This window comes from Streptomyces sp. NPDC127129 (assembly GCF_042671585.1).
Lineage (GTDB): Bacteria > Actinomycetota > Actinomycetes > Streptomycetales > Streptomycetaceae > Streptomyces.
In genome coordinates, this window is the sequence record NZ_JBHXTV010000009.1 from 166,557 (window position 1) to 222,769 (window position 56,213).

General features: G+C 72.1%; 55 protein-coding genes and 1 tRNA gene (2 of these 56 cut by a window edge). 39 read left to right on the forward strand and 17 right to left on the reverse strand.

Going from position 1 to position 56,213, the window contains the following annotated elements:
• From pflA to ACFVGW_RS19135, 7 genes are all read left to right on the forward strand, one after another.
• Positions 1–785: the 3' portion of a pyruvate formate-lyase-activating protein gene (gene pflA / locus ACFVGW_RS19105; RefSeq protein WP_385852808.1), read on the forward strand. Its footprint begins 55 nt before the window's first position; only the last 785 of its 840 coding nucleotides appear in the window; its start codon lies off the left edge, out of view; the stop codon is at positions 783–785.
• Between the two features lie 82 nt (positions 786–867).
• On the forward strand, positions 868–1,941 hold the full coding sequence (locus ACFVGW_RS19110) for an MFS transporter (RefSeq protein WP_385852906.1): 1,074 nt from the start codon (positions 868–870) through the stop codon (positions 1,939–1,941).
• Complete coding sequence (locus ACFVGW_RS19115; RefSeq protein ID WP_385852809.1) at positions 1,938–4,256, forward strand: molybdopterin oxidoreductase family protein; 2,319 nt, start codon at positions 1,938–1,940, stop codon at positions 4,254–4,256. Before ACFVGW_RS19110 ends, ACFVGW_RS19115 begins: the two co-directional genes overlap by 4 nt.
• Before the next feature lie 8 nt (positions 4,257–4,264).
• Complete coding sequence (locus tag ACFVGW_RS19120) at positions 4,265–4,861, forward strand: 4Fe-4S dicluster domain-containing protein (RefSeq protein WP_383222933.1); 597 nt, start codon at positions 4,265–4,267, stop codon at positions 4,859–4,861.
• A complete protein-coding gene (locus tag ACFVGW_RS19125; RefSeq protein ID WP_385852810.1) occupies positions 4,861–5,517 on the forward strand; it encodes a Rieske (2Fe-2S) protein in 657 nt (218 codons plus the stop codon). Before ACFVGW_RS19120 ends, ACFVGW_RS19125 begins: the two co-directional genes overlap by 1 nt.
• The gene (locus tag ACFVGW_RS19130) at positions 5,514–5,954 is read left to right on the forward strand and encodes a hypothetical protein (protein ID WP_385852811.1); all 441 of its coding nucleotides are present in this window, start codon (positions 5,514–5,516) and stop codon (positions 5,952–5,954) included. Before ACFVGW_RS19125 ends, ACFVGW_RS19130 begins: the two co-directional genes overlap by 4 nt.
• Before the next feature lie 28 nt (positions 5,955–5,982).
• The gene (locus tag ACFVGW_RS19135; RefSeq protein ID WP_385852812.1) at positions 5,983–6,204 is read left to right on the forward strand and encodes a hypothetical protein; all 222 of its coding nucleotides are present in this window, start codon (positions 5,983–5,985) and stop codon (positions 6,202–6,204) included.
• Between the two features lie 19 nt (positions 6,205–6,223).
• Here the strand turns inward: ACFVGW_RS19135 and mscL are convergent, their stop codons facing one another.
• The 6 genes from mscL to ACFVGW_RS19165 all read right to left on the reverse strand — a co-directional run bounded on the left by mscL (position 6,224) and on the right by ACFVGW_RS19165 (position 12,202).
• Positions 6,224–6,811 (reverse strand): large conductance mechanosensitive channel protein MscL, encoded by a 588-nt coding sequence (mscL, locus tag ACFVGW_RS19140; protein WP_385852813.1) that lies wholly within the window; start codon positions 6,809–6,811, stop codon positions 6,224–6,226.
• A 123-nt stretch (positions 6,812–6,934) separates the two neighbouring features.
• Positions 6,935–7,477, reverse strand: a complete 543-nt coding sequence (locus ACFVGW_RS19145) for a hypothetical protein (protein WP_385852814.1) — start codon at positions 7,475–7,477, stop codon at positions 6,935–6,937.
• A gap of 163 nt (positions 7,478–7,640) precedes the next feature.
• On the reverse strand, positions 7,641–8,492 hold the full coding sequence (locus ACFVGW_RS19150; RefSeq protein ID WP_385852815.1) for an S-methyl-5'-thioadenosine phosphorylase: 852 nt from the start codon (positions 8,490–8,492) through the stop codon (positions 7,641–7,643).
• 129 nt (positions 8,493–8,621) lie between these two features.
• Positions 8,622–8,945: an FmdB family zinc ribbon protein gene (locus tag ACFVGW_RS19155; RefSeq protein ID WP_385852816.1), complete on the reverse strand. Its 324-nt coding sequence runs from the start codon at positions 8,943–8,945 to the stop codon at positions 8,622–8,624.
• Between the two features lie 68 nt (positions 8,946–9,013).
• A complete protein-coding gene (locus tag ACFVGW_RS19160; protein ID WP_385852907.1) occupies positions 9,014–10,303 on the reverse strand; it encodes an MFS transporter in 1,290 nt (429 codons plus the stop codon).
• Positions 10,304–10,681: 378 nt separating this feature from the next.
• Positions 10,682–12,202: a potassium/proton antiporter gene (locus ACFVGW_RS19165; protein WP_385852817.1), complete on the reverse strand. Its 1,521-nt coding sequence runs from the start codon at positions 12,200–12,202 to the stop codon at positions 10,682–10,684.
• A 269-nt stretch (positions 12,203–12,471) separates the two neighbouring features.
• Here ACFVGW_RS19165 and ACFVGW_RS19170 point away from each other — a divergent pair, with 269 nt between their 5' ends.
• Entirely contained in the window at positions 12,472–15,195 is a 2,724-nt protein-coding gene (locus tag ACFVGW_RS19170; protein WP_385852818.1) for a penicillin acylase family protein, read from the forward strand.
• Here the strand turns inward: ACFVGW_RS19170 and ACFVGW_RS19175 are convergent.
• Positions 15,185–15,799, reverse strand: coding sequence for a 5-formyltetrahydrofolate cyclo-ligase (locus ACFVGW_RS19175; RefSeq protein ID WP_383222957.1), 615 nt, complete (start codon positions 15,797–15,799; stop codon positions 15,185–15,187). The two genes, ACFVGW_RS19170 and ACFVGW_RS19175, sit on opposite strands and share 11 nt — an antisense overlap.
• A gap of 105 nt (positions 15,800–15,904) precedes the next feature.
• On the opposite strand from ACFVGW_RS19175, the gene galU reads away from it, so the two are divergent.
• The 9 genes from galU (at position 15,905) to ACFVGW_RS19220 (ending at position 23,055) form a co-directional block, all read left to right on the forward strand.
• Positions 15,905–16,831: a UTP--glucose-1-phosphate uridylyltransferase GalU gene (gene galU, locus ACFVGW_RS19180; protein ID WP_352187187.1), complete on the forward strand. Its 927-nt coding sequence runs from the start codon at positions 15,905–15,907 to the stop codon at positions 16,829–16,831.
• A gap of 94 nt (positions 16,832–16,925) precedes the next feature.
• The gene (gene glp, locus ACFVGW_RS19185) at positions 16,926–18,197 is read left to right on the forward strand and encodes a gephyrin-like molybdotransferase Glp (RefSeq protein ID WP_385852908.1); all 1,272 of its coding nucleotides are present in this window, start codon (positions 16,926–16,928) and stop codon (positions 18,195–18,197) included.
• 57 nt (positions 18,198–18,254) lie between these two features.
• Positions 18,255–18,746: a cyclic pyranopterin monophosphate synthase MoaC gene (moaC, locus tag ACFVGW_RS19190; protein ID WP_352187188.1), complete on the forward strand. Its 492-nt coding sequence runs from the start codon at positions 18,255–18,257 to the stop codon at positions 18,744–18,746.
• 95 nt (positions 18,747–18,841) lie between these two features.
• Positions 18,842–19,345: a molybdenum cofactor biosynthesis protein B gene (locus ACFVGW_RS19195; protein WP_385852909.1), complete on the forward strand. Its 504-nt coding sequence runs from the start codon at positions 18,842–18,844 to the stop codon at positions 19,343–19,345.
• Positions 19,342–19,965 (forward strand): GNAT family protein, encoded by a 624-nt coding sequence (locus ACFVGW_RS19200; RefSeq protein WP_352187189.1) that lies wholly within the window; start codon positions 19,342–19,344, stop codon positions 19,963–19,965. Before ACFVGW_RS19195 ends, ACFVGW_RS19200 begins: the two co-directional genes overlap by 4 nt.
• Positions 19,966–20,107: 142 nt before the next feature.
• Complete coding sequence (gene glpR, locus ACFVGW_RS19205) at positions 20,108–21,163, forward strand: gephyrin-like molybdotransferase receptor GlpR (protein ID WP_385852819.1); 1,056 nt, start codon at positions 20,108–20,110, stop codon at positions 21,161–21,163.
• A gap of 96 nt (positions 21,164–21,259) precedes the next feature.
• Positions 21,260–21,333, forward strand: a tRNA-Ala gene (locus tag ACFVGW_RS19210).
• A 159-nt stretch (positions 21,334–21,492) separates the two neighbouring features.
• On the forward strand, positions 21,493–22,680 hold the full coding sequence (locus ACFVGW_RS19215) for an amidase family protein (RefSeq protein WP_385852820.1): 1,188 nt from the start codon (positions 21,493–21,495) through the stop codon (positions 22,678–22,680).
• A gap of 93 nt (positions 22,681–22,773) precedes the next feature.
• On the forward strand, positions 22,774–23,055 hold the full coding sequence (locus tag ACFVGW_RS19220; RefSeq protein WP_385852821.1) for a pyrimidine/purine nucleoside phosphorylase: 282 nt from the start codon (positions 22,774–22,776) through the stop codon (positions 23,053–23,055).
• 102 nt (positions 23,056–23,157) lie between these two features.
• Here the strand turns inward: ACFVGW_RS19220 and ACFVGW_RS19225 are convergent, their stop codons facing one another.
• Positions 23,158–24,063, reverse strand: a complete 906-nt coding sequence (locus tag ACFVGW_RS19225; protein WP_383222973.1) for a trypsin-like serine peptidase — start codon at positions 24,061–24,063, stop codon at positions 23,158–23,160.
• A gap of 98 nt (positions 24,064–24,161) precedes the next feature.
• Positions 24,162–24,647, reverse strand: coding sequence for a GNAT family N-acetyltransferase (locus tag ACFVGW_RS19230; protein ID WP_385852822.1), 486 nt, complete (start codon positions 24,645–24,647; stop codon positions 24,162–24,164).
• 50 nt (positions 24,648–24,697) lie between these two features.
• On the opposite strand from ACFVGW_RS19230, the gene ACFVGW_RS19235 reads away from it, so the two are divergent.
• Positions 24,698–25,495, forward strand: a complete 798-nt coding sequence (locus ACFVGW_RS19235) for an exodeoxyribonuclease III (RefSeq protein WP_385852823.1) — start codon at positions 24,698–24,700, stop codon at positions 25,493–25,495.
• Positions 25,496–25,591: 96 nt separating this feature from the next.
• Here the strand turns inward: ACFVGW_RS19235 and ACFVGW_RS19240 are convergent, their stop codons facing one another.
• Positions 25,592–26,209 carry a MerR family transcriptional regulator gene (locus ACFVGW_RS19240; protein WP_352188544.1) on the reverse strand — a complete coding sequence of 206 codons (618 nt, stop codon included), beginning with the start codon at positions 26,207–26,209 and terminating at the stop codon, positions 25,592–25,594.
• 191 nt (positions 26,210–26,400) lie between these two features.
• Between ACFVGW_RS19240 and ACFVGW_RS19245 the strand changes: the two genes are divergently transcribed.
• From ACFVGW_RS19245 to ACFVGW_RS19265, 5 genes are all read left to right on the forward strand, one after another.
• The gene (locus ACFVGW_RS19245; RefSeq protein WP_385852824.1) at positions 26,401–27,945 is read left to right on the forward strand and encodes a flavin-containing monooxygenase; all 1,545 of its coding nucleotides are present in this window, start codon (positions 26,401–26,403) and stop codon (positions 27,943–27,945) included.
• Positions 27,942–28,952 carry an alpha/beta fold hydrolase gene (locus tag ACFVGW_RS19250; RefSeq protein ID WP_385852825.1) on the forward strand — a complete coding sequence of 337 codons (1,011 nt, stop codon included), beginning with the start codon at positions 27,942–27,944 and terminating at the stop codon, positions 28,950–28,952. The genes ACFVGW_RS19245 and ACFVGW_RS19250 overlap by 4 nt, the downstream gene beginning before the upstream one ends.
• Positions 28,949–29,830 (forward strand): SDR family oxidoreductase, encoded by an 882-nt coding sequence (locus tag ACFVGW_RS19255; protein WP_383311052.1) that lies wholly within the window; start codon positions 28,949–28,951, stop codon positions 29,828–29,830. Before ACFVGW_RS19250 ends, ACFVGW_RS19255 begins: the two co-directional genes overlap by 4 nt.
• Positions 29,831–29,939: 109 nt before the next feature.
• Positions 29,940–30,128 carry a hypothetical protein gene (locus ACFVGW_RS19260; protein WP_352188447.1) on the forward strand — a complete coding sequence of 63 codons (189 nt, stop codon included), beginning with the start codon at positions 29,940–29,942 and terminating at the stop codon, positions 30,126–30,128.
• Positions 30,129–30,224: 96 nt separating this feature from the next.
• The gene (locus ACFVGW_RS19265; RefSeq protein WP_383311050.1) at positions 30,225–30,788 is read left to right on the forward strand and encodes a GNAT family N-acetyltransferase; all 564 of its coding nucleotides are present in this window, start codon (positions 30,225–30,227) and stop codon (positions 30,786–30,788) included.
• Here ACFVGW_RS19265 and ACFVGW_RS19270 read toward each other — a convergent pair.
• Positions 30,689–34,009 carry a S41 family peptidase gene (locus ACFVGW_RS19270; protein ID WP_385852826.1) on the reverse strand — a complete coding sequence of 1,107 codons (3,321 nt, stop codon included), beginning with the start codon at positions 34,007–34,009 and terminating at the stop codon, positions 30,689–30,691. The two genes, ACFVGW_RS19265 and ACFVGW_RS19270, sit on opposite strands and share 100 nt — an antisense overlap.
• Before the next feature lie 207 nt (positions 34,010–34,216).
• Between ACFVGW_RS19270 and ACFVGW_RS19275 the strand changes: the two genes are divergently transcribed.
• Positions 34,217–34,789, forward strand: coding sequence for a TetR/AcrR family transcriptional regulator (locus ACFVGW_RS19275; protein ID WP_383222991.1), 573 nt, complete (start codon positions 34,217–34,219; stop codon positions 34,787–34,789).
• A 127-nt stretch (positions 34,790–34,916) separates the two neighbouring features.
• Positions 34,917–37,079 carry an MMPL family transporter gene (locus tag ACFVGW_RS19280; RefSeq protein ID WP_385852827.1) on the forward strand — a complete coding sequence of 721 codons (2,163 nt, stop codon included), beginning with the start codon at positions 34,917–34,919 and terminating at the stop codon, positions 37,077–37,079.
• A 165-nt stretch (positions 37,080–37,244) separates the two neighbouring features.
• On the opposite strand, the gene ACFVGW_RS19285 is transcribed toward ACFVGW_RS19280, so the two are convergent.
• A complete protein-coding gene (locus tag ACFVGW_RS19285) occupies positions 37,245–38,036 on the reverse strand; it encodes an endonuclease/exonuclease/phosphatase family protein (protein WP_383288072.1) in 792 nt (263 codons plus the stop codon).
• Positions 38,037–38,203: 167 nt separating this feature from the next.
• On the reverse strand, positions 38,204–38,563 hold the full coding sequence (locus tag ACFVGW_RS19290) for an SsgA family sporulation/cell division regulator (protein WP_383312061.1): 360 nt from the start codon (positions 38,561–38,563) through the stop codon (positions 38,204–38,206).
• Between the two features lie 133 nt (positions 38,564–38,696).
• Here ACFVGW_RS19290 and ACFVGW_RS19295 point away from each other — a divergent pair, with 133 nt between their 5' ends.
• The 5 genes from ACFVGW_RS19295 (at position 38,697) to ACFVGW_RS19315 (ending at position 43,109) form a co-directional block, all read left to right on the forward strand.
• Entirely contained in the window at positions 38,697–39,728 is a 1,032-nt protein-coding gene (locus ACFVGW_RS19295) for an energy-coupling factor ABC transporter permease (RefSeq protein ID WP_385852828.1), read from the forward strand.
• Between the two features lies 1 nt (position 39,729).
• Positions 39,730–40,494: a cobalt ECF transporter T component CbiQ gene (gene cbiQ / locus ACFVGW_RS19300; protein WP_383312057.1), complete on the forward strand. Its 765-nt coding sequence runs from the start codon at positions 39,730–39,732 to the stop codon at positions 40,492–40,494.
• A complete protein-coding gene (locus ACFVGW_RS19305) occupies positions 40,491–41,237 on the forward strand; it encodes an energy-coupling factor ABC transporter ATP-binding protein (protein WP_385852829.1) in 747 nt (248 codons plus the stop codon). The genes cbiQ and ACFVGW_RS19305 overlap by 4 nt, the downstream gene beginning before the upstream one ends.
• 76 nt (positions 41,238–41,313) lie before the next feature.
• Positions 41,314–42,489, forward strand: coding sequence for a serine hydrolase domain-containing protein (locus ACFVGW_RS19310; RefSeq protein ID WP_385852830.1), 1,176 nt, complete (start codon positions 41,314–41,316; stop codon positions 42,487–42,489).
• A 47-nt stretch (positions 42,490–42,536) separates the two neighbouring features.
• Entirely contained in the window at positions 42,537–43,109 is a 573-nt protein-coding gene (locus ACFVGW_RS19315; RefSeq protein ID WP_385852831.1) for a GNAT family N-acetyltransferase, read from the forward strand.
• 9 nt (positions 43,110–43,118) lie between these two features.
• On the opposite strand, the gene ACFVGW_RS19320 is transcribed toward ACFVGW_RS19315, so the two are convergent.
• The 3 genes from ACFVGW_RS19320 to ACFVGW_RS19330 form a co-directional block, all read right to left on the reverse strand.
• A complete protein-coding gene (locus tag ACFVGW_RS19320) occupies positions 43,119–43,970 on the reverse strand; it encodes an EamA family transporter (RefSeq protein WP_383223010.1) in 852 nt (283 codons plus the stop codon).
• Positions 43,967–44,458, reverse strand: a complete 492-nt coding sequence (locus ACFVGW_RS19325; RefSeq protein ID WP_352188460.1) for a YbaK/EbsC family protein — start codon at positions 44,456–44,458, stop codon at positions 43,967–43,969. Before ACFVGW_RS19325 ends, ACFVGW_RS19320 begins: the two co-directional genes overlap by 4 nt.
• A gap of 63 nt (positions 44,459–44,521) precedes the next feature.
• Positions 44,522–46,156, reverse strand: coding sequence for a penicillin-binding transpeptidase domain-containing protein (locus tag ACFVGW_RS19330; RefSeq protein WP_385852832.1), 1,635 nt, complete (start codon positions 46,154–46,156; stop codon positions 44,522–44,524).
• A 123-nt stretch (positions 46,157–46,279) separates the two neighbouring features.
• Between ACFVGW_RS19330 and ACFVGW_RS19335 the strand changes: the two genes are divergently transcribed.
• Complete coding sequence (locus tag ACFVGW_RS19335; protein WP_383223013.1) at positions 46,280–46,579, forward strand: hypothetical protein; 300 nt, start codon at positions 46,280–46,282, stop codon at positions 46,577–46,579.
• 48 nt (positions 46,580–46,627) lie between these two features.
• Here the strand turns inward: ACFVGW_RS19335 and ACFVGW_RS19340 are convergent, their stop codons facing one another.
• The gene (locus ACFVGW_RS19340) at positions 46,628–48,370 is read right to left on the reverse strand and encodes a dolichyl-phosphate-mannose--protein mannosyltransferase (RefSeq protein WP_385852833.1); all 1,743 of its coding nucleotides are present in this window, start codon (positions 48,368–48,370) and stop codon (positions 46,628–46,630) included.
• A gap of 52 nt (positions 48,371–48,422) precedes the next feature.
• On the opposite strand from ACFVGW_RS19340, the gene rsmI reads away from it, so the two are divergent.
• The 8 genes from rsmI to ACFVGW_RS19380 form a co-directional block, all read left to right on the forward strand.
• Positions 48,423–49,310, forward strand: coding sequence for a 16S rRNA (cytidine(1402)-2'-O)-methyltransferase (rsmI, locus tag ACFVGW_RS19345; protein ID WP_385852834.1), 888 nt, complete (start codon positions 48,423–48,425; stop codon positions 49,308–49,310).
• A gap of 138 nt (positions 49,311–49,448) precedes the next feature.
• A complete protein-coding gene (locus tag ACFVGW_RS19350; RefSeq protein ID WP_385852835.1) occupies positions 49,449–49,919 on the forward strand; it encodes a hypothetical protein in 471 nt (156 codons plus the stop codon).
• 69 nt (positions 49,920–49,988) lie between these two features.
• Positions 49,989–50,858, forward strand: a complete 870-nt coding sequence (locus ACFVGW_RS19355; protein WP_383291032.1) for a TatD family hydrolase — start codon at positions 49,989–49,991, stop codon at positions 50,856–50,858.
• An 85-nt stretch (positions 50,859–50,943) separates the two neighbouring features.
• Positions 50,944–52,206, forward strand: coding sequence for a ubiquitin-like domain-containing protein (locus ACFVGW_RS19360; protein ID WP_352188468.1), 1,263 nt, complete (start codon positions 50,944–50,946; stop codon positions 52,204–52,206).
• Between the two features lie 16 nt (positions 52,207–52,222).
• A complete protein-coding gene (rsmA, locus tag ACFVGW_RS19365) occupies positions 52,223–53,095 on the forward strand; it encodes a 16S rRNA (adenine(1518)-N(6)/adenine(1519)-N(6))-dimethyltransferase RsmA (protein WP_385852836.1) in 873 nt (290 codons plus the stop codon).
• Complete coding sequence (locus ACFVGW_RS19370; RefSeq protein WP_385852837.1) at positions 53,092–53,985, forward strand: 4-(cytidine 5'-diphospho)-2-C-methyl-D-erythritol kinase; 894 nt, start codon at positions 53,092–53,094, stop codon at positions 53,983–53,985. The genes rsmA and ACFVGW_RS19370 overlap by 4 nt, the downstream gene beginning before the upstream one ends.
• Positions 53,986–54,105: 120 nt before the next feature.
• On the forward strand, positions 54,106–55,410 hold the full coding sequence (locus tag ACFVGW_RS19375; protein ID WP_385852838.1) for an acyltransferase: 1,305 nt from the start codon (positions 54,106–54,108) through the stop codon (positions 55,408–55,410).
• A 161-nt stretch (positions 55,411–55,571) separates the two neighbouring features.
• Positions 55,572–56,213: the 5' portion of a protein kinase gene (locus tag ACFVGW_RS19380; RefSeq protein WP_385852839.1), read on the forward strand. Its footprint extends 1,152 nt past the window's final position; 642 of the gene's 1,794 nt are visible here — the first part of the coding sequence; the start codon lies at positions 55,572–55,574; its stop codon lies off the right edge, out of view.

A 56,213-nucleotide genomic window follows, 5' to 3' on the forward strand; every position in this document is an offset into this window, starting at 1 on the left:
TCCCCGTGCCCCTACCCTCGCCCGCGACACCGGCTGCCGCGGTCACCCGCCGCCCCTCCCAGGGCTCGGTGCACTCCTGGGACCTGTCGACCGGCGTCGACGGTCCCGGCACCCGCTTCGTCACCTTCCTCTCCGGCTGCCCGCTGACCTGTCTCTACTGCCACAACCCCGACACCTGGCGGATGCGCAGCGGCACGCGCACCTCCGCCGACGACGTGATCGCCGAAGCGCGGAAGTACACCCGCTTCATCTCCGTGTCCGGGGGCGGGGCCACCGTCTCCGGAGGCGAACCCCTCCTCCAGCCCGTCTTCACCGGCGAGCTGCTCCACCGGATGAAGCACGAGCTCGGGCTCCACACCGCGCTCGACACCTCCGGATTCCTGGGCGCCCGCGCCACCGACGCCCTGCTGCGCGACACCGACCTCGTCCTCCTCGACATCAAGGCCTGGGAACCGGAGACGTACAGGAAGGTCACCGGCCGCCCCCTGCGGCCGACCCTGGACTTCGCCCGCCGCCTCGCCGACCTCGGCCAGGAGGTCCACGTCCGTTTCGTGCTCGTCCCGGGTCTGACCGACGACCCCGCCGACATCGAGGGAGTCGCCTCCTTCGCCGCCGGCCTGGGCAATGTCTCGCGCGTCGACATCCTCCCCTTCCACAAGCTCGGCGAAGCGAAGTGGCAAGCACTCGCCATGCCCTTCACGCTCCACGACACACCCTCGCCGACTCCGCACCGGCTCGACGAGGCCCGCGCCGTCTTCCGCTCCCACGGCCTGAACGCCATCTGAGCGACACCCTCACCCACCCGGCCCGCAAAACAGGTTGAATTCCGGCATATCGTCCTAGCGTGTGCGCGTGACCGAGCCACCCGTGACCGAGCAACCGCAGGGCCCCACGCCCGTCGTCCAGACACCCGCCGACGTGCGCCGCCGGGCCGTGCTCGCGGGAACCGCCGTCTCCGCGCTGCTGATCGTCGCGATCGTCCTCGGCAGCCGGCTGCTGCGCGACTTCGACTCGGCGCTCCTCCCGTACGCCGTCGCCACCGTCTTCCTCGCCTTCGGCGTGGCCTACCGCTACACCGTCTGGATCTCCGCGCCCGGTGCCCGCCGTCTCTTCAAGCAGGGCTGGCGCTCGTTCTTCTCGGCCGCCAACTTCCGCAGGGCGCCCACCGCGCTGCCGAAGATGATCGCCACCTACCTCGGCTTCCAGAAGTTCCTCGGCGCCCGGTCACACGGCCGGTGGGCGGCACACCAGCTGATCTTCTGGGGCTGCGTCCTGGCCGCCCTGATCACGTTCCCGCTCACCTGGGGCTGGTTCACCTTCACCTCGTCCACCGGGTCCGGGCCCGGCTACGAGATGCGCATCTGGGGCTTCAAGGTCCTCGGCTTCGACTCCCTGAACATCGTCGGCTGGCTGATGTTCCACGGGCTCGACGTCGCCGCCGTCCTCGTCATCCCCGGCGCCTGCTACTTCCTGTGGCGCCGGATGAAGGACCGCGGGGCCATCACCGGCCAGCGCTTCGCCTACGACCTCGTCCCGCTGATCGCCCTCATCGTCATCTCCGTGACCGGGCTCCTGCTCACCTTCTCGTCGATCTTCCTGCACGGCGGCGGCTACGAGTTCCTGGCGATCCTGCACATGGTGTCCGTGGTCTTCACCCTCATCTACATCCCGTTCGGGAAGTTCTTCCACATCGTGCAGCGGCCCGCCGCCGTCGGCATGCAGCTCTTCAAGTACACCTCCCGCCGCAAGGACGGCGACGAGGTCCTCGCCTGCCGCCGCTGCGAGGAGCCCATCGACACCGCCCCCTACGTCGAGAACCTCCAGGGCACCATGCGCGACCTCAAGCTCGGCTTCGACCAAGGGCCCGAGTACTGCCCCCGCTGCAAGCGCGTGATGCGCGGCAACGCCTACCTGACCCACGTCAAGAAGGGCTTCAAGTGACCCAGCAGCACGTGGGCCGCGACCACCAGCCCCCGCTCGACCCCTCGATCGCCCCGCCCGGCACCCGTAACTTCCGTGACGCCGGCGGCATCCCCGCCGACCGCTGGCACGCCGACCAGAACGGCGAGACGCTCGTCCCCACCCACTGCTGCTTCTGCGGCGTCCAGTGCGGCATGTACCTGCGCGTCGACCGCGCGGGCAAGGTCTTCGGCGTCGAACCACGCAACCACGACATCAACCGGATGCGGCTCTGCCCCAAGGGCATCAACGCCTACCAGCAGGTCAACCACCCCGACCGGCTCACCGCCCCGCTCATGCGCCGCAGCCGTGACGAGGAGTTCCGCGAGGCGAGCTGGGAGGAAGCGCTCGACTTCACCGTCGCCGAGGTCCGCCGCATCCAGGCCGAGTACGGCAACGACTCGTTCGGCCTGCTCGGCGGGGCCAGCCTCTACTCCGAGAAGACGTACCTCGTCGGCAAGTTCGCCCGCGTGGCCCTGAAGACCCGGCACGTCGACTACAACGGCCGACTGTGCATGGTCTCGGCGGCCGGAGCCAACAAGCTGGCCTTCGGCATCGACCGGGCCGGCAACCCGTTCTCCGACATCCTCCTCACCGACTGCCTCCTCATCGCGGGCTCCAACGTCGGCGAGTGCTTCCCCGTGATGACCCAGTACCTCTGGGGAGCCCGGGACCGCGGCGCGTCCCTGATCGTCGTCGACCCCCGCGAGACGGCCATCGCCCGCACCGCCGACCTTCATGTCGCCCTCAAGCCCGGCACCGACTCGGCGTTCTTCAACGCCGTCCTGCACGTGATCGTCGCCGAGGGGCTCACCGACGAGGCCTATCTCGCCGCCCACACCACCGGCTGGGACGAGGTGAAGAGGACCGTCCAGGAGTACCCGCCGTCCCGCTCCGCGGAGATCTGCGGCGTGCCCGAGGAACACATCGTGCGCACCGCCCGGATGTTCGCCGGCGCGGACCGCGCGATGGCCTGGCACGCCCGCGGCGTCGAGCACCACTCCCAGGGCGTCGAGAACTGCCTGACGATCATCAACCTGTGCACCGCCACCGGAAACATCGGCAGGCCGGGCGCCGGCTACGGCACCATCACCGGCCAGGGCAACGGTCAGGGCGGCCGGGAGCACGGCCAGAAGTCCGACCTGCTGCCCGGCGGCCGCTCCATCACCAACCCCGAGCACCGCCGCCAGATCTGCGAGATCTGGGGCATCGACGAGTCCGAACTCCCGCCCGCCGGCACCTCCATGATGGAGATGGTCTGGCAGATGCAGCGCGAGGAGATCCGCGGACTGATCGGCGTCTGCAACAACCCGTTCGTCTCCCTCCCCAACTACGCGACCGTCAAGAACGGGTACGACACCCTCCAGTTCCACGCCCAGTTCGACTTCTTCCTCTCCGAGACCGCCGCCAACGCGCACGTGGTCTTCCCCGTCACCGTCTGGGCCGAGGACGAAGGCGTGATGGCCAACGCCGAGGCCCGGGTCGTCAAGCACAACAAGGCGCAGGAGCCGCCCGCCGGGGTCCGCACCGACACCTGGGTGATCTGCGAACTCGCCAAGCGCCTCGGCGCCGGGGACAAGTTCGACTTCCCCGACTCCCGCTCCGTGTTCGAGGAGCTCCGCGTCGCGTCCGCCGGAACGGTCAACGACTACTACGGCATCACCTACGAACGCCTGGAGGAGACCGGCGGCATCGCCTGGCCCTGCCCCTCCACCGACCACCCGGGCACGCCCCGCCTCTTCGAGGACGGCAGGACCTACCACCCGGACGGCAAGATCCATATGCAGGTCGTCGAATGGCACCCGCCCATGGACCCGTACAGCGAGGAGTACCCCCTCTCGCTCACCACCGGCCGCACCGTCGCCCACTTCCTCTCCGGCAACCAGACCCGGCGCCTGGGCGCCCTCGTCGAGCAGACCCCGAGGCCCTGGGTCGAGGTCCACCCCTCCCACGGTTTCCGCAACGGCGAGCCCGTCCGCGTCGTCACCCGCCGCGGCAGCGAGGTCTTCCCCGCCCTGGTCACCGAGGCGATCCGCCCGGACACCGTCTTCGTGCCGTACCACTGGCCGGTCCCCACCGCCGCCAACGCCCTCACCATCGACGCCCTCGACCCGCGCTCCAAGATCCCCGAGTACAAGGTCTGCGCGGCCCGCATCGAGGCCGCGGAGCGGATCGACGAGGTGCCCGAACCCCCGACCGCCCCCGGGCAGCACGCCTACCCGGAGACGCAGGTCTCCCGCACCGACCCCCTGCCGCCCACGTCCCCGCAGGGCCGTGGCACCGCGGAGAGGAGCTGACGCCGCTCATGATGGGCCGCACGATCTTCATCGACCCCGGGCGCTGCATCGGCTGCCAGGCGTGCGTCTCGGCCTGCCGCGAGTGCGACTCGCACCGCGGCAAGTCGATGATCCACCTCGACTACCCCGACGAGGGGCACTCCGTCGCCTCCCTTCCCACGGTCTGCATGCACTGCGAGGACCCGGTCGCCCCCTGCGCCGAGGTCTGCCCGGCCGACGCCATCCTCGTCACCGCCGACGGCGTGGTGCAGCAGGCCGACACCACCCGCTGCATCGGCTGCGCCAACTGCGTCAACGCCTGTCCCTTCGGCGTCCCGAAGATCGACCTCCAGGCGAAGCTGCAGATGAAGTGCAACCTCTGCTACGACCGCACCGCCTACGGACTCGCCCCGATGTGCGCCACGGTCTGCCCCACCGGCGCCCTCTTCTACGGAACCCTCGAAGAGCTCCAGAGCGAGCGCCCCGGAGTCCAGGTCGCCGACTCCTTCACCTTCGGCTCGACGACCGTCTCCACCGGAGTGGCGATGGTCGTCCCCGCGGACAAGGTCCAATGGCCGGTCCCCGGCGGGCTCCCCGTCGTGGAGATCAACGGAAAGGCTGTTTGATGAGCGTCACCGAGCAGCCGCCCGCCGACGGCCAGGGCGCGGCCGACGCCGCCCAGGAGGCGCTGCACGACCGCATCGCGGCCGACTCGCTCACCACCCGGCGCGACTACCTCCGGATCGTCGCCACCGTCTCCGGCGGCCTGGCCATCGGCGGCATCGGCGTCGCCTCCGGGATCCTGCACCGCCACGGCGACAGCGACGGGACACCCGAACCGAGGAAGATCGCCGACCAGCTGCTGCCCGGCGAGTCCCTCGCCTTCCGCTACCCCGAGCAGGCGGACCGCGCGGTCGCCGTCCGCCTGGAGGACGGCACCCTCGTCGGCTACTCGGCCGTCTGCACCCACCTCGCCTGCGCCGTGCTCTGGCGGCAGGACCGCGGCACCGAGGGCGAGCTGTACTGCCCCTGCCACGAAGGGGTCTTCGACGCCCGTACGGGAGAGGTGACCGCCGGCCCGCCGCCGCGGGCGCTGCCGAAGGTGCTCCTGGTGGAGGAGGCCGACGGCAGTGTCTGGGCCGTCGGCACCACCCGCTCCGGCGAGAGCGTCCAGGAGAGCCTGTGCCGGCAGCTCGGCGCCGAGCGCCCCGACCTGGCCGAGCGCCTCAACTGCCCGGGCGCCTCCGCGGGCGGGGTCGTCACGAGGAGCGAGCGCACATGACCGACGCACCCTTCCCCCGGGACCCGGAGGTCCCCGGCCGGGCCCCGGGCGCCCCCGGCCAGGGCCCTGTCCCGCCGCCCGAGCCGTCCCCGCGCCCCGCCTACACCCCCGGGAGCGCGCAGCCCCGGCTGAACCGGCCGGTGCACGAGCGCTACCCGCAGATCCGCCCCACCAGCGGCTACGGCGACCCCCGGGTCCGCCACACCGGCCCGGGCCCCGGCGCCGGTACGGAGCAGGAGCCCGAGCGCTCGTCGAAGCTGAGCGCGCGCCTGGCCCTGGCCCTCACGGTCGTCATCGGGCAGCTCTGGGGGCTGACCATCGTGGTCGACGAGTGGATGGCCGGGGACACCGGCACGGCCTGGTGGGGGGCCGGATTCCTCGTCCTGTCGTTCCTCGTCGTCCTCGGCCTCTGGCTGCTCGACCCGAAGGACCGCTGACGTCCCGCACCCGGCGTAGTCTGGAGGGATGAGCACCGCCCCCGCCCACGGACCGCGAGACGCGAAGCAGCCCGGCAGTCAGTCGATCCCCGAGAACACCACGAAGCCGAAGTTGATCTTCGACGATCCGCTGGACCAGCAGTCCGCGGACGATACGGACCGCGGGTGGGGCGAGCGGCCTCAGAGCGGCAGCGACAGCGCCGCCGATCTTGCGCGCTTCCTCGAAGAGAAGCCGCCGCACCACCTCTGATGCCGGTGCGAGTCGCCGGCTAGGGGGTGGGGTGCGACCCGGTGCTCCCGGTGCTCCCGGTGCTCCCTGTGCCGCCGGTGCCGCTCCCTCCGGAACCCGTGCCCGTACCCGTGCCCGTACCCGTACCCGTACCCGTAGCGCTGCCCGCGCTCGGGCCGCGCTGGGTGGCGAGCAGGTCGCGGATCTCCTTCAGGACCTCCAGCTCGCTGATCTCCAGCGTCTCCTGGACGCTCTCCTTCGCCTTGTCGTGGGCGGCTCGCCTGGCCAGGTACTTCGCCATGGGAAGCACCATCAGGAAGTAGACGACGGCCGCCGTGATCAGGAAGCTGAGGACGGCGCTGAGCACCAGGCCCCACATGATCGGGATGCCGGAGACCACGTTCCCCGCGTCGTCGACCACGCACGGACCCTTGAGGCAGGAGCGGTAGCTCTCCAGGTCCTTCGTGCCGAAGGCGCCGACCAGGGGGTTGATGACACCCTTCACCACCGAGTTCACGATGTTGGTGAACGCGGCACCGATGACCACCGCCACCGCGAGGTCGATCACGTTGCCACGCATGAGGAAGGCCTTGAAGCCTGCCACCACGCCTTCGTTCTTCGGACTCACCAGGGTGCCTTTCGTCGCTTGTGCAAGAAGCCGTGCAAGTAGCGCTGCCATTAGGCCGCGAACGACGCAGATGCGTCCAATCCGTACACACGGAACGGTTACTTGACAGGCCGTCCGTGCGAATCAGCACAGTGTCACCGCCAGTTGGGACGTGACACCCGCGCCCGCCAGAGCCGTCGCCGTCGACCGTGGAACGGAGAGTACGAGCAACGCCCCGCCGTCCGCACGAGTCTCACCCGTTCGCGGCACCTCGTCCACTCGGGCGCCCTCGGCCACCACGCGCGGCTCACCGCTCCCGCCCATCGACGTGTGGGGCGCGGCGATCACATCCACCCGGTCACCGGGCCGCACCAGTCGTACGGCGTCGGCGTCGGCGATCCGTACCGGCGCGGACACCATGCGCACCACGGGCGCCCGCGGGGGCCCCGGTACCGCCGCGGGTGTCGGCGGGTCCGCGGAGACCTCGCCCCCGCCCGCGACCGCCAGCGCCGCCGCGCTCATCGCGAGGATCACCGCAGGGGCCCGGCGCCGGCGCCGCAGCGCCCGTCGCAGGCGCTGCCGCCCTCCCCGTACCCGCAGCGGTTCGAACGGCGGGACCGCGCACGGCGCGGGCACGGGGGAGTGGCCGGGGTGGGGAAGGGAGGTCGCGGGAGGTGAGGTCGTCATGGCGGCACCGCCTGTCGGGAGGGGAGCGAGGAGTCGTACCGTCCTCCGGCCGTCCGGAGAACCGCTCTCACCATCCCGCCTCCGCGGAAATCCCGCCGGAGCCTGTGGATCACCCGCCGCCTGTGGACAACTCCCTCACCCCTCAGGGGGATTCACCCCGGGATCAGGGAAGCTCGATCCCCAGGTCCCAGCCGTCGTGCGCGTGCGTGCAGAGGCAGTCGCGGTCCGCCGTGTCCGGCAGCGCGCCCACCGCGTCGAAGAGCACCTCCCGCAGCCGCCCCACGTTCGCGCGGAACACCTGGAGGACCTCGGTGTGCGTCACTCCCTCGCCCGTCTCGGCGCCCGCGTCCAGGTCCGTGACGAGGGCCAGCGAGGTGTAGCAGAGGCCCAGTTCGCGGGCGAGGACCGCCTCCGGGTGCCCGGTCATGCCGACCACCGACCAGCCGGCCGCCGCGTGCCAGCGCGATTCCGCCCGCGTGGAGAACCGGGGTCCCTCGACGACGACCATCGTGCCGCCGTCCACCGGCTCCCAGCCGTGCGCCCGGGCCGCCTTCAGGGCCACCCGCCGCCCGTCGGGGCAGTAGGGGTCGGCGAAGGTCGTGTGCACGACGTTCGGCACCGCCCCGCCCCAGGCCTCCGGCAGCGGCTCTCCGTCGTAGTACGTCTGGGCCCGCGTCTTCGTACGGTCCACCAGCTGGTCCGGTACGACGAGGGTGCCGGGTCCGTACTCCTCCCGCAGGCCGCCCACCGCGCACGGCCCGAGCACCTGCCGTACGCCCACCGAGCGCAACGCCCACAGGTTGGCGCGGTAGTTGATCCGGTGCGGCGGCAGCGTGTGGCTCCGGCCGTGCCGGGGCAGGAACGCGACCCGCCGTCCGGCGACCTCGCCGAGGAAGAGGCGGTCGCTGGGGCTGCCGTAGGGGGTGTCGACGGACACCTCCGTCACGTCCTCCAGGAAGGAGTAGAAGCCCGAGCCGCCGATCACACCGATGTCCGCATACGCGTGGGTCGCCATGCCGGTCACATTATCGGCCCGAGGAACGGCGAAAGCCCCACCGCGCAGAGCGGTGGGGCTTCGTCAAGAACCGGGATCAAGAACCGGGATCGAGGTCCGGGATCGAGAACCGGAGTCGTGAGACCTGGATCAGGCGGCCGAGGTGGAGCTCGACGTGCTCGACGCGCTCGACGTCGAGGAGCTCGACGAAGCGGCCGGCTTCGCGTCCGAGGACGCCGAGGAGGCCGACGACGAAGCGGACTTCGACGACGAGGCGGGCGAGCTGGAGCTCGACGAGCCACGGCTGTCGTTCCGGTAGAAGCCGGAACCCTTGAAGACGATGCCGACCGCCGAGAACACCTTCTTCAGGCGTCCCTTGCAGCTCGGGCACTCGGTCAGCGCGTCATCGGTGAACTTCTGCACCGCCTCGAGGCCCTCGCCGCACTCGGTGCACTGGTACTGGTAGGTCGGCACTTGTCTTCCTCCTGGCACTCACACTCATCGAGTGCTAACGACGATCCATAGTGACCTATTCCGCGGGATCAGTCCACCGTCACCGGCACTCGGTGACCGATACCACGTGCGCGGACCCGGCCCGACGCCCGGGGGGTCAGCCGCGAGCGCAGCGCCAGGAGCGTGGCCAGCGCGAGCGCCGTGCCCACCAGCGGCACCAGGAATCCGGTGCTCGCGCCGTGCTCGTCGGCGAGGCGGCCGGCGACCGTCACGGCCGCCGCCTGCCCCAGCGCCACGGCGCCGGTGAGCCAGGTGAAGGCCTCGGTCCTGGCGGAGGCGGGGACCAGGGTCTCGACGATGGTGTAGCCGGTGATCAGGGCCGGGGCGATGCACAGACCCACGATCAGGCCGAGCGCGCCGAGCAGCAGCACGGAGTGCGCCGACCAGAGCAGCGAGGCCGCCACGGTCAGTCCGGCGTAGCCCAGGATCAGGCGCTTGCGCGGGCCGATCTTCCAGGCGATCGCGCCGCACGCGATGCCCGCGAGCATGTTGCCCGCGGCGAAGATCCCGTACAGCAGACCGTTGGCGCCGGGGTTGCCGATCTCCTCGGAGAACGCGGTCAGCGAGACCTGCATACCGCCGAAGACCGAGCCGATGCCCAGGAAGGCGACGGCCAGCACCCGTACGCCGGGGATCGACAGGGCGGAGACGCGCGCCTCACCGCCGGCAGCGGCGGCGACGAGGCCGTGGGCGGGCTGGGTGCTGCGCTGGGCGGCGAAGAACAGACCGCCGAAGAGCGTGAGCGCCGCCTCGGCGATCAGACCGGCCGCGGGGTGCACGCCGGTGCAGAGCGCGGTGGCGAGGACGGGACCGACGACGAAGGTGAACTCGTCCGTGACCGACTCGAAGGCCGCGGCCGTCGGCATCAGCGGGGAGTTCTCCAGCTTGGCCGCCCAGCGGGCCCGGACCATCGGCCCGATCTGCGGGACGGAGGCACCGGCCGGTACGGCGGCGAGGAAGAGGGCCCACATCGGGGCGCCCGCCAGGGCGAGCGCCACGAGCAGCGAGACGGCGGCCGAGTGGACCAGGACCCCGGGGACCAGGACGGCGCGCTGGCCGAAGCGGTCGGCGAGCTTGCCGCTCTGCGGGGCGAACAGCGCCATGGAGACGCCGGTGACGGCGGCGACGGCGCCGGCGCTGCCGTACGAGCCGGTGGTGTGCTGGACGAGCAGGACGATGCCGATCGTCAGCATCGCGAACGGCTGCCGGGCGGCGAACCCGGGGAGCAGGAAGGACAGCGCTCCGGGGGTGCGCAGGAGCTGTCCGTAGCCGGCGCGCTTGCCGGCGGCCTTCCCGGCCGTCTTGCCCGCCTTCGTCACGGACGCGTCGGCCGTACCGGAGGTACCCGGGGTGGTGCTGGAGGTACCGGGGATGCCGGACGTACCGGGGATGCCGGACGTACCCGAGGTGCGGGACGCCGTAGGCGTGTCAGAAGTGACCGTGGACACCACGGTCCTTGCCTTTCTGCCGCCTGGTAGCGCGCCCCTGCACGGTGGTGCGGGCGCTGCCGAGAGCTGTCCTCATGCGCGGAACTGCGGTAGATACCGGGCCCCACTGCGGAGGGTGTCTCGGCCGCCATACGGTCGCGCCAGCTCTGCGTCAGGCAGAGTTGGTTCGATCAAGTGTGCCTTCATGGTACAGGGAAGGGCGTCCTCCCGCCTGGGAAAACGCCCTTCCACTTGAAACTACGCCTGTGATTAACCGGACGTTCGCTTGCCGAACGGAATGTGCGGCAGTGCCCGCTGCCGGTGGCCCCGCTCGGAGACGGCCGTCGAGCCCGCCGTGCCCAGCCAGCCCGCCAGCTTTCCGCCCTGCCCGACGGCCCGCAGCCGCCGCTCGGTGGCGTCCCGCACCGGGTCGGTCGCGACGACGAGGAGCTCGTCCTTGTACCGGAGCACGGTCGCCGGACCCGGTACGAAGCTCTTCTCGTCGCGGACGACGAGGGTGACGGCGGCCCCGGCCGGGAGGCGCAGCTCGCCGACCTCCACGCCGTGCATCTTCGAGCCCTCCGGGATCGCGATGGAGAGCAGGTGTCCGCGCAGCCGCTCCAGCGGCGCCGACTCGACGCCCAGGTCGGCGGCCTCGTCGGAGCCGCCCAGCCGCAGCGCCCTCGCCAGCCAGGGCAGTGTCGGCCCCTGGACGAGGGTGTAGACGACGACGAGCACGAAGACGATGTTGAAGACCCGCTCGCTGCCCTCGATCCCGGACACCATCGGGATCGTGGCGAGAATGATGGGGACGGCTCCGCGCAGGCCGGCCCAGGACATCAGGGCCTTCTCCTGCCAGGGGATACGGAACGGCAGCAGGCTGACCCAGACCTCCATGGGCCGCGCCACCACCGTCAGGACCAGGCCGATGGCGACCGCGGGCCAGAAGTCGTCGGCCAGCTTGGTCGGGGTGACCAGCAGGCCGAGCAGGACGAACATGCCGATCTGGGCGATCCAGCCGAGCCCCTCGGCGAAGCCGCGGTTGGCAGGGGCGTGCGGCAGCTTCGCGTTGCCGAGGACCATCGCGGCCAGGTAGACGGCGAGGAAGCCGGAGCCGTGGGCCAGGGCGCCCGCCGCGTACGCCGTGACGGCGATGGCCATGACGGCGATCGGGTAGAGGCCGGAGGCGGGCAGGGCGATGTGCCGCAGCCCGAAGGCGCCGAGGAAGCCGACCCCGAGGCCGACGGCGGCGCCGATGGCCAGTTCCATGGCGATCGTGCCGACCAGGACGTACCAGCTGTCGATGGGGCCGACCGTCGAGAAGGCGACGACGAGGATGACGACCGGGGCGTCGTTGAAGCCCGACTCGGCCTCCAGGACACCGGTCACGCGCGAGGGCAGCGGCACCTTGCGCAGGACGGAGAAGACGGCGGCGGCGTCCGTCGAGGAGACGACCGCGCCGATGATCAGAGCCTGGCGCCAGTCCAGGCCGACCAGGTAGTGGGCGGCCGCGGCCGTGATGCCCACGCTCACCGCGACGCCGACGGTCGACAGCACGACCGCCGCGGGCAACGCGGGTTTGATCTCCTTCCACTTGGTGCCCAGGCCACCCTCGGCCAGGATCACCACAAGTGCGGCATAGCCGATCACCTGGGTCAGTTCGGCGTTGTCGAAGGCGACGTTGCCGATCCCGTCCTGCCCGATCGCGACCCCGATCCCGAGATACAGCAGCAGGCTGGGGAGCCCGCTCCGTGACGAGATCCGCACCGCCGCGACAGCGATGAGCAGCACGAGCGAGCAGATGAGCAGGAGTTCATTGAGCTCGTGGACAGTCAGTGGCCGATCCTTCCCCTCGCGTGCGGCCGGATCGTTCCTCCAGCAGCCGGTACTTCGTTACCTTACCTAATCTTTAACGCTTTCTTGACGCGCTCCCCGCTTGTCCTCGATCGCCGGTGCGATCTTGGGTGGCCTTCTTGGTGACACCGCGTCCGGGCCGTCCGGACGCTGCGCCTAAGGTTGCTCCCGTACTCCAGGACCACCCTGCCCCTCGAAGGACAGCGATGCCCTCCAACACGACCGCGCCTCCCGCCAAGAAGAAGGGGCGGCGCGCCCGCCTGATCGTCCTCGTCCTGGTCCTCGCACTGGTCGCGGGCGTCGGCTGGGGCGGGTACTGGGGCGTCAGCACCGTCCGCGCCTCCTTCCCGCAGACGACGGGCGAAATCCGGCTCGACGGCCTCTCCGGTGAGGCCGAGGTCAAGCGTGACGCCTACGGGGTGCCGCAGATCTACGCCGACACCGAGGCCGACCTCTTCCGGGCGCAGGGCTTCGTCCAGGCGCAGGACCGCTTCTACGAGATGGACGTGCGCCGTCACATGACGGCCGGCCGCCTCTCCGAGATGTTCGGCAAGAGCCAGGTCGACACCGACGCGTTCCTGCGCACCCTCGGCTGGCGTCAGGTCGCGCAGGACGAGTACGACAAGGTCCTGTCGGCGGAGACGAAGAAGAACCTCCAGGCCTACGCCGAGGGCGTCAACGCCTACCTCAAGGGCAAGGACTCCGCCGACGTCTCCGTCGAGTACGCGGCGCTCGCCTTCTCCAACGACTACGCGATCGAGCCCTGGACCCCCGTCGACTCGGTGGCCTGGCTCAAGGCCATGGCCTGGGACCTGCGCGGCAACATGCAGGACGAGATCGACCGCTCCCTGCTGACGAGCCGGCTCAGCGCGCGGCAGATCCAGGACCTCTACCCGGGGTACCCGTACGAGCTGCACCAGCCGATCGTGCAGAACGGCGCGGTCGACAAGGCGACCGACGCGTTCGACCCGAAGGGCAAGGCGAAGAAGAACGACGCCGGCGCCGGGGCCACGCCGGGCGGCGCCCTGGAGGGCATGCAGTCCCAGCTGGGCGCGCTCTCCGACTCCCTCGACGACATCCCGGCGCTGCTCGGCCCCAACGGCAACGGCATCGGCTCGAACTCGTGGGTCGTCTCCGGCCGGTACACGACCTCCGGCAAGCCGCTCCTGGCCAACGACCCGCACCTCGCCCCGATGCTGCCGTCCCTCTGGTACCAGATGGGCCTGCACTGCCGCTCCGTCTCGGCGACCTGCCGCTACGACGTCGCCGGCTACACCTTCTCCGGCATGCCGGGCGTGATCATCGGCCACAACGACAACATCGCCTGGGGCTTCACCAACCTGGGCGCCGACGTCACCGACCTGTACCTGGAGAAGGTCGGGGACGACGGCTACGTCGTGGACGGCAGGACCAAGCCGTTCACGACCCGCGAGGAGACCATCAAGATCGCGGGAGGCGGCAGCCGGAAGATCACGGTCCGCTCGACCGGGCACGGACCGCTGGTCTCCGACCGCTCCTCCGAGCTGGAGAAGGTCGGCCAGAAGGCCCCCGTCGGCAACGTCGCCCCCGACCGCGGCACCGGCTACGGCGTCTCCCTCCAGTGGACCGCCCTGCAGCCCGGCAAGTCCATGGACGCGGTCTTCCGGCTCAACCGCGCGAAGAACTTCAAGGAGTTCCGCGCCGCGGCCGAGGACTTCACCGTCCCCTCGCAGAACCTGATCTACGCGGACGCGGAGAACATCGGCTACCAGGCGCCGGGCAAGATCCCGCGGCGCGCCAAGGGCGACGGCACCGTGCCGGCGCCGGGCTGGGACTCCTCGTACAAGTGGAAGGGCTACATCCCGTACGACGAGCTGCCGTACGAGCAGAACCCCGACCGCGGCTACATCGTCACCGCCAACCAGGCCGTCGTCGACGCCGACAAGTACCCCTACCTCCTGACGGAGGACTGGGGCTACGGCTCGCGGAGCCAGCGGATAAACGACCTCATCGAGTCGAAGATCAAGGACGGCGGGAAGATCTCGCCGGACGACATGCGGACCATGCAGATGGACAACCGCAGCGAGATCGCGACCCTGCTCAACCCGCTCCTGCTGAAGATCGACATCTCGGACCCGTACGTCCGCGAGGCACAGAAGCTCCTGGAGGGCTGGGACTACACCCAGGAGCCCGACTCGGCCGCCGCCGCGTACTTCAACGCGGTCTGGCGCAACGTCCTCAAGCTCGCCTTCGGCGACAAGCTGCCCAAGGAGCTGCGGGCCGAGGGCGACTGCATCAGCGTCCGCCCGGCCGACTCCACCGGCCTCCCGGTCGACGAGCAGAACAAGCGCGTGCGCGAGTGCGGCGAGCGCGACGGGGACACGGCGCAGCCGGACGGCGGCGACCGCTGGTACGAGGTGGTCCGCCCGCTGCTGAAGCAGGAGGACAGCGCGTGGTGGAAGACCGAGGCCAACCGCACCGACCAGGCCACCGAGAACCGTGACCAGCTCCTCGCCCGCGCCATGGAGGACGCCCGCTGGGAGCTGACCGCCGAACTCGGCAAGGACGTCTCCACCTGGAGCTGGGGCCGGCTGCACCAGCTGACCCTGCAGAACCAGACGCTCGGCACCGCCGGACCCGGCTTCGTCCAGTCGATGCTCAACCGCGGCCCCTGGAACCTGGGCGGCGGCGAGGCAGCGGTCAACGCGACCGGCTGGAACGCGGCCGGCGGCTACGAGGTCGTCTGGGTGCCGTCGATGCGGATGGTCGTCAACGTCGGCGACTGGGACAAGTCCCGCTGGATCAACCTGTCCGGCGCCTCCGGTCACGCGTACCACGACCACTACACCGACCAGACCGACAAGTGGGTCAAGGGCGAGCTGCTCGACTGGTCCTTCGGCAAGGCGGCGGTCGACGCCTCGACGAAGGAGACGCTGACCCTCAAGCCGTAGAAGGCTCCTGAGGGCGCTCGAAGCGCCTGACCCCCTCCGGGGTCACCACCGCGTGCACGGGGTGGTCGTGCGGTTCCTCCGGGACCCGGGCGACCACCTCGTTCGCGTACAGGAGCACCACGAGGGCAGGGTCCGCGCCGGCCCGCGCGAGCCGGGCCAGTACACGGTCGTACGAGCCGCCGCCCCGCCCGAGCCGCATCCCGCGGCCGTCGACCGCGAGGCCCGGCAGCAGGACAGCGTCCGCCGCGCACACGGCCTCGGGGCCGAGCCGCGGGCCGGTCGGCTCCAGGAGGCCGCGGCCGGCCTTCGCCAGGTGCTCCGCACCCTCGTACGCGGCCCAGTCGAGATCGTTGTCGGGCAGCAGGACGGGCAGCAGGACACGGGTGCCGCCCGCCCGCAGGGTGTCCAGCAACGCGCGCGTGCCCGGCTCGCGCCCCACCGACACGTACGCGGCGACGGTCGAGGCCTCCGCCAGTTCGGCCAGCTCCCGCGCACCCCGCGCGAGCTGCTCGCCCGCGGCTTCGACATCATGGCTGGTCAGCCGGGCGCGAGCGGCGAGGAGTTGGCTGCGCAGCGCTGCCTTGTCGGACATGTCGTCGGTCATCGGGACATCATGGGGGCGTACCAACCCTCTCGTACCAGTCTTTATGCACAGGAAGTTAATCGGAGCCCCATCTTCCTCTCATTCCGAGCGGCTATGGTGCTCCGCATGACTCAGTCGCCTTCCAGGATCACCAAGGCTGTCATCCCGGCCGCCGGTCTCGGCACGCGCTTCCTCCCGGCCACCAAGGCCACCCCGAAGGAAATGCTGCCGGTCGTCGACAAGCCCGCGATCCAGTACGTCGTCGAGGAGGCCGTAGCGGCCGGACTCTCCGACGTCCTCATGATCACCGGTCGGAACAAGCGGCCCCTGGAGGACCACTTCGACCGGAACTACGAACTGGAGGAGGCGCTCGCCCGCAAGGGCGACGAGGACCGCCTCTCCAAGGTTCAGGAGTCCAGCGACCTCGCCACCATGCACTACGTGCGTCAGGGCGCCCCGCGCGGCCTCGGGCACGCCGTGCTCTGCGCCGCCCCGCACGTCGGCGACCAGCCCTTCGCCGTACTGCTCGGCGACGACCTGATCGACCCGCGCGACCCGCTGCTCGCCCGCATGGTGGACATCCAGGAGCGGGAGGGCGGCAGCGTCATCGCGCTCATGGAGGTCGAGCCCGAGCAGATCCATCTCTACGGCTGCGCGGCGGTGGAGGCGACGGCCGACTCCGACGTCGTGAAGGTCACGGACCTCGTCGAGAAGCCGGACGCGCACGAGGCGCCCAGCAACTACGCGATCATCGGCCGCTATGTACTGGATCCGGCCATCTTCGCCATACTGCGTGAGACCGAGCCGGGGCGCGGCGGTGAGATCCAGCTGACCGACGCCCTCCAGAAACTGGCCAAGACGTACCAGTCGGCGCCCAGCGGCGAGGGGAAGATCGGGGGTCCGGTCCACGGCGTGGTCTTCAAGGGCCGCCGCTACGACACCGGCGACCGCGGGGACTATCTGCGTGCCATTGTCAGACTGGCGTGCGAACGTGAAGACCTGGGCCCGGACTTCCGGACCTGGCTCCGCAGTTACGTCAGCGAGGAGATGTAGCACCTTGAGCAGCAGCACGGCACCGGTCTCGGGCGATCCGGCCGACGGCGGGTCCGGCGACCCCTGCGCGGGTCCCTCGCGTGACCTGTGGTCGGTGGACGAGCACCTGGACGACGTCCTCGGGGCGATCACCCCGCTCGAACCCATCGAGCTGCAACTGCCCGACGCCCAGGGCTGCGTCCTGGTCGAGGACGTCACGGTGCCGGTCGCGCTGCCCCCGTTCGACAACAGCTCCATGGACGGCTACGCGGTCCGCGTCGCCGATGTCGCCGGTGCCACCGAGGAGTTCCCCGCGGTCCTGACCGTGATCGGCGACGTGGCCGCGGGCGCCGACGGCCTGCCGGTCGTCGGCCCCGGCCAGGCCGCCCGGATCATGACCGGCGCCCCGCTGCCGCCCGGCGCCGAGGCCGTCGTCCCGGTCGAATGGACCGACGGCGGTACGGGCGAGGGCGCGGCGAGCGGGATGCGCGCCGCCAGTGCCGACCCCGAGGGCGCGGGCGGCGAGGTCCGCGTCCACCGGGCCGCGGAGGCCCGCGCGCACGTCCGCGCCCGGGGCAGCGACGTCCAGGCCGGCGACCTGGCCCTGGAGGCGGGCACGGTCCTCGGGCCGCCGCAGATCGGACTGCTCGCCGCGATCGGCCGCGCCACCGTCCGCGTCCGTCCCCGCCCGCGGGTCGTCGTGATCTCGACCGGCAGCGAACTGACCCAGCCCGGAGAGGAGTTGGGCGAGGGCCAGATCTACGACTCCAACAGCTTCGCGCTCGCGGCCGCCGCGCGCGACGCCGGCGCCATCTCCTACCGGGTGGGCGCCGTCACCGACGAGGCGGACACCCTCCGCGCCACCATCGAGGACCAGCTGATCCGCGCCGACCTCCTCGTCACCACGGGCGGGGTGAGCGTCGGCGCGTACGACGTGGTCAAGGAGGCGCTGACGGCGGACGGCCAGTTCGAGGGCCAGGTCGACTTCCGCAAGCTGGCCATGCAGCCGGGCAAGCCCCAGGGCTTCGGCACGATCGGCCCCGACCACACCCCGCTGCTCGCCCTGCCGGGCAACCCGGTCTCGTCGTACGTCTCCTTCGAGCTCTTCGTACGGCCCGCGATCCGGGCCCTGATGGGCCTCGCCGACCTCCACCGGCCGACGGTCCGGGCCGAGCTCGCCGCCGAGAAGCCACTGCGCTCCCCGTCGGGCCGCCGCCAGTTCCTGCGCGGCACGTACGACGCCGAGTCCGGCACCGTCACCCCCGTGGGCGGCGCGGGCTCCCACCTGATCGCGGCGCTCGCGCACGCCAACGCGCTGCTCGTCGTGCCGGAGGAGACCATGGAGGTGGCGCCCGGCGCCGAGCTGGACGTGGTCCTCCTCGGCTGAAGAGGGCCTGGTGGCGGTACCGTGGCGTCCCACACAGCGACCGGGAGTGTCACGGCCATGAGCACGCAGCAAGGACTCACCCACATCGACGAGGCGGGGGCGGCCCGCATGGTCGACGTCTCCGCGAAGGACGTCACGGCGCGGACCGCGCGCGCCAGTGGCCGCGTCCTGGTCTCGCCGCGCGTGATCGAGCTGCTGCGGGGCGAGGGCGTACCGAAGGGCGACGCGCTCGCCACCGCCCGGATCGCCGGGATCATGGGGGCCAAGAGGACCCCGGACCTGATCCCGCTCTGCCACCCGCTGGCGGTCTCGGGCGTGAAGCTGGACCTCACGGTCGCGGACGACGCGGTGGAGATCCTGGCGACCGTGAAGACGACGGACCGCACGGGCGTCGAGATGGAGGCCCTGACGGCGGTCTCGGTGGCCGCGCTGACGGTGGTCGACATGATCAAGGCGGTCGACAAGGGCGCGGTCATCTCCGACGTGCGGGTGGAGGAGAAGACGGGCGGCAAGTCGGGCGACTGGAACCGGGAAGGGGCCGGGTCGTGACGCGCGGCGGCCGGGTGGCCGGGGTGCACGAGCACGGGGAGCACGCGGCGGCCGACGGCACGGACGCCCAGGCGCCCGCGGCGGAGGGGGCCGGCATGGGCGATGCCCTCCTCTCCTCCTACTCCGCCCTCGTCGTCACCGCATCCAACCGGGCCGCGGCCGGGGTGTACGAGGACAAGGGCGGTCCGCTGATCGCCGAGGGCCTGTCCCGGATGGGCTTCGCGGTCGACGGTCCGCAGGTCGTGCCGGACGGCGCGCCCGTCGAGGCGGCGCTGCGGGCCGCGATCGCGGCCGGGTACGACGTCGTCCTCACCACCGGTGGTACGGGCATCTCGCCCACCGACGCCACTCCGGAGGCCACCCGCCGGGTGCTCGACCACGAGATCCCCGGCATCCCCGAGGCGATCCGCGCGTACGGCCGGGAGAAGGTGCCCACGGCGGCGCTCTCCCGCGGCCTCGCCGGGGTCGCGGGCGGGACGCTGATCGTGAACCTGCCGGGTTCCGCGGGCGGGGTCCGTGACGGCCTCGCGGTCCTGGAGCCACTCCTCGTGCACGCGGTCGACCAGATCCGCGGCGGCGACCACCCGAGACCGTCATGATCCCGGCCTGGCCCGTGGTCCTCGCGGACGGCGACGTCGTCCTGCGTCCCATAAAGATGCGCGACCAGCGGGTCTGGCGTGAGGTGAACCGGCGCAACCGTGACTGGCTGCGGCCCTGGGAGGCGACGATTCCGCCTCCGGCGCCCGGCGGGCCGGTCGCGCAGCGGCCGACGTACCGCCAGATGGTCCGCCACCTGCGGGCCGAGGCGAACGCGGGCCGGATGCTCCCGTTCGTGATCGAGTACCGCGGGGAGCTGGTGGGCCAGCTGACGGTGGCGGGGATCACCTGGGGCTCGATGTGCTCGGGCCATGTCGGGTACTGGGTGGACAGCGCGGTGGCGGGCCGGGGCGTGATGCCCACGGCGGTCGCGCTCGTGGTCGACCACTGCTTCCGTACGGTCGGGATCCACCGGATGGAGGTCTGCATTCGGCCGGAGAACGGGCCCTCGCGCCGGGTCGTCGAGAAATTGGGATTCCGGGAGGAGGGTCTGCGCCCGCGCTACCTCCACATCGACGGGGCGTGGCGGGACCATCTCGTCTTCGCCCTCACGGCGGAGGAAGTCCCCGACGGACTGCTCAACCGCTGGCACCAGGCACGTCCCGCCCATCCCGCCCAATGAAATAAATGTTCGAATTCAATCAGCAGTTGATCGCCAATCGATCTGAACAATCACAAAAAAGTTCAGTGATATCAGCCAGATCGTGCGACACACCGGGCCAATTGGCCGATGCCCGGAACAGAACCCCTCTACGGTGTGAGGCGTGAGCAGCAGCGGCCTCATCTACGCAGTCATCGTCGGGGCCTGGGCCGCCTACTTGGTGCCGATGTGGCTCCGCAGGCAGGACGAGCTCAACGAGGCCCGCCCGACGGAACGCTTCAGCACCGCCATCCGGCTGCTGTCCGGACGGGCGGGAATGGAGCGCCGGTACGCCAGGGAGCTGAAGGACCGGGAGCCCGACGTGGACCCGGACGTGGAGACCGAGCATCTGAGCTCGGTCGACGTCCGGGCCTTCTCCGCGCCCGCGGCCAGGACGGAAGCGCGCCTGGAGGTCCCGGAACCGGATCCCGAACCGGACCGCAAGCGCGAGCCGGCTCCGGCGCGGCGCCCCTCGAAGGCGGCCGCCGAGCGCGCCCGGCGGGGCAAGGTCCTCGCCCGGCGCCGCCGGACGACGGTCGTCCTCTTCCTCGCCTTCACCCTCGGCGCGGTCGTCGCCGCCGTCGGAGGCCTGGCGTTCCTGTGGGCGCCGGGCGTCCCCGCGGTGCTGCTGAGCGCGTACATCGTGCATCTGCGGACGACGGAGCGGCGGCGCTTCGTGTACGTGATGGACCGCCGGCGCGCCGAGGCCGCGGCGGCGCGGCTGCGTGAGAGCCGCCCCCGTCGTCCGGCGGCGCCCGCCGAGCCGGAGGAGGAGCAGCCGGCCCGACCCGAACCCGAACCGGCTCCCACGGTCTCCCCCCAGGAGGCCGGCCGCCGTGCGCTCGTCGAGCAGACGGACCACGCGGAGTGGGTGGACCAGCAGCGCGAGCGCGGCCCGGCCCGCGGCGACAGCTGGGAACCGGTCCCGGTCCCGCTGCCCACGTACGTCACCGCCCCGGTCGCCCCGCGCGCCACGAGCGGCATCGACATCACGGACCCGGAGACCTGGAGCTCGGCCCGCTCGTCCACGGCAGCCGCGGAGTCGGCGCCGCCCGTCGTCCCGGACCCGGCGCCGCGCCAGCGCACGGCCCCACCCCGCGGCGCCCGCCGCGACCACGGCCGCACCCCGCTCTTCGACCAGTACGCGGACGACGACCGCCCGCGCGCGGCCAACGAATGACCCCCGGCCGGGGGCTCCACGGAGCCCCCGGCTGACCTGCGGGGGAACGGATTTCCTTGCACCCCGATCGGGATGCTAATGTTTCACACGTCGCAAGGGCCTGTGGCGCAGTCTGGTAGCGCACCTCGTTCGCATCGAGGGGGTCTGGGGTTCAAATCCCCACAGGTCCACAAGCGGCTGTTCCTGAGTAGCTCTCAGGAATGGTGACGAGATCCCGCCCGATCGAAAGATCGGGCGGGATCTCGTCGTTTCGGGCGTCGGCCCCGGGATCGCTCGCTCCGGATGCCGGACTTCCGGTCGGTGCCGCCGGGTGGGCCAGGAGAGCTTCTGTGATCAGCACGTCCGAGTACGCGGGGCTGTCCGCCCTGGACATCGCGCGGATGGTGGGCAGTGGCGGCCGGGCGGCCGTCGACGTCGTCGGCGCGGCGCTCGGCCGTATCGGGGAGCGGGATGCCGGCGTGCGGGCGTTCACCGCGGTGTGGGGCGAGCGGGCCCTGGCCCGGGCGGCGTGGGTGGACGCGCAGGTCGCCCGGGGCGTCAGGCTGCCGCTCGCGGGGGTTCCGATCGGGGTCAAGGCCGGCGAAGGGCCCGACTCGTACCAGAACACCCGCCTGGTGGCCGCCGGATGCGTGCCGGTCGGTGCCACGTCGATGCCGCGCGGCGGGCGAGGCTGGCAGACCTACGGGCACACCGACCGCGGGCCCACACTCAACCCGCTCAACCCGGCGTGGTCTCCCGGGGGTTCCTCCGCCGGCTCGGCGGCCGCGGTCGCCGCGGGAATGGTGCCCCTCGCGAGCGGGTCCGACGGCGCCGGGTCGGTACGCATCCCCGCCGCCTGGTGCGGCATCGTCGGGTTCAAGCCCACCAACGGTCTCCTGCCCGCCCGGGACCGCGCGGGGCTGAACTCGCCCGGCGTCCTCGCCCGGACCGTCGCCGATGCCCGCGCCTACCTCGACGCCGTCGCCGGCGGAGTGGCCGGGGCGGCCGTCCCCGGTCCGGTGGCTCCGCCCGTCGCGGTCTGGTCGGCCACCCTGGGCCATGCGGACACCGACCCCGCCGTCGTCGCGGTCGCCCGGCGCGCCGTGGACCGGCTCGCCGCGGACGGGCTGATCACCCTGGACGGGGACGTCGGCCTGGACCTCGTCGACCCGGCGCCGGCGTGGACCGCCCTGCGCGCGGGATCCGCCGATGCCGAGGGCATCGAGGCGGTCACCGCCGTCAACGACGCACGGCTCGCCGACTGCTTCACGCGCGCCGCCGTGATCCTCACGCCTACCACGCCGTATCCGCCGCACGGCCACGACGGCCCGGGCGCCCGGATGAACGTGGCGCTGACCTGGGCGTTCAACGTCAGCGGGCATCCGGCCATCAGTCTTCCGGCCGGAACCACCCGCCGAGGGCAGCCCGTCGGTCTCCAACTCGTGGGCCGGCCTCACGGCGAGAGAGAACTCCTGGACCTCGCCGGCCGCGCGGACCTCGCCGACCTCGCCGGTCTCGCCATCCGGTCCGCTCCGTGAGCAACGGCCGCCGTCGGTAGCCTTGCCGCGCCCGGATCCGGAGCTCGACGGGCAGGCCACTCACTTCTCCGTACACGTACCACGAGGACGCCCATGTTCAAGGTCAACGAATACTTCGACGGCGCGGTCAAGTCGATCGCCTTCGCCCAGGAGGAGGGCCCGGCGAGCGTCGGCGTCATGGCGCCCGGCGCGTACGAGTTCGGCACCGCCGCCCCGGAGATCATGCACGTGATCAGCGGCGCCCTGACCGTCAGGCTCCCCGGCACGGACGACTGGGAGACCTTCTCCGCCGGCAGCCGGTTCGAGGTGCCGGGCGACAGCACGTTCCAGCTCGAGGTCGCGGTCGACACCGCGTACCTCTGCGAGTACCGCTGACCGCTCGCCGCCGTAGGTGCGTTCCACGGCCGGGGTCCACCCCGCCCGTGCGGACGAAGGCCCCGCCCGGGCGGGAGGTGCCGGGCGGGACCGTCGTGGGTGTCAGGACGCCTGGGCCCGGTCGTACAGGGCCTTCGCGTCGTTGCCGAAGTACGGGCCGAACATGCGGTTGGGCAGGAACGTGTAGCCGAAGCTGTTCACCGAGACCTGGAGGCCCGTGCCCGTGGCCTCGCTGAAGCCGGAGAACCACGGGCCGCCGCTGGAGCCGCCCGTCATGTTGCAGCCGAGGCTGTGGTCCTGGGAGAACAGGAAGTCCTTCGAGGAGTTGCCCGCGCAGTGGACGAGCTTCGAGCCGTCGTACGGGGACGCCGCCGGGAAGCCGAAGGCGTACATCGGCTTGTTGTAGCCGCCGTTGAACTGGATGCCCTGGGCGCCGGTGACGGAGGTGAGGGTGCGGCCGTTCAGCGGGGCCACCACCGCGGCGCCCACGTCGTAGTTGATGTCCTCGCTCGCCTCCCACTGAGGGGTGGTGAGCGTCTTCGTCGCCGTCCACTGGCCGTACGGCGCGTTGCCGTTGTCGTACGCCGGGACGAAGACCCAGTTGGTGTGCCAGGCGCCCTGGTACTTCACGCAGTGGCCGGCCGTGATGACCGTGCTCTGGTTCTGGCTGGTGACGGCGTTGCCGGAGCAGGAGGCCGTACGGCCCTGGAAGGTGAAGAAGACCCGGCCGGAGGTCTTCACGACCGCGCCGCCGCCCGTCCAGGGGCCGCCCGGCTGCGGGAAGGCCGTGGGGGCGATCGTGGTGGGGGTGGCCGAGCCGGCGACCCGCGCGAGGGTCTTGAGGGCCCCGGGGGTGACCTCAAGGTCCAGCGGGACCGCCGAGCGCATCCGCTCAGCGGTCCAGAAGGCGGGCTTCTCCGCGGCTTGCGCCGAGGTCGCGGTCAGTGCTCCCGTCAGCAGGGCTCCGACGGACAACAGGACCGCTGCGACTGTGCGATGGCGTCTCACGCATGTCTCCTTCTGCCGAGGCAGGTGGGGGATGAGAACGGTGCGGATCGACGTGCGTGGGCAGCGTGCCAGACGGGGCGGAGAATGTCAGGGGCGCGTCAGGGGTTTTCGGTCAGCGGCTTCGCGAAGCAACGGCTGCTCTCGTAGTCCCGGTAGTAGCCGAACTTCGGGCACAGCTCGTAACCGCTGGAGGCGTACAGCGCCATCGCCTCGGGCTGCGCCGTGCCCGTCTCCAGGACCATCCGCGTCCGCCCGGCCGCCCGGGCGTCCTCCTCGAGGGCGGCCAGGATGCGGCGGGCGAGGCCCAGGCCGCGCGCCTCGGACGCCACGAACATGCGCTTGAGCTCGGCGTCGCCGTCCGCGTACCCCATGTCGTTCGTGTCCTGGGTGCGCCAGCCGCCGGACGCGACGGGGCGGTCCTCGGTGTCGTACGCGAGGAGGTAGAGGCCGCGCGGCGGTACGAACATCCCGGGGTCGAGCGGTGTGTCGTCGCCCTCGCCGTAGCGGGCGGCGTATTCCAGCTGGACGGCGGCGTCGAGCTTGGCCGCATCGGGGTGGTCGTACGGTACGGGTCGTATAAGCATGTGAGGCATTGTATGTGTATGCGGCCTTGGGGTGTCGGTATTCTCCCCGGATGCTCACTGTCACGACCGTCAATGTCAATGGACTCCGAGCCGCGGCCAAGAAGGGGTTCGTGGAGTGGCTCGCCGGCACCTCCGCCGACGCCGTCTGCCTGCAGGAGGTGCGCGCCGAGGAGGCCCAGCTCCCGGCCGAGGTGCGGGCGCCCGAGGGCTGGTTCACCGCGCACGCGCCCGCCGCCGCCAAGGGGCGCGCCGGCGTCTCCCTCTACACCCGCCGCGAGCCCGACGCCGTGCGCGTCGGCTTCGGGTCGAGCGAGTTCGACGGCAGCGGCCGTTACATCGAGGCCGACCTGCCCGGCGTCACCGTCGCCAGCCTCTACCTCCCCTCCGGCGAGGTCGGCACCGAGCGGCAGGACGAGAAGATCCGCTTCATGGACGAGTTCCTGCCGTATCTGAAGGAGCTCAAGGAGCGCGCCGCCGCCGACGGCCGCGAGGTCGTCGTCTGCGGCGACTGGAACATCGCCCACCGCGAGGCCGACCTCAAGAACTGGAAGGCCAACCGGAAGAACGCCGGCTTCCTCCCCGAGGAGCGGGAGTGGCTGAGCCGGGTCTTCGGCGAGGCCGGGTACGTCGACGTCGTCCGCGCCTTCCACCCCGACCAGGAGGGCCCGTACTCCTGGTGGTCCTACCGCGGACGCGCCTTCGACAACGACACCGGCTGGCGCATCGACTACCAGGTGGCCACCCCGCGACTGGCCGGGAAGACCGTGAAGGCGTACGTCGAGCGGGCCGCCACGCACGCCGAGCGGTGGAGCGACCACGCGCCCGTCACGGCGGTCTACGACCTGTAGGCGCCGCCGGTGTCACCCGGTCATGAGGGATCCCGGACGGGAGCCCGGGCGGGAGACCACGGGAGACCACGGGAGACCGGGGAGGCGCGGGCGGTCTCAGGGCTCGCGCAGGCGGCGGTCCAGGGCCATCGAGAGCTCGGCCTCCACCACGCTCTTGGCGAGCGGGCGCAGCCGCTGGATGTCCTTCTCCTCCGCGTGGGCGCGCAGGAGTTCGGTGAAGAGTCCGGCCAGCGCGTCCGCGTGCTCGCGAACCGCCCGCCCGGCCTCAAGGACGGCGGCGAGCGGGATGCCCTCCTTGACCAGGGCCGCGGAGACGTCGAGCAGCCGGCGGCTGATGTGGACGATGGCGTCGCCGTCGGTGGCGAGATAGCCGAGGTCGAGGGCGGCGAGCAGGTTCTCGGGGGTGACCTCGTCCGTGAAGTAGTCGGCCAGCTCCTGGGGGGTGAGCCGGATCGGCTCCTCCTCGGTGGGTTCGCCGAGGCCGAGGACCTCGCTGACGTCCTTGCCGCTCTCGAAGGCGGTGTTGAGGTCGGCGATGCCGTTGAGGGTGTGGCCGCGTTCGAGCAGGGCGCTGATCGTGCGGAGTTTGGCCAGGTGGTGGTCGTCGTACCAGGCGATGCGGCCCTCACGGCGGGGCGGTGCGATCAGCCCGCGCTCGCGGTAGAAGCGCAGGGTGCGCACGGTGATGCCGGCCGCCGCCGCGAGCTCGTCCATGCGGTACTCGCGTACGCCCTTCACGTCTTCCGATCGGTCTGCCACGCCCGCCAGCCTATGTTGTACCGCCGGTAACTTTCCCTCGTCCGCCCCCTACCGCTCGGTATGCCGCTGCTCTACAGTCCCGACTGTGCCAGTGATTGCTGGCGGAATCTTGGTCGTAGGCACGGGCCGGGCGCACAGGAGGCGGCATGGCGAAGCACGAGCACGTACGCGTGGTGGTGATCGGATCGGGGTTCGGTGGACTCGGGGCGGCCGTCCGGCTGCGCCGCGAGGGGGTCACCGACTTCGTCGTCCTGGAGCGGGCCGACTCCGTGGGCGGCACCTGGCGCGACAACAGCTATCCCGGCTGCGCCTGCGACGTCCCGTCCCACCTGTACTCCTTCTCCTTCGCGCCCAACCCCGACTGGCCCCGCACCTTCTCCGGGCAGCGTCACATCCGCGCCTACCTGGAGCACGTCACCGACACCTTCCGGCTCCGCCCGCACCTGCGGCTGAACCACGAGGTGACGGAGATGCGCTGGGACGCCGACGAGCTGCGCTGGCACATCGAGACCGGCCGGGGCACCTTCACCGCCGACGTGATCGTCTCGGCGACCGGCCCGCTCTCCGACCCGAAGATCCCCGACATCCCGGGACTCGCCGACTTCACCGGCAAGGTCTTCCACTCTGCGCAGTGGGACCACGACTACGACCTCACCGGCAAGCGCGTCGCGATGGTCGGCACCGGTGCCTCCGCCATCCAGATCGTGCCCGCGATCCAGCCCCAGGTCGGGAGGCTGACGCTCTTCCAGCGCACCCCGCCGTGGGTCATGCCCCGTATGGACCGCGCCATCACCGGCGCCGAGCGCTGGCTCCACCGCACGCTCCCCTTCACCGGGACCGCACGCCGCGGGCTGCTCTGGGGCATCCGTGAACTCCAGGTCAGCGCCTTCACCAAGCGCCCGGGCGAGCTCGGCCTCGTCGAGTCGCTCGCCAAGGCCAACATGGCCAAGTCGATCAAGGACCCGGTGCTGCGGGCCAAGCTGACCCCCTCGTACCGCATCGGCTGCAAGCGCATCCTGCTCTCCAACGCGTACTACCCGGCGCTCGCCGAGCCCAACGTGGACGTCGTCGCCTCCGGCCTGCGCGAGGTGCGCGGCTCGACCGTCGTGGCCGCCGACGGGACGGAGACCGAGGTCGACGCGATCGTCTTCGGTACGGGATTCCACGTCACCGACATGCCGATCGCCGACCGCGTCGTCGGCGCGGACGGCGTCCGGCTCTCCGAGGCGTGGAAGGACGGGGTGCAGTCGCTGCGCGGCGCGACCGTCGACGGCTTCCCCAACTGGATGACGATCATCGGGCCGAACACGGGCCTGGGGAACTCCTCCATGATCCTGATGATCGAGTCCCAGCTGAACTACATGGCCGACTATCTGCGCCAGCTCGACGTCCTCGGAGGGCGCGCCGCCCTCGCCGCCCGGCCGTCCGCCGTCGGCGCCTGGAACCGCAAGGTGCAGGACCGGATGGAGCGGACCGTGTGGAAGTCGGGCGGCTGTGACAGCTGGTACCTGGACGCCAACGGCCGCAACACGACGCTCTGGCCGGGGACGACCGGTGAGTTCCGGCGCGAGACGCGGCGGGTGGACCTCGCGGAGTACGAGGTGCTGAGGCCGGCGGTCGCGGAGAAGGCTCCGGCGGACCGCCGCGGAGCGTCCGCGTCCGCGTCGCGGAAGAAGGAGACGGTGAAGTGAGCCGCCTCTTCGGGTCCCGTACGGGATCGCTGCCGCATCCGCGCGAGGTCGTCGCCGTCTCGGCCGACGGCGCCCGCGTCCACGTCGAGGTGTACGGCCCCGAGGACGCCCCGGCCGTCGTCCTGTCCCACGGCTGGACCTGCTCGATCGCCTTCTGGGCCGAGCAGATTCGGGACCTCGCCCGGGACCACCGGGTCATCGCCTACGACCAGCGCGGCCACGGCCGTACCCCCGCCCCGGCCGGTCCGTCCGGCTACTCGACGCGGGCGCTCGCCGACGACCTGGAGGCCGTGCTCGGCGCGACCCTCCGACCGGGCGAGCGGGCGGTCCTCGCCGGGCACTCCATGGGCGGCATGACGCTGATGGCGGCCGCCACGCGCCCGGCCTTCCGGGAGCACGCGGCCGCGGCCCTGCTCTGCTCCACGGGGCCGTCCCGGCTCGTGGCCGAGTCTCTCGTCGTCCCGCTGCGGGCCGGCGGCCTGCGGACCCGGCTGACCGGGTGGATCCTGGGGGCGAGGGCGCCGCTCGGACCGGTCACTCCGGTCTCCCGGAAGATCCTCAAGTACGCGACGATGGGCCCGGGTTCCGCGCCCGAGCGGGTCGACGCCTGTGCCCGGATCGTGCACGCCTGTCCGCGCCGCCCGCGGGTGGCCTGGTCGCACGTCCTCGCCGAGCTCGATCTCGACGCGGGCGTACGGGAGTTGGAGCTGCCCGTGGCAGTGATCGCCGGAACGGCCGACCGGCTCACGCCGCCCGTGCACTCCCGTGCCCTGGCCGCCGCGCTGCCGCGGTGCGTGGGGCTCGACGAGCTCGCCGGGATGGGCCACATGACACCGGTGGAGGCGCCGGAGGCCGTGACGGCCCGGATCAGGGAACTCGTCACCACGTACGTACAGGCTCAGGAAAAGGCTCAGGAACAGCCACAGGCACAGGCACAGGCGCAGGAACAGGTCCAGGTCCAGGTCCCGGCTCAGGCGCACGGGGACCAGAAGGAGGGTGCGGCATGAGCAGGGTCAGTCTGGAGGGCCAGGTCGCCGTCGTGACCGGAGCGGCCCGGGGTGTCGGCGAACTCCTCGCCCGCAAGCTCTCCGCCCGCGGCGCGAAGCTCGCGCTGGTCGGCCTGGAGCCCGAGGAGCTGAAGCAGGTCGCCGGCCGGCTGCACACCGAGGCCGACTGGTGGCACGCGGACGTCACCGACCACGAGGCGATGGCCACGGTGGCCGCCGAGGTCAAGGAGCGCTTCGGCAAGGTCGACATCGTGGTCGCCAACGCGGGGGTCGCGGCGGGCGGCCCGTTCGTGGACTCCGACCCGGTCGCCTGGCGGCGGGTCATCGAGGTCAACCTCATCGGCGGCGCGGTGACCGGGCGGGCGTTCCTGCCCGTCCTGATGGAGTCGCGCGGCTACTTCCTGCAGATCGCCTCGCTCGCGGCGATGACCCCGGCGCCTATGATGACGGCGTACTGCGCCTCCAAGTCGGGCGTCGAGGCCTTCGCCCACAGCCTGCGCGCCGAGGTCGGCCACAAGGGGGTGAAGGTCGGCGTCGGCTACCTCTCCTGGACCGACACGGACATGGTGCGGGGCGCGGACCGGGACGACGTGATGAAGGAGCTGCGGCAGCGGCTGCCCTGGCCGTCGAACCGCACGTACCCCCTGGGCCCCGCCGTGGACCGGATCGTGGCGGGCATCGAGCGGCGTTCGGCGCATGTGTACGCGCAGTGGTGGCTGCGCGGGATGCAGTCCACGCGCGGCTACCTGCCCGGGATCATCGCCACGGTCGGGCAGCGCGAGATGAAGCGCTTCGAACCCCGCCTGGCCGGCGTCGCCAAGGGCCTCGTCGGGGCGGGCGGCGCGGCGGACGAACAGGCCCGCTCCGGGCGGGTGTGACGGTCCGTAACTGATCGAAATGCGCGCAATGTTCCGCCATGCCACGCTGGTCGAGGCCCAAGGGGCGAGCCGCCCCGTTCCCCTCACACCCTTCTAGGAGTGAACCTTCATGGGCATGCGAGACCAGTACGAGGACAAGGCGAAGCAGGCCGCCGAGCAGGCGAAGCAGAAGATGGGCAGGGCGAGGGACGAAGCGTCCGAGCGCGCCTCCCGGGCCAAGGGCCGCCCCTCCGAGGAGGAGCAGCGCCGGTCCCAGCAGGAGGGCCAGGACCGCCTCGACATGGACTACGACGCCTGACGTCCGTCCTCAGAAGGCGCACCCGGGACGCCGGGTGCGCCTTTCGCGTTCCCATATTCCGGGCGGCCGCGCGGACCTGCGCCGTACGGTGATCCCATGCCCTTACTGCAGCTGCTCCGAGCCGACCACGCGCCCGCGCTCCTCGCGTTCGAGCGGGAGAACCGCGCGTACTTCGCCGCCCATGTGCCCGACCGGGGCGACGCGTACTTCGAGGAGTTCGCCTCGCGCCATCAGGCGCTCCTGGACGAGCAGGGGGCCGGGGGGATCCTCTTCCATCTGCTCGTGGGGGACGGCGGCGAGATCCTCGGCCGGTTCAACCTCGTCGACGTGGCCGACGGCGGCGCCGAACTCGGCTATCGGGTGGCCGAGAAGGCGGCCGGGCGCGGGCACGCCACCCGGGGCGTACGGGAGGTGTGCCGGCTGGCGGCCGAGGAGTACGGGCTGCGGCGGCTGAGTGCCACGGCCGCGCTCGACAACGTGCCGTCCCGGGCGGTGCTCGCCCGGGTCGGCTTCGGTGCCGTGGGAGGCGTCACGCTCGACGGCGGCCTGCGGGGCATCGCCTACGAGCTGGACCTGGGCGCGCTGGTCCCGTCCCCGTCCCCTTCCCCGGTGCTCCTCGGCGGGAGCTTCGGGCGGGAGCGGTCCGGGACGTCGTCGTAGCCGGGCGGGGTGGCCGCCGGGGTCTTCGCCAGCAGGGAGAGCGCCACCTCGACCGCGTCGTCCAGCTGGGCGTGCCGGCCCTCGGCCCAGTCCAGCGGGGTCCGCAGGATCGCCAGGTCCGGCTCCACGCCCTGGTTCTCCACCGACCAGCCGTACTCGGGGAACCAGGCCGCGTTCATCGGCACCGTGATCTGCGTACCGTCGCCCAGCCGGTGCCGGCCCGTCATGCCGACCACCCCGCCCCACGTCCGCTGACCGATCACCGGCCCCAGCCCGAGCAGCTTGAACGCGGCCGTGATCATGTCGCCGTCCGAGGACGTCGCCTCGTCCGCGAGCGCGACGACCGGACCGCGCGGGGCGTTCGAGGAGTACGACACCGGCTGGGCGTTGCGCGTCAGGTCCCAGCCCAGGATCTTGCGGGTGAGCTTCTCCACGACGAGTTCGCTGATGTGGCCGCCCGCGTTGCCGCGCACGTCCACGATCAGGGCGGGCCGTGAGACCTCCATCCGCAGGTCGCGGTTGAACTGCGCCCAGCCCGAGCCGCCCATGTCGGGGATGTGCAGATAGCCGCACCTGCCACCGCTGACCTCCCGGACCACCGCACGCCGCTTGGCCACCCAGTCCTGGTAGCGCAGCGGGCGGTCGTCGATCAGCGGCACGATCGCCACGCGGCGCGCGCGCCCCTCGCCCTCCGCCGGGCGGAACGTCAGCTCGACGGTCGTACCGCCCGAGGAGGACAGCAGAGGATACGGACCCGTCACCGGGTCCACCGGGCGGCCGTCCACATGGGTGAGGACCGCGCCCTCCCGGATTCCCGTGCCGGCGAGCGGCGAGCGGGCCTTGGAGTCCGAGGAGTCGCCCGGCAGGATCCGCTTGACCATCCAACCCCCGTCCCGGGGCACGAGGTTGGCGCCGAGCAGGCCCATCGGGCGCTGGTAGTGCGGCGGTCCCTCGTTGCGGCGCGCGGGCGACACGTACGCGTGCGAGGTGCCCAGCTCGCCCATCACCTCGCGCAGCAGATCGGTGAAGTCGTCGGGGGAGGCGACCCGTTCGACCAGCGGACGGTACTGGTCGAGGACGGCCGGCCAGTCCACCCCGCACATGTTCGGGTCCCAGAAGTAGGCCTGGACGATCCGGCCCGCCTCGTCGTAGGCGCCCCGCCACTCCGCCTCCGGGTCGACCTCGTGCAGGATCCGCCGCAGGTCGATGTAGACGGTCGAGTCGCCGTCCCCGGGCTCCGTGGCCGGCACCGCCCGCAGCTCGCCCTCGTCGACCACGACGAGCCGTGAATCGTCGCCGCTGACCGCGAACCAGTCCAGGTGCTGCACCAGTTCGGTCTTGCGGGCCTTGGTGATGTTGAAGTACTCCAGCGTCGGCCGGCCCGTCGTGTCGGCGGGATTGGCGAAGGTCTCGCCGAGCGCGCCCGAGATCGGCCAGCGCAGCCAGACGAGGCCGCCGCCGCTGACCGGGTGCATCGCCGAGTACTTGGACGCGGAGACGGGGAAGGGCGTGACCCGGTCCGCGAGCCCCTCCACCTCCACGATCGTGGTGCCCTCACCGTCCGCGGCCTCGGCGTCGGTCTCGGCCGGGTCGAGCCCGCCCGCCGCCGGCCGGCCGTCCGGCAGCAGCGCGAAGGGCGAGGGCGTGGCGGAGGAGAGCGGTACGAGATAGGGGCGGCAGCCCAGCGGGAAGGAGAGGTCGCCGGTGTGCACGTCGTACACCGGGTCGAAGCCCCGCCAGGAGAGGAACGCGAGATAGCGGCCGTCGCGGGTGAAGACCGGATTCTCGTCCTCGAAGCGGCCGTTGGTGACGTCGACGATCGTCCGGGGGCCCGGGCCGGCGATCCGGGCCATCTTGATCTGCCGCAGCGAACGGCCGATCCCCGGGTGGGCCCAGGTCAGCCAGGACCCGTCGGGGGAGAAGGCGAGATCACGCACCGGCCCGTTGATCGAGCGGATCAGCTCGGTGACGTCGCCGGTGGACTCCTCGGTCGTGTCGAGGAGCAGCAGGCGGCCGTCGTGGGAGGCGATCGCGAGGCGCTCGCCCTCCGGGTCGGAGATCATCTCCTCGACCCGGCCCAGCTCGCCCGTGGCCAGCCGGCGCGGCTCCCGTTCGCCGCTCGCGCGCGGCAGGTACGCGACCTCGACGGCGTCCTCGCCCTCGGCGTCGGTGACGTACGCGACCTGGCCGCTGCTGCCCAGCATCTCTGGCAGCCGGACCCGGACGCCCGGGGTGTCGGTGATCGTGCGGGCCGGGCCGTCGCGGTGGGTGAGCCAGTACAGGCTGCCGCGGACCGAGACCGCGCTCGCCCGCCCCGTCTCGTCGACCGAGAGGGCGTCCACGTGGTTGGCGGCCGGGACCTGGTAGTGCCGTCGGCCGGCGCGCGGGCCGCCGAGCCGTACCTCCAGCCTGCGCGGGGCGGAGTCGGGGGCGGTCACGTCGTCGACGATCCACAGGTCGCCCGCGCACTGGTAGACCACGCGCCGGCCGTCGCTGGAGGCGTGCCGGGCGTAGAAGGCGTCGTGGTCGGTGTGACGGCGCAGACCGGTGCCGTCGGGCAGGCAGGAGTAGAGGTTGCCGACGCCCTCGTGGTCGGAGAGGAACGCGATCCGGCCGGCCACGAACATCGGCGCGTCGAGGTGCCCGCCGATGTCCGGGAGTAGTTGCTCGCCGTGCAGCCAGAGCCGGCCGGTCGCCCCGCCGCGGTAGCGCTTCCAGGAGGCCGGCTCGTGCGGCGGCTTTCCGGTGAGGAGGAGCGTGCGGCGCTCGCCGTCCAGGTCGGCCACGGCGATGTCGGAGACCGGGCCCCAGGGCATCCGGCCGCCGGGGGAGCCGTCGGTGGGGACGGTGTAGGCCCAGGAGAAGTACGAGAAGGGCTGGCCGTGCGAGGAGACGGCGAGGATGTCGCCCTCCGGGGACCAGGAGCAGACCCGGGTGTCGGTCGAGCCCCAGTAGGTGAGCCGTCGCGAGGGGCCGCCCTCGACCGGCGCGAGGTGGATCTCGGGGTCGAGGCTGCGCCAGGTCGTGTAGGCGATGTGGCGGCCGTCGGGCGAGAAACGGGGGTGGCCGACCCGGGTCCGGTCGACGGTGACCCGCCAGGCCCGGCCGGGGTGCCGGCCGTCGGGCACGAGGGGTGCGACCCAGAGGTCGTCCTCGGCCGCGAAGCACAGCAGGTCGTCGTGGAGGTGCGGGTAGCGGAGATACGCGGCGTCGTCACTCACCCCCCAATGCTTTCCACCCTGATGGGGTGCGGCAACTCGTATGCGTTTTCGCTCCCGCCCGGCGCCCGGCCCGGCGCCCGGCCGGGCGCCGGGTTCGACGGCCCCGAGGTGCTGTGGTGCACGACACGTACGAAACGGTTTCGTTTCGCTGAGGGCCGGGGTACCTTCTTGGTGTACGAAACCGTTTCGTTCGGATGGAGACCGGTCATGGCAGGCAGCAGGCTCACCCCTGAGCGTGAGTCCGAGCTGTACGGAGCCGTGCTCGACCTCCTGCGCGAGGTCGGCTACGACGCCCTCACCATGGACGCCGTCGCCGCCCGCACCCGCTCCAGCAAGGCCACCCTCTACCGCCAGTGGGGGAGCAAGCCCGAACTGGTCGCCACGGCACTGCGCGACAACAAGCCGATCAAGCTCGCCCGGATCGACACGGGCACCTTGCGCGGCGACTTCCAGGCGATCATGGAGCTGACCGACGACTGCCAGATGGAGAAGGACACCGCGCTGATGCGCGGCCTCGCTCAGGCGGTCCACGCCAACCCCGACCTGCACCAGGCGCTGCGTGAACTGCTCATCGAACCCGAGATGAGCAACCTGCGCGTCACCCTGGAGCGAGCGGTGGCACGGGGCGAGATCAGCGCCGACAACCCGGCACTGAAGTTCGTCCCGCACATGATCATCGGGGCGTTCGTCGCGCGTCCGCTGATCGAGGACCAGCCGATCGACCGCGCCTTCATCACCGACTACGTCAACGCCGTCGTGCTCCCCTCACTCGGCGCCTGACCGCCACCGGCTCCCCGGCCGGTACCACCGACACGTCCTCACCCGTACCTCCTGACGCTGCGCACCGCTCACGCCGTCGGGCCGGCTCCCCATGCCCTGTCCCACCACGAAATGGGAGTAAGCCCCCGTGGCCACGTTCCTCTACAAGCTGGGTCGCTCCGCCTTCCGGCGCCGACGGCTCGTCGCCCTGCTCTGGGTGGCGCTGCTCGCGCTCGCCGGAGTCGGCGCGGCCACCGCGCCCGCCGCGACCTCCAGTTCCTTCTCGATTCCCGGTACCGAGGCCCAGAAGGCCTTCGACCTCCTTGAGCAGCGCTTCCCCGGCGGCAACGCCGACGGGGGCACCGCCCGCGTCGTCTTCAAGGCCCCCGAGGGCCAGAAGATGACCGACGCGGCCAACAAGGCCAAGGTCCAGGACGTCGTCGACGAGCTGAGGGCCGGCTCCGACGAGGTCGCCTCCGTCGTCGACCCCTACGCCGCCCAGGCGGTCTCGAAGGACGGCTCGACCGCCTACGTCTCCGTCAGCTACAAGGTCTCCGGCATGGAGCTGAGCGACGCGACGCGCGAGGCGCTGCAGAAGACCGGGCACGACGCGCAGGGGAAGGGGCTGACCGTCGAGATCGGCGGTGACGCCCTGCAGACCATGCCGGAGACCGGCGCGGGCGAGATCGTCGGCGTGGTCATCGCCGGCATCGTGCTCGTCATCACCTTCGGTTCGCTGGTCGCCGCGGGGCTTCCGCTGCTCACCGCGATCATCGGCGTCGGCATCGGCGTCTCCTCGATCACGGCGCTCGCGAACGTCCTCGACCTCGGCTCCACCACCTCCACCCTCGCGATGATGATCGGCCTCGCGGTCGGCATCGACTACGCCCTCTTCATCGTCTCCCGCTACCGCGCCGAGCTCGCCGAGGGCCGGGAGCGCGAGGACGCCGCGGGCCGCGCGGTCGGAACGGCCGGTTCGGCCGTCGTCTTCGCCGGTCTCACCGTGGTGATCGCCCTGGTCGGCCTCGCCGTCGTCAACATCCCGATGCTGACGAAGATGGGCTTCGCCGCGGCCGGCACGGTCGTGATCGCGGTCCTGATCGCGCTCACCCTGATCCCGGCGCTGCTCGGCTTCGCCGGCACCAAGGTCGTGGGCCGCAAGGAGCGCAAGGGGCTGAAGAAGGCCGACGACAAGCCCAACATGGGCACCCGCTGGGCCCGGTTCGTCATCCGCCGCCCGGTCATGGTCCTGCTCGTCGGTGTCCTCGGCCTCGGCGCGGTCGCCGTGCCGGCCGCCTCCCTGGAGATGGGTCTGCCGGACGACGGCGCGAAGCCGGTCTCCGCCACCGAGCGCCGGGCGTACGACCTGCTGTCGGACGGGTTCGGCCCCGGGTTCAACGGGCCGCTGATGGTCGTCGTCGACGGGGACAAGGCCGCGGCCGAGTCCACCGTGAAGGAGATCGAGGGCCTGAACGGGGTCGTGGCGGTGACGAAGCCGACGCCGAACAAGGCCGGCGACACGGCGATGATCACCGTCATCCCGAAGGACCGCCCCTCCTCGGTCGAGACCGAGACCCTGGTCCACGACATCCGGGACGCGACCGGCGACAACGTCCTGGTCACCGGTGCCACCGCGATGAACGTCGACTTCTCGCAGAAGATGAACGACGCGCTCGTGCCCTACCTGGCACTGGTCGTCGGACTCGCCTTCCTGCTCCTCATGGTGGTCTTCCGCTCGATCCTCGTCCCGCTGAAGGCGGCCCTCGGCTTCCTGCTCTCGGTGGTCGCCGCCCTCGGCGCGGTCGTCGCGGTCTTCCAGTGGGGCTGGCTCGGCTCGCTGTTCGGGGTCGAGCAGACCGGCCCGATCATGTCGATGATGCCGATCTTCATGGTGGGCGTGGTCTTCGGTCTCGCCATGGACTACGAGGTCTTCCTCGTCACCCGGATGCGCGAGGCGTACGTCCACGGGGAGCGGCCCGGCGAGACGATCGTGACCGGCTTCCGGCACAGCGCCCGGGTGGTCACCGCCGCCGCGGTGATCATGATCGCGGTCTTCTCCGGATTCATCGGCATGACCGACCAGATGATCAAGATGATCGGCTTCGGTCTCGCCGTCGCCGTCCTCTTCGACGCGTTCGTGGTCCGCATGGCGATCGTCCCGGCGGTGCTCGCGCTGCTCGGCCACAAGGCGTGGTGGCTGCCGAAGTGGCTGGACAGGGCGCTGCCCAACGTGGACGTGGAGGGCGAGGGCCTGGCGGCGAAGGACGCCGAGGGGCCGCAGGACCCGGAGCGCGAGCTCGTGCGGGTCTGAGTCGCCTGAGAGACTCCGGGGCCGCTCCTTGAGCGGAGGAGAGTACGCCCCGGACCGCGCCGGGACCCGTGGGGACGGGGAGCCGACGCGGCACCGCGCCGTCATCGTGTCGAGACCGACACGGTGACGGCGCGGTCGCGTCCGGGGCTCTCGCGGACCGGTGCCTCAGGCCGCCGGGGGCGTGATCGTCACGCTCTCGACGAGGACGTGGTGGTCCGAGCGTGGGGTGTCGGCGACCACGCACCAGCGGCGTGCCTCGCTGCTGAACAGGTGGTCGAGCTTCCAGCCGCCGTCGTGGGTGTCGCGGCCGTCGCGGACCGCCCCCTGCTGGTCGCACTCCCGGTAACCGGGGGTGCCCTCGCCCTGGGAGTAGAGCCCGGCCGGCCAGATCCAGACGTCCGGGTTGCCCGGCCGGTCCGGCGGGCTCGCGTTGAAGTCGCCGCCGAAGACCACCTTCGGGAAGCCGGAGACGACCTGCTTGATCTCCGCCAGCTGGTCGTCGCGGTAGTCCCAGTCCGGGTGGTCGGGGTTGGCGTTCTTCGTCGACACGTGGACGGCGCAGAGCCGTACGCCGAAGTACGTCGCCGTCGCGCACTGGAACGGCCGGGTGAGGCCGGTCCACGGCTGGGTCGTCGGGTACTCCTTGGCGTCCGTGAGGCCGGCCTTGGCCACGATCGCGGTGCCCGCGAGGTCGTTCGGGTCGGAGCCGGCGCCGGTCGCGCAGGGGCTCGGGGTCCGTACGCCGTTCTGCGACCAGTGGTACGGCGCGAAGCTCTTGCTCCACCCCGGGCCGAGCTTGGTCATCAGGTCGTCGAGGCCGCTCGCGCAGACCTCCTGGAGCAGGACGGCCTGCACGTAGTTGCTCTGCACGTACTGCTTGACCACGTCGGACTTCTCGGCCGCCGTGCCGGTGCCGGTGCATCCCCACCGCTCGACGCCGCACATGTTCCAGCTCATGACCTGCAGGTTCGTTCCCGGAGGCGGTGTCGCCGCGGCGGGCGCGGCCTGCGCCGTGGTGCCGGACACCGATGCCCCGGACAGGGCCAGAAGGGCGGCACCGAGCGCCCCCCACAGTCTTTTCCTCAAGTGGATCCCCCATGATCGTCAGGAATGACGACCGCACTCTACGGGGCTATCGAGGCGGTGACCGCGTAGGTGTGCTTGAGGAAGCGGAGCAGGGCGGTGGTGTCGAACTGGACGACCGCGACCCCGTCGGCCGTGTGGAACTCGACCACCGTCTGCACCCGGCCGCAGGGCCAGACGCTCACGTCGCCGCGGCGGGCCGGGGCCCGCATCCCCGTTTCGAGCAGGTCGCGCGGGAAGGACCACTCGATGTTGCCGGGGAAGGCGAAGCGCACGGTGGCGGGTTCCGGCCCGGGGTCGTAGCGGAGGGCGACCGGGACGGGGCGGGAGAGTGGGGCGTCGCTGATGATCCGGCCTTTGGCGTGGTCCTGGATCTCATGGCCTTCCGCGGTGGGGGACATCGAGCCACTCCTCACACTCGTCTTACTTATCCCCTAATGTCCCATATTTTCCCTCATCTGCACGGGGGAAGCTGCGCTTCTGTGACCTGTGCGCTCTTGCAAGTCCTTTGCAGGAGCGCTCATCATTCGGGACGTGCATGTACCTGACGGATTCATCAACGCCCCCGTATCGGCCGTCGCCGGTGTCGTCGCCGCCGGCGCCGTCGCCGTCAGCCTGCGCGGAGCGCGCCGCGAACTGGACGACAGGGCGGCGCCGCTGGCCGGCCTCGTCGCCGCGTTCATCTTCGCCGTACAGATGCTGAACTTCCCGGTCGCCGCCGGGACCAGCGGACATCTGCTCGGCGGCGCGCTCGCCGCGATACTCGTCGGGCCGTACACCGGTGTGCTCTGCATCGCCGTCGTCCTGCTGATGCAGGGCATCCTCTTCGCGGACGGCGGACTCACCGCGCTCGGCGTGAACATCACCGTCATGGGCGTGGTCACGGTCCTCGTCGCGTACGCGCTCTTCCGCGGACTCGTCCTCGTCCTGCCCCGTACCCGCCGCTCGGTGACCGTCGCCTCCTTCGTGGCCGCCCTCGTCTCCGTACCCGCGTCGGCCGCCGCCTTCACCCTCGTCTACGCGATCGGCGGCACCACCGACGTACCGCTGGGCAAGGTGCTCACCGCCATGGTCGGCGTGCACACCCTCATCGGCATCGGCGAGGCCGCCATCACCATGCTCACCGTCGGCGCGGTCGTCGCCGTCCGCCCCGACCTCGTGTACGGCGCCCGCGGGCTCACCGCCCCGCTCAAGCTGCGCGTCGGCGGCGAACTGGTCGACGCGCCGGCCCGCGACTTCGCGCCGGTCGCCGCCCGCTCGCCGAAGAAGTTCTGGCTCGGCGGCGTGGCAGCCGCGCTGCTCCTCGCCGGCTTCGTCTCCTTCTACGCCTCCGCGAGCCCGGACGGCCTGGAGAAGGTCGCCGCCGACAAGGGCTTCGACAAGAACGTCGAGGAGCACGCGGCCGCCGACTCCCCGCTCGCCGACTACGGCGTCAAGGGCATCGACACCGCCCGGCTGTCCGGCGGCCTGGCGGGCGTGATCGGCGTCGGCGTGACGCTCGCCGTCGGCACCGGTGCCTTCTGGGCCGTGCGCCGCCGCAGGAACTCCTCGGGAGCCCAGGTCTGACATGGGAGCGGGGCACACGCACAAGCTGTACCGGCGGGGGGTCTCGCCGGTGCACGGGCTGCCCCCGCACACCAAGCTCGCCGCCGTCCTCGCCTTCGTGGTGGTCGTGGTCTCCACGCCCCGCGAGGCGGTCTGGGCCTTCGGGGGCTACGCCGTCCTGCTCGGCGGCGTGGCGGCGTACGCCCGGATCCCCGCAGGGTTCGTCCTGCGCCGCCTCCTGATCGAGATCCCGTTCGTGGCCTTCGCCTTCCTGATGCCCTTCGTGGTCCCGGGCGAGCAGACGGAGATCCTCGGGATCTCCGTCTCCGTCCCCGGCCTGTGGGGCGCCTGGAACGTCCTCGCCAAGGGCACCCTCGGCGTCGCCGCCTCGGTACTCCTCGCCGCCACCACCGAACTGCGCGAGCTGCTCCTCGGCCTCCAGCGGCTGAAGCTCCCGCCTCTGCTCGTCCAGATCGCCTCCTTCATGATCCGGTACGGCGACGTCATCACGGACGAGATGCGCCGGATGTCCGTCGCCCGCCGCTCCCGTGGCTTCGAGGCGAAGGGCGTGCGCCAGTGGGGCGTCCTCGCCAAGTCCGCGGGGGCGCTCTTCATCCGCTCCTACGAGCGCGGTGAGCGCGTCCACCTCGCGATGGTCAGCCGGGGGTACGCGGGCTCCATGCCGGTCATCGACGAGGTGGCCGCCACCCGGACCCAGTGGGCGCGGGCCGCCGCCCTGCCCGCCGCCGCACTCGTGATCTGCCTGTTGGGATGGACTCTCCGATGACCACCGCCCCCTCCCTCGACGTCCGTGGCCTGGCGTACGCGTACCCCGACGGCCACCAGGCCCTCTTCGGCGTCGACCTGACCGTCGAACACGGCGAGCGGGTCGCGCTGCTCGGCCCCAACGGCGCGGGCAAGACGACCCTCGTCCTCCACCTCAACGGCATCCTCACCGGCGGCGCGGGCACGGTCGCCGTCGCCGGACTGGCGGTCGAGAAGCGGAACCTGGCCGAGATCCGGCGCCGCGTCGGGATCGTCTTCCAGGACCCGGACGACCAGCTCTTCATGCCGACCGTCCGCGAGGACGTCGCGTTCGGCCCGGCGGCCGCGGGGCTGCGGGGCGCCGAGCTGGAGGCCGTGGTGGTCAGGGCCCTGGAGCGCGTCGGCATGGCGGAGTTCGCGGACCGGCCGCCGCACCATCTGTCGTTCGGGCAGCGGCGGCGGGTGGCGGTCGCGACCGTCCTCGCGATGGAGCCGGAGATCCTCGTCCTGGACGAGCCCTCCTCCAACCTCGACCCGGCCTCCCGCCGCGAGCTCGCGGACGTCCTGCGCTCCCTGGACGTCACCGTCCTCATGGTCACCCACGACCTGCCGTACGCACTGGAGCTCTGCCCGCGCTCGGTGATCCTCAGCGAGGGCGTGATCGCCGGGGACGGACCCACGGCCGACGTCCTCGCCGACGAGGAGCTGATGGCGCGCAACCGCCTGGAACTTCCCTACGGCTTCGTGCCCCGCCCCGTCGCCTGACCGTTCCGACCCCCGGAATCGGCGGCCTGGGACCGACGTTGCACCATGGGGGTACGAGCGAGAAGGAGTGTGGGACGTGGACGTCCGGGGCACGGTGGCGGCGGGATTCGAGCCGGTCAGGGACGCGTTCCTGCGCAACTTCGAGCAGCGCGGCGAGCGGGGCGCGGCGGTCTCCGTCTACCGCGACGGCGTCAAGGTCGTCGACCTGTGGGCGGGGACCCGCGACGTCGACGGCGAGATCCCCTGGGCCGTCGACACCGCACAGGTCGTCCGCTCGGCCACCAAGGGCGTGGCCGCCGCCGTGCCGCTGCTGCTCCACCAGCGCGGCCAGCTGGACCTGGACGCGCCGGTCGGCACGTACTGGCCGGAGTTCAAGACCGCGGGCAAGGAGCGGGTGAGCGTACGGCAGCTCCTCGCGCACCGGGCGGGCGTACCGGTCCTGGACCGGCCGCTGACGCTCGCGGAGGCGATCGACCCGGCGACCGCCCAGGCGGCGATCGCCGCGCAGGCACCGGCCTGGGAGCCGGGCACGGCCCACGGCTACCACGCGCACACCTTCAGCTGGCTGCTCTCCGGCCTCGTCCACCGGGTCACCGGCCGCACCATCGGCCGCTGGGTCGCCGAGGAGATGGCCCGCCCGCTCGGCCTGGACCTCTGGATAGGCCTGCCGCCCGAAGAGGCGGGGCGGGTCGGCCGCCTCGGCCCGGTGGAGGAGCGGGAACCCGCCGGCAGCGGCGCCCTGAAGCTCCGCCCCAGGCGCGCCGTCACCGAGGCCTACCGCGACCCCGGCTCCCTGACCCGGCGCGCCTTCGGGGCGATCGACCCCAAGCCCGACGAGAACGACCCGGCGTACCGCGCGGCCGAACTGCCCGGCTCCGCCGGAGTCTCCACGGCCCGCGCGCTGGCCCGGTTCTACGCCTCCACCCTCGGCCCGGTCGACGGCGGCCCCCGCCTGTTCGCCCCGGCGACCCTGACCCTCGCCCGCACCGAGGAGTCCGCGGGCCCCGACCGGGTCCTGATGGTGGGCACCCGCTTCGGCCTCGGCCACATGCTCCACGGCCCGGCCTCCCCGCTCCTCGGCCCCACGTCCTTCGGCCACCCGGGCCGGGGCGGCTCGCTGGCCTTCGCCGACCCGGAGTCCTCCCTCGCGTTCGGCTACGTCACGAACGGCATGCGCAAGACCGTGACGGCCGACCCCCGGGCCCAGGCCCTGGTCCGCGCGGTCCGCACGGCCCTCGACCAGGGGGCCTGAGCCGTCGCAGGGCGGCCGGTGTCCGTGCACCGTGCCATCGTGGAGACATGAGCATCGAGGTTCGTCCTGCGTCCGTCTTCGAGGACGTCCGGACCCTGCTCGGTCCGAAGTCGCCCACGTCCAACGTCTGCTGGTGTCTGAGCTACCGGATCCCGTCCAAGCTCAACAACGAGCTGCGCGGACCGGCCCGGGGCGAGTACGTCGCCGAGCTGTGCCGCGACAGGGTTCCCCCCGGGGTCGTCGCCTACGACGCCGACGAGCCGGTCGGCTGGGCCGCCGTGGCGCCGCGGGCGGACACCTCGTTCGCGCGCAGCCGGAAGATCCCGCACGTCGACGATCTGCCGGTCTGGTCGCTCTGGTGCGTCCGGGTACGCCCCGGCCACCGGAAGAAGGGCATCTCGCACGCCCTCATCGCGGGGGCGGTCGAGTTCGCCCGCGCCCAGGGCGCGCCGGCGGTCGAGGCGTACCCCCTCGACAACGGGGACGCCAAGGTCGATCCGACCATGGCGTACGCCGGGCTGCGGAAGAACTTCGAGCGGGCCGGGTTCGTCCACGTCGCCGACACCACCTCGGTGCTGGCCGGTCACCCCCGGATCCTGATGCGGCACGACCTGCGCTGACACCTGGCCTCAGGCCGTGGTCAGCATCAGCCCGATGCCCACCACCATCAGCCCCGCCGCCGCGATCCTCGGCCCCCCGAAGCGCTCCTTGAGGAACACGGCCCCGATCGCCGCCCCCACGATGATCGAGGACTCCCGCAGCGCCGCGACCGGCGCGAGCGGCGCCTTCGTCTGGGCCCACAGGACCAGGCCGTACGCGGCGACCGACAGGCCCGCGCCGAGGAGTCCCCGCGCCGCGTACGGGCGGAGCTGGGGGAGCAGGGCGGCGCGGCGGGTCCACAGGGCGTACGCCGGGATGGCCAGGCCCTCCAGGACCATCAGCCACGCGATGTAGCCGAGCGGGGTTCCCGAGGCGCGCACCCCGACGCCGTCGACGACGGTGTAGCCGGCGATGGCCAGGCCCGTCGCCCCGGCCGCGAGCAGCGCCGCCCAGTCCGGTCGCCGGCCGGAGCCCCGGATGCCCCAGAGGGCCAGGCCCGTCAGACCCGCGCAGGCGAAGGCCACTCCGGTGAGTTGCCACGTGTCGGGGATCTCGTCGACGAAGACCGCAGCGAGCACGGTCACGGCCAGCGGGGCCGTGCCGCGGGCGATCGGGTACATCTGCCCGAAGTCGCCCAGCGTGAACGACCGCATGAGCAGGACCATGTAGCCCACGTGCAGGACGGCGGAGGCGATCAGGTACGGCCACGCCCCGGACGCCGGCAGCGGCACGAAGAAGGCCGTGGCACCGCCGATCAGCGCGCCGCCGCCGGATATCAGCGTGAAGGAGAGCAGCTGGTCGCGGACGGTGTGGGCCATCGCGTTCCACGCGGCGTGCGTCACGGCGGCGAGCAGGACGGCCGCGACGACCAGCGGCGTCACGCGGCCGGCCTCTCGCGCACGTCCACCAGCGCCCCGCCCGCGTGGGCGATCAGGGACTTCGGGTCCAGCGCGAAGACGGTGTGCGGGGTGCCCGCGGCCGCCCACACCACGCCGTGATCGAGCAGCCCCCGGTCGGCCAGCACCCGCGTCCGGGTGAGGTGCCCGAACGGCGGGACACCGCCGATCGCGTACCCGGTCGTCTCCCGTACGACCTTCGCGTCGGCCCGCGTCACCGTCCCGGCGCCCAGCTCCGCGCGCACCCGCTCCACGTCGACCCGCGAGGAGCCGTCCATCAGCACGAGTACCGGGACCCCGTCCGCCGCGAAGATCAGCGACTTGACGATCTCGGACACCTCGCAGCCGATCGCCTCGGCCGCCTGGGCGGCCGTCCGGGTCCCGTCCGGGAAACCGCGGATCTCGACGTCGAGGCCCAGCTCCCGCAGGGCGTCGGCGAACCGGGGGTGCGCTTGGGGTTCCTGAGAGCTCATGGCCCGCACGCTAGCGTTCCGTGTAGGGGCCACGCGACTGCATTCCCCGAGGCGTAAGAAGTCTCACCCCGCCCGCAGCACGTTCGCCACCACCGTCCCCGCCGCGTCGCCGCCGTGGCCGCCGGACTGGACGACGGCGGCGGCCGCGAGGTCGTCCGAGTAGCCGGAGAACCAGCTGTTGGAGGTGGCCTGGCCGTCGACCTCCGCCGACCCCGTCTTCGCGCCCTTGGCCCCGCCGACCGAGGCCATCGCCTTCGCGGCCGTCCCCTCACCGGTCGCCGCCGCCCGCATCATGGCGCGCAGCTGGCTCGACACCGACTCGGGCAGGGAGCGCGAGGCCTGGGCGAAGGTCCGCCCGTCCAGCTCCTTCGACACCAGGAACGGCTGCTTGAAGGTGCCGTACTTCGCGGTGGCGGTGATCGAGGCGATGTTGAGGGCGTTCATCTGCACGGTGCCCTGCCCGATGTACTGCTCCGCCGCCGCGCCCTGCGTCTCCTCGGGGACGGACCCGTCGGCGGTGACGACGCCGGTCTTCCAGTCGAGGCCGATCCCGAAGACGTCCCGGGCCTCCTTGCCGAGCGCGGAGTCGTCGTCCACGTCGTCGATCAGCTTGATGAAGGCCGTGTTGCAGGACTTGGCGAAGCTCCGCTTGAACGGGACGGTGCCGAGCGCGAAGTTGTCGAGGTTGTGGAACGTACGGGTGTAGTAGCGGGCCTCCTGCGGGCACGGCGCGGGCCCGTCCGCCGTCACGAGCCCCTTCTCCAGGAGCATCGCCGCGGTGAGGATCTTCAGGGTGGAGCCGGGGGCCTGTTTGCCCTCGAACGCCGCGTTGAAGCCGGTCGCCGGGTTGTTGGCCACCGCCCGGATCGCGCCCGTGGACGGCTGGACCGCCACCACCGACGCCTGCTCGTACTGCTTCACGCTCCGCTCGGCCGCCGCCTGCGCCGCGGCGTCGATGGTCGTCTCCAGGCGCCCGGGCCGGCCCTTCACATGGGTGGCGAGGGTGATGTCCGGGACGTTCTCCGTCTCCGACTCGATCCAGGTCTCCACGCCCGGCTCCCCGCCGGTCCGCGCCGCGTACTTCTCGCGGAGCTGCGCCAGGACGGGCCCGAGCGACGGGTACTTCTCCGCCGTCAGCTCGACGCCCTTGCGGTCGACGGCCTGGATCGCGCCGGTCTTCGCGGGGCCGGTGCGCAGGGTCCCGCCCTTGGTGAGCCGGGGGTGGATGACGGCCGGCTTCCAGTCCACGAGCGGCCGCCCGGTGGAGAGCCCGCGCACCACGGTCAGTTCGGACGTGTACGTCCAGGGCTTGGACTGCCCCTCGTACGTGATGGTCGCCTTCACCGTGAACGGAACCTTCGGGCCGACCGGAGCGCCGGGCGTGATCTCGGCCCCGGAGACTTTCGCGCCCTCCGCGAAGCCGGCCACGACGGGCCCGGCATCGACAGGGTTGTTGGTCAGCTGTCCGGCCCGCTCGGACTCTCCCGCCGCCCAGGCGGCCAGGAAGTCCTTCGCCGTGGCGGTGACTTCGTCCTCGGTGACGGGACCGGAGCGTCTCTCCTCCGACGAGGCGGCGGAAACGCCTCCGCCGGAGCCTCCGCTGACGCCCTGCCAGAGGTTGTAGCCCCCGTAGCCGACACCGCCCGCCACGACGACGAAGACCCCGCCGGCGATCGCAACCTTCGTACCACTGCGCATCTCTGTGGTTCCCCTCCCCAGAAGCCCCAACAGCCCCACAGGCTCATTCAGTCAAGCACTCGGGTCGGGCGCTGTCACTCGACATCAGCCGAACGCGCGTGCGCGTCGCGAGAGGATGGCGGCATGGACCGAAAGATCAAGAAGGAACGCGAGGAACTGCTCCGGAGGGACGAGGCCGCCGGCGAGGCCGGCATCGGCTTCTACTCGGCGACTCTGGACGCACCGCCCCATCCGCACACAGTTCTGGGCATAGCCGCCGGAGACAAGAGGGCGACCCCGATGGAGGCCGTGCTGAGCATGCAGCACCGGGCGAGTGGGTACGGCGCCGACGGTGTGCTGGGTGTATCGATCATCGCGGTCGGGATGTACACCGACCTGTACGTCGCCTACGGCACCGCCGTGCAGTGGGCACACGCGGAGTAAAGGAGAGGGCGCGGTCGACGGCCGCGCCCTCTCCCTGTCATTCCCCCGCTATACCCACGTGTCGAGCCACATCCGGTTGCGCCACTGATCCAGCGGAATCGCCGTTCCCGTGTACAGCGGCCAGAAGTAGATGAAATTCCAGACGATGAGGAGAACGAGAACGCCCGCCGCCACCGCCCCGAACGTCCGGCGCCTTTCCGAGGAACCCGCCGGGCCGATCATCGCGCCGATCATCATCGTCACCGCGAGACAGAGGAACGGGACGAAGACCACCGCGTAGAAAAGGAAGATGGTGCGTTCCTGGTAGAGGAACCACGGCAGCCAGCCCGCCGCGATCCCGCACGCGATGGCGCCCGCGCGCCAGTCCCGGCGGAAGAACCAGCGCCACAGGACGTACAGGATCGCGAAGCACGCCGCCCACCACAGCAGGGGCGTGCCCAGGGCCAGGACCTCCTGGGCGCACTTCTCCGTCGCCGTCGCCGGGCAGCCGGCCCGGCCGGGGGCCGGGGACTCGTAGAAGTACGAGACCGGGCGGCCCAGGACGATCCAGCTCCAGGGGTTCGACTCGTACGTGTGCGGCGAGTTCAGGCCCACGTGGAACGTGTAGACCTCGCTCTCGTAGTGCCACAGGCTCCGCAGCCAGTCCGGCAGCCACGACCAGAAGCCGCCGCCGTTCACCTTGTCCTGCTCCGCAGCCCAGTTGCGGAAGTACCCCTTGTCCGTGACGATCCAGCCCGTCCACGTGACCAGGTACGTGGCGATCGCGACCGGCACCACCGAGACGAACGCCGGGATCAGGTCGCGCCTCAGCACAGCCGCGTACGGGCGGAACGCGCCCGCCGTGCGCCGGGCGCCCACGTCCCACAGCACCGTGAGGAGCCCGAAGGCGACCATCACGTACAGACCGTTCCACTTGGTCCCCGCCGCGAGCCCCAGCGACACCCCCGCCGCGATCCGCCACGGCCGCCAGCCGAGCCGCAGCGTCTCCGCGACCGCCGCGTCCGGCCGCAGGACGCCCTCCCCGTCCACGGGCAGGGCCCCCGCCAGCCTCCGGCGCGCCCAGTCGCGGTCCACGACCAGACAGCCGAACGAGGCGAGCACGAAGAACATCAGGACCTGGTCGAGCAGCGCCGTCCGGCTCATCACGAAGTGCAGGCCGTCCACCGCGAGCAGCAGACCGGCCAGACACCCCAGGAACGTCGAGCGGAACAGCCGCCGCCCGATCCGGCACAGCATCAGCACGGACAGCGTGCCGAGCAGCGCCACCATGAACCGCCAGCCGAACGGCGTGAAGTCGAAGATCTTCTCGCCGAGACCGATGACCCACTTGCCCATCGGCGGATGGACGACATAGCCGGGCTCGGTGGGGATCAGGACCGAGTCGGGGTCGGCCAGGATCGACTTGTCGATGTCCTTCGGCCAGGCCCCCTCGTAGCCCTGGTTGATCAGCGCCCAGGAGTCCTTGGCGTAGTACGTCTCGTCGAATATCACCGCGTGCGGCTTGCCCAGGTTCCAGAACCTCAAGGCGCCCGCGAGCAGCGCGACGAGCAGCGGACCGCCCCAGGCGGCCAGCCGCCACACCCGGTCACCGGCGCCCCGGGAGAGCCCGAGCAGCGACCACGTCCGCTGCGAGGGGCGCGTGTACGGCGGTACGAGACGCTCCCGCAGCCCCGGTCCGGCGGCGCGTCCCGCGGGGGGTGTGTAGCCGAAGCGCCGCAGACGCTGCTGCCACGACGGAGGCTCTTCCACGGCGCGCTGACCCTGCAGGGTCTCGGGTGCGGTACTGGTCACCGCGCCATCGTAGGGAACGCGCCTGTGCACGTCGCCTCTCCGGGCTGCGAGGATGACCCATGTGACAGGAACGCTGGTACTTGCAGGGACTCCCATCGGGGACATCGCGGACGCCCCGCCGCGGCTCGCGGCCGAGCTGGAGACCGCCGACATCGTCGCGGCGGAGGACACCCGGCGGCTGCGCGGCCTGACCCGCGCCCTCGGCGTGCACACCTCGGGCCGGGTCGTCTCGTACTTCGAGGGCAACGAGTCCGCCCGTACGCCCGAGCTGGTCGAGGCGCTCGCCGGCGGCGCGCGGGTGCTCCTGGTCACCGACGCGGGCATGCCGTCCGTCTCCGACCCCGGCTACCGCCTGGTCGCCGCCGCCGTCGAGCAGGACATCAAGGTCACCGCCGTCCCCGGGCCCTCCGCCGTGCTGACCGCGCTCGCCCTCTCCGGGCTGCCCGTGGACCGCTTCTGCTTCGAGGGCTTCCTGCCGCGCAAGGCCGGCGAGCGGCTCGGGCGGCTGCGCGAGGTCGCCGACGAGCGCAGGACCCTCGTCTACTTCGAGGCCCCGCACCGGCTCGACGACACGCTCGCCGCGATGGCCGAGGTCTTCGGCGCCGAGCGCCGCGCCGCCGTCTGCCGCGAGCTGACCAAGACGTACGAGGAGGTCAAGCGCGGCGGCCTGGGCGAGTTGGCGGCGTGGGCGGCCGAGGGCGTACGGGGTGAGATCACCGTCGTCGTCGAGGGCGCCCCCGAGGCAGCGCCCGCCGAACTCGACGCCGAGGAACTGGTGCGCAGGGTGCGGGTGCGCGAGGAGGCGGGGGAGCGGCGCAAGGAGGCCATCGCGGCGGTCGCCGCCGACGCGGGCCTTCCCAAGCGCGAGGTGTTCGATGCCGTCGTCGCGGCAAAGAACGCGGCTGGGGCGAGCCCCGCAAAAGGTAAAGAGCTATCGTGAAAAGCAAAGCGAAACCCGCGCGGCGGGCCTCCTGAGGGCCTGAGGGCAAGGGAACGCAAAAGGACGTTCCATGGTTCGTCCGGCGCTGATGCGCTCCGGCCCGAAAAGGCGTCCACTGGTCGGTGGAGAGGAGCTGGCATGAGTGAGATCACCGGCACCGGCATACCCGTCGCCCACGAGGCGTACGCCTTTGCCTGCATGCGCTGCGGGTACGGCTGGGAGCAGGCGTACGACATCGAGCACCACGTCGACGCCGCCGGCCATGAATTCATCGTCTACAAGGCCGGTGGTGAGCGGGTTCCCTCGCCGCTGTCCAGTCCGACCTGCATGAACTGCGGCGGACACGTCGTGCGCATCATGCGCGCGGGGCAGGTCTCCTCGGTCCTGGACTCGTGGGAACAGGCCCAGCACCGGAACGTGCCCGGAACACCGCACAGGCCGGCCACCCCGGCCGGACCGATCGGCCTCGCGGGACCGATCGGGCAGGACCTGGAGCGCGAGGAGGGCCCGGCGCCGGGCGCGGGGGACGTTCCCGGTCCCGTGCACATCACGGAGGAGACCCGGGGCCGGCTCTCGAACTTCATGCAGCGGTTCCAGCGCAAGCACTGACCGTCGGCCGCCCTCCGCGCGCGCCGGCCGTCCGACCGTGAACCCATGGCCCCTCGTACGATCGGGGCCATGAGTTCGAAGGACGCCCCGCCGCCGCTGCCCGAACCGCTCCCGGTCCCGGTGGCGGATTCCCACACGCACCTGGACATGCAGTCCGGCACCGTCGAGGAGGCCCTCACCAAGGCCGCCGCCGTCGGGGTCACGACCGTCGTCCAGGTGGGCTGTGACATCAAGGGCTCCCAGTGGGCCGCCGAGACCGCGGCCGCCCACGACCACGTGCACGCCGCCGTCGCCCTGCACCCCAACGAGGCCCCCAGGATCGTGCTCGGGGACCCTGACGGCTGGTCGCGTCAGGGCGCCCGCGAGGCGGGCGGGGACGCCGCCCTGGACGACGCGCTCGCCGAGATCGACCGCCTCGCCGCCCTGCCGTACGTACGGGCCGTCGGCGAGACCGGGCTCGACCACTTCCGCACCGGCCCCGAGGGCATGGCGGCCCAGGAGCGCTCCTTCCGGGCGCACATCGAGATCGCCAAGCGCCACGGCAAGGCGCTCGTGATCCACGACCGCGAGGCCCACGCCGACGTCCTGCGGGTCCTCGACGAGGAGGGCGCGCCGGAGCGGACCGTCTTCCACTGCTACTCCGGCGACGCCGAGATGGCGGAGATCTGCGCCGCGAAGGGCTACTACATGTCCTTCGCCGGCAACATGACCTTCAAGAACGCGCAGCCCCTGCGCGACGCCCTCGCGGTCGCCCCGCTGGGCCTCGTCCTGGTCGAGACGGACGCCCCGTTCCTGACCCCGGCGCCGTACCGGGGCCGGCCGAACGCGCCGTACCTCATCCCGGTCACCGTCCGCGCGATGGCCGCCGTGCGCGGGATCACGGAGGAGGAGCTCTGCGAGGCGATCGCCGTGAACACGGCGACCGCCTTCGACTACTGATTTCGGTCACCGATCCATAACGGTTACGTGTAGTAGTCGGGTCGTTTTGGAGAGTGATCACCGCCGGGGCTAGGGTCCCGGCCTCGTGAGCACTTCCCAGGGCAGTCACCGAGCCGGGCGGAGGGCGGCGCCTGCCGGGCCGCCGCCCGTGCCCGTCCACGAGCAGCCGACGCAGGCGGCCGTACTCGTACCGGTCCAGGGCACGCGCGCCGAGGCCCGGCGCGCGGCCCGCCGACGCAAGGCCAGGCCGGGCCCCGGCGAGAGCCTGCGGCGCATCGTCCCGCAGGCCCTCGTCGTCGCCTTCCTGGCGGGCGGCACCAGCGCCTTCGTCGCCAACGACAAGGCGATCCGGCTCTCCGTCGACGGCGTCCCGCGCACGCTGCACACCTTCGCCGACGACGTCGACGAGCTGCTCGCGGACGAGGGCCTCGCCGTCGGCTCGCACGACATCGTGGCCCCCGCCCCTGACGCGGCCCTGACCAGCGGCGACGAGGTCGTCGTCCGCTACGGCCGGCCCGTCGCCCTCACCCTCGACGGACAGCGCCGCCAGGTGTGGACCACCGCCAGGACCGTCGACGGCGCCCTGCGCCAGCTCGGCGTACGGGCCGAGGGCGCGTACCTCTCCGTCTCCCGCACAGCCCCCATCTCCCGCCGGGGCCTCGCCCTCGACGTCCGCACCGAACGGACCGTCACCCTCCTCGCCGACGGCCGCGAACGGACCCTGCGCACCAACGCCGCCACCGTCCGCGAGGCCGTCGAGGAGGCCGGGATCACCCTCTCCGGCCAGGACACCACCTCCGTACCGCCCGGCTCCTTCCCGCGCGACGGCCAGACGATCACCGTCCTGCGGATCACCGGCACCCGGCAGATCCGCGAGGAGCCGATCCCGTACGCGGTCGAGCGGAGCCGTGACCCGGAGCTCTTCGCGGGCATGGAGGTCGTCGAGCGGCAGGGCGTCCAGGGCGTGCGCCGTGTCACGTACAGCCTGCGGACCGTCAACGGGGTCCGGCAGAAGCCGAGGAAGACCGGCGAGGAGATCGTCCGCGAGCCCGTCAGCCGGAAGGTGAGGGTCGGCACCCGGCCGCTGCCCACCTCGGTCGGGGGCGCGGACGGGCTCGACTGGGGCGCGCTCGCCGCCTGCGAGTCCGGCGGCCGGCCGAACGCGGTCGACCCCTCGGGGACGTACGGCGGGCTCTACCAGTTCGACCCCGGCACCTGGCGCTCGCTCGGCGGCAGCGGGGTCGCGCAGAACGCGTCGGCCTCGGAGCAGACGTACCGGGCGAAGAAGCTCTACGTCCAGCGCGGCGCGAGCCCCTGGCCGCACTGCGGCCGAAGGCTCCACCAGTGAGCCGTAGGCTGTACCGGTGAGCACCACCACCGGCCCCGAAGGCCCCGACGCCCTCCTCGGCCCCGCCGACATCCGTGAACTGGCCGCCGCTCTCGGCGTGCGGCCCACGAAGCAGAAGGGCCAGAACTTCGTCATCGACGCCAACACCGTGCGGCGGATCGTCCGCACGGCCGAGGTGCGCCCCGACGACGTGGTCGTGGAGGTGGGCCCCGGGCTCGGCTCGCTGACCCTGGCACTCCTGGAGGCGGCGGACCGGGTGACGGCCGTCGAGATCGACGACATCCTGGCGGGCGCCCTGCCGTCCACCATCGAGGCCCGGCTGCCGGCGAAGAAGGACCACTTCGCGCTGGTCCACTCCGACGCGATGGACGTCCAGGAGCTGCCGGGCCCCGCGCCCACCGCGCTCGTCGCGAACCTCCCGTACAACGTGGCCGTGCCGGTCCTGCTGCACATGCTGGACCGCTTCCCGACGATCGAGCGCACGCTCGTGATGGTCCAGGCGGAGGTCGCGGACCGGCTGGCGGCCGGGCCCGGCAACAAGGTGTACGGCGTGCCGTCGGTGAAGGCGAACTGGTACGCCGAGGTGAAGCGGGCCGGCTCGATCGGCCGCAACGTCTTCTGGCCGGCGCCGAACGTCGACTCGGGCCTCGTCTCGCTGGTCCGGCGTACGGAGCCGGTCGCCACGACCGCGTCGAAGGCGCAGGTCTTCGCGGTGGTCGACGCGGCGTTCGCGCAGCGCCGCAAGACCCTGCGGGCCGCGCTCGCCGGGTGGGCGGGCTCGCCCGCGGCGGCGGAGGAGGCCCTGGTCAAGGCGGGCATCTCCCCGCAGGCCCGGGGCGAGGCCCTGACGGTGGAGGAGTTCGCCAGGATCGCGGAGGCGAAGGCGTGAGCGTCACCGTGCGGGTGCCCGCCAAGGTCAACGTCCAGCTGGCGGTCGGCGCGGCGCGCCCCGACGGCTTCCACGACCTGGCCAACGTCTTCCTCGCCGTCTCCCTGTACGACGAGGTGACCGCGACGCCCGCCGACGAACTGACGGTCACCTGCGAGGGCCGCGACGCCGACAAGGTGCCGCTGGACCGGACCAACCTGGCCGCGCGCGCGGCGGAGCTGCTCGCCGCACGGCACGGCATCTCCCCGGACGTCCACCTCCACATCGCCAAGGACATTCCCGTCGCGGGCGGCATGGCGGGCGGCAGCGCGGACGGCGCGGGCGCCCTGCTCGCGTGCGACGCGCTGTGGGGCCTCGGCTCCTCCCGCGCCGAACTCCTGGAGATCTGTGCCGAACTCGGCAGCGACGTGCCGTTCAGCCTGGTCGGCGGCGCGGCGCTGGGCCTCGGCCGCGGCGAGCGGCTGACGGAGCTGCCGGTGGGCGGCACGTTCCACTGGGTCTTCGCCGTCGCCGACGGCGGGCTGTCGACGCCCGTGGTGTTCGGCGAGTTCGACCGCCTCACCGAAGGGGTCGCCGTCCCCGAGCCCGCCGCCTCCCCGGCGCTCCTGGACGCCCTGCGCACGGGCGACACGACCGCGCTGGCCGGGGCCCTGGCCAACGACCTCCAGCCGGCCGCCGTCTCCCTGCGGCCCGCCCTGAACGCCACCCTGGAGGCAGGCACGGCCGCCGGCGCCCTGGCGGCCCTGGTGTCGGGCTCGGGCCCGACGACCGCGTTCCTGGTGAAGGACGAGGAAGCGGCCCGCGCGGTCGCCGACGCCCTGATCGCCTCCGGCACCTGCCGCACGGCCCGCGCGGCCACGTCCCCGGCACCGGGCGCGACGGTCCGCTAGCCCTCCCTGGGCGTGGCCGTGGCCGTGGTCCACGAGGTGGGCCCGGCCGGCCCGTACTCAGAGCCGAGTTGAGTATCCGAGCGCTGCCGGGGGCCCGCCCCCGGGCGGGACCGTACCCGCATGGGAATCAGCGCTCGGGAACTCGCCGCCGCCACCCCCGCGACGCGGGACCGGTACGTCGACCTGCTGCGGGTCGCCTCGCTCGGGGTCGTGGTCCTCGGCCACTGGCTGATGGCCGCCGTGGAGGCCGACGGGCAGGTGGGCAACCTGCTGGCCGTCGTACCGGAACTCCAGGCCGTCACCTGGGCGCTGCAGGTCATGCCGGTGTTCTTCTTCGTGGGCGGGTTCTCCCACGCCCTCGCCCACCGCTCCCGCCCCGGCTACGCCGCCTTCCTGCGCGCCCGGCTCCAGCGGCTCCTGCGCCCGACGATGGTGTTCGTCGCGGTGTGGGGGAGCGCCGCACTCGTGATCCAGCTCCTCGGCGCGGACGGGGGGCTGACCGGGGTCGCGCTGCGGCTCGTCACCCAGCCGCTCTGGTTCATCGGGATCTACCTCGCGATGGTGGCGTTCACGCCGCCGCTCCTGAAGCTGCACGAGCGGTGGGGCTGGGGCGCGTTCGCGGCACTCGCGGGCGGGGCGGTCGCCGTGGACGTCCTGCGGTTCGCGCTGGGCGTGCCGTTCGTCGAGTTCCTCAACTTCGCCTTCGTCTGGCTGGCCGTACATCAGCTCGGCTTCCTCAGGGCCGACGGCATGATCCGCCTCCCCGGCGCCCTCGCCGCGTGCGGCCTGCTCGGCGCGGGTCTCCTCGTCGCCCTCGGGCCGTATCCGCTCTCCATGGTCGGGATGCCCGGTGAGAAGGTCTCCAACATGGCTCCGCCGACCCTCGCCCTGCTCGCGCACGGCCTCTGGCTGGTGGGCGCGGTGGAGCTGCTGAAGGGCCCGGGCGCCCGGTTCGCGGCCCGCGCCGGCGTCTGGCGGAAGGTCGTCGCCGCCAACGGGATCGCCATGACCGCGTTCCTGTGGCACCTGACCGCCATGCTCGGCGTGTACGGCGTGTTCCTCGCGCTCGACATGACGCTGCCCAGGCCCGCCACCGGCGCCTGGTGGGCCCAGGTGCCTCTCCGTATCGCCGCCGCGGCCGTCGTCACCGGCCTGCTGGTCGCTGCCTTCCGCCGCTTCGAACGCCCCGCCGCCCACCGCCCGCCCGCAGGCTCGGCCCCGCTCGCCGCCCTCGGCGTCACCCTCGCCCTCTTCGGCGTGCTCGGCCTGTCGATGACCGGCTTCGGCGGCCTCCTGGAGGGCCACGCGGCCACCCTGATCGCCGTCCGCGTCACCGCCCCCGCCGCCGTCGCGATGGCTCTCGTCGGATGGCTGCTCGTCGAACGGGCGGGCCGCGCGCGGATCCCGGGGCAGCGCACTCCCTGACACCCGCACCGTACTGACGGAGCGTCACCATCCGTGAGCATGGGCCGGGCCCGGCCCGGTCCCCGGGTCCGGGGCCGTCGAAGGGCGCCCCCGCGCGTACGCCTACGCTGGTCCCTCCACAGGGCGACATCGACGACGTACGACGGATCGGGGCGTGACACGTGACGGGGGCGAACGGCGCGGAGCTGGTCGGCGAGGTGCTGGGCGGGCGCTACCGGGTGACCGCGATGATCGGGCGCGGTGGCATGGGCGTGGTCGCGCGGGCCGTGGACCAGGTGCTGAACCGCGAGGTCGCCGTCAAGGTCCTGCGGGCCTACACCGACGCCTCCCCCGCCGAACTCGCCGATCTGCGGGTCCGGATGGAGCGCGAGGCGCAGGCCGCCGCCCGGATCCGGCACAGCGGCGTGGTCACCGTGCACGACGTCGTCGAGGAGCGCGGGCTGCCCGTCATCGTCATGGAGCTGGTCGAAGGCCCCTCCCTCGACGAGGTGCTGACCGAGCACGGCCCGCTGGACCCGCGCGAGGTGGCCGCGATCGGGGCCAGGCTGATGGACGCGCTGGACGCGGCCCACCGGGCCGGGGTCCTGCACCGGGACGTCAAGCCGGGGAACGTGCTCCTGGAGCGCAGCGAGCCGAGCGGCACGGGCTCCCCGGCCGGAGGCTGGGGGCGCGTCGTGCTCACCGACTTCGGCATCGCCAGCATGGAGCGCTCCGGCGACGAGGCCCTGGCCAAGCTGACCCAGAGCGGTCAGATCGTCGGCTCCCTCGACTACCTGCCGCCGGAGCGCGCGCAGGGCCGGCAG

Coding starts and splice junctions, on each gene's coding strand:
- ACFVGW_RS19120 (WP_383222933.1), top strand. CDS start 4,265: ATGATGGGCCGCACGATCTTCATCGACCCCGGGCGCTGCATCGGCTGC.
- ACFVGW_RS19125 (WP_385852810.1), top strand. CDS start 4,861: ATGAGCGTCACCGAGCAGCCGCCCGCCGACGGCCAGGGCGCGGCCGAC.
- ACFVGW_RS19130 (WP_385852811.1), top strand. CDS start 5,514: ATGACCGACGCACCCTTCCCCCGGGACCCGGAGGTCCCCGGCCGGGCC.
- ACFVGW_RS19135 (WP_385852812.1), top strand. CDS start 5,983: ATGAGCACCGCCCCCGCCCACGGACCGCGAGACGCGAAGCAGCCCGGC.
- ACFVGW_RS19145 (WP_385852814.1), bottom strand. CDS start 7,477: ATGACGACCTCACCTCCCGCGACCTCCCTTCCCCACCCCGGCCACTCC.
- ACFVGW_RS19150 (WP_385852815.1), bottom strand. CDS start 8,492: ATGGCGACCCACGCGTATGCGGACATCGGTGTGATCGGCGGCTCGGGC.
- ACFVGW_RS19170 (WP_385852818.1), top strand. CDS start 12,472: ATGCCCTCCAACACGACCGCGCCTCCCGCCAAGAAGAAGGGGCGGCGC.
- ACFVGW_RS19175 (WP_383222957.1), bottom strand. CDS start 15,799: ATGACCGACGACATGTCCGACAAGGCAGCGCTGCGCAGCCAACTCCTC.
- galU (WP_352187187.1), top strand. CDS start 15,905: ATGACTCAGTCGCCTTCCAGGATCACCAAGGCTGTCATCCCGGCCGCC.
- moaC (WP_352187188.1), top strand. CDS start 18,255: ATGAGCACGCAGCAAGGACTCACCCACATCGACGAGGCGGGGGCGGCC.
- ACFVGW_RS19195 (WP_385852909.1), top strand. CDS start 18,842: ATGGGCGATGCCCTCCTCTCCTCCTACTCCGCCCTCGTCGTCACCGCA.
- ACFVGW_RS19200 (WP_352187189.1), top strand. CDS start 19,342: ATGATCCCGGCCTGGCCCGTGGTCCTCGCGGACGGCGACGTCGTCCTG.
- ACFVGW_RS19220 (WP_385852821.1), top strand. CDS start 22,774: ATGTTCAAGGTCAACGAATACTTCGACGGCGCGGTCAAGTCGATCGCC.
- ACFVGW_RS19230 (WP_385852822.1), bottom strand. CDS start 24,647: ATGCTTATACGACCCGTACCGTACGACCACCCCGATGCGGCCAAGCTC.
- ACFVGW_RS19235 (WP_385852823.1), top strand. CDS start 24,698: ATGCTCACTGTCACGACCGTCAATGTCAATGGACTCCGAGCCGCGGCC.
- ACFVGW_RS19240 (WP_352188544.1), bottom strand. CDS start 26,209: ATGGACGAGCTCGCGGCGGCGGCCGGCATCACCGTGCGCACCCTGCGC.
- ACFVGW_RS19245 (WP_385852824.1), top strand. CDS start 26,401: ATGGCGAAGCACGAGCACGTACGCGTGGTGGTGATCGGATCGGGGTTC.
- ACFVGW_RS19255 (WP_383311052.1), top strand. CDS start 28,949: ATGAGCAGGGTCAGTCTGGAGGGCCAGGTCGCCGTCGTGACCGGAGCG.
- ACFVGW_RS19260 (WP_352188447.1), top strand. CDS start 29,940: ATGGGCATGCGAGACCAGTACGAGGACAAGGCGAAGCAGGCCGCCGAG.
- ACFVGW_RS19265 (WP_383311050.1), top strand. CDS start 30,225: ATGCCCTTACTGCAGCTGCTCCGAGCCGACCACGCGCCCGCGCTCCTC.
- ACFVGW_RS19275 (WP_383222991.1), top strand. CDS start 34,217: ATGGCAGGCAGCAGGCTCACCCCTGAGCGTGAGTCCGAGCTGTACGGA.
- ACFVGW_RS19285 (WP_383288072.1), bottom strand. CDS start 38,036: ATGAGCTGGAACATGTGCGGCGTCGAGCGGTGGGGATGCACCGGCACC.
- ACFVGW_RS19290 (WP_383312061.1), bottom strand. CDS start 38,563: ATGTCCCCCACCGCGGAAGGCCATGAGATCCAGGACCACGCCAAAGGC.
- cbiQ (WP_383312057.1), top strand. CDS start 39,730: ATGGGAGCGGGGCACACGCACAAGCTGTACCGGCGGGGGGTCTCGCCG.
- ACFVGW_RS19305 (WP_385852829.1), top strand. CDS start 40,491: ATGACCACCGCCCCCTCCCTCGACGTCCGTGGCCTGGCGTACGCGTAC.
- ACFVGW_RS19315 (WP_385852831.1), top strand. CDS start 42,537: ATGAGCATCGAGGTTCGTCCTGCGTCCGTCTTCGAGGACGTCCGGACC.
- ACFVGW_RS19325 (WP_352188460.1), bottom strand. CDS start 44,458: ATGAGCTCTCAGGAACCCCAAGCGCACCCCCGGTTCGCCGACGCCCTG.
- ACFVGW_RS19330 (WP_385852832.1), bottom strand. CDS start 46,156: ATGCGCAGTGGTACGAAGGTTGCGATCGCCGGCGGGGTCTTCGTCGTC.
- ACFVGW_RS19335 (WP_383223013.1), top strand. CDS start 46,280: ATGGACCGAAAGATCAAGAAGGAACGCGAGGAACTGCTCCGGAGGGAC.
- rsmI (WP_385852834.1), top strand. CDS start 48,423: ATGACCCATGTGACAGGAACGCTGGTACTTGCAGGGACTCCCATCGGG.
- ACFVGW_RS19350 (WP_385852835.1), top strand. CDS start 49,449: ATGAGTGAGATCACCGGCACCGGCATACCCGTCGCCCACGAGGCGTAC.
- ACFVGW_RS19355 (WP_383291032.1), top strand. CDS start 49,989: ATGAGTTCGAAGGACGCCCCGCCGCCGCTGCCCGAACCGCTCCCGGTC.
- ACFVGW_RS19375 (WP_385852838.1), top strand. CDS start 54,106: ATGGGAATCAGCGCTCGGGAACTCGCCGCCGCCACCCCCGCGACGCGG.